General features: G+C 70.5%; 50 protein-coding genes and 1 tRNA gene (2 of these 51 only partly in view). 14 read left to right on the forward strand and 37 right to left on the reverse strand.

The window, feature by feature from the left end:
* The 8 genes from CI089_RS01460 to CI089_RS01495 all read right to left on the reverse strand — a co-directional run.
* Nucleotides 1–163 carry the start of a DNA polymerase III subunit delta' gene (locus CI089_RS01460; RefSeq protein WP_094259945.1) on the reverse strand. 992 nt of this gene lie to the left of the window's left edge, so the window shows 163 of its 1,155 coding nt (coding positions 1–163); the start codon lies at nt 161–163; its stop codon lies beyond the left edge, outside the window.
* 76 nt (nt 164–239) lie between these two features.
* On the reverse strand, nt 240–878 hold the full coding sequence (tmk, locus tag CI089_RS01465; protein ID WP_094259946.1) for a dTMP kinase: 639 nt from the start codon (nt 876–878) through the stop codon (nt 240–242).
* On the reverse strand, nt 875–3,580 hold the full coding sequence (topA, locus tag CI089_RS01470; protein ID WP_094259947.1) for a type I DNA topoisomerase: 2,706 nt from the start codon (nt 3,578–3,580) through the stop codon (nt 875–877). Before topA ends, tmk begins: the two co-directional genes overlap by 4 nt.
* A 343-nt stretch (nt 3,581–3,923) precedes the next feature.
* A complete protein-coding gene (locus tag CI089_RS01475; RefSeq protein WP_094259948.1) occupies nt 3,924–4,241 on the reverse strand; it encodes a helicase in 318 nt (105 codons plus the stop codon).
* Complete coding sequence (locus tag CI089_RS01480; protein WP_094259949.1) at nt 4,241–4,579, reverse strand: TadE family type IV pilus minor pilin; 339 nt, start codon at nt 4,577–4,579, stop codon at nt 4,241–4,243. The genes CI089_RS01475 and CI089_RS01480 overlap by 1 nt, the downstream gene beginning before the upstream one ends.
* Nucleotides 4,576–4,776 carry a DUF4244 domain-containing protein gene (locus CI089_RS01485; protein WP_094259950.1) on the reverse strand — a complete coding sequence of 67 codons (201 nt, stop codon included), beginning with the start codon at nt 4,774–4,776 and terminating at the stop codon, nt 4,576–4,578. Before CI089_RS01485 ends, CI089_RS01480 begins: the two co-directional genes overlap by 4 nt.
* Before the next feature lie 90 nt (nt 4,777–4,866).
* A complete protein-coding gene (locus tag CI089_RS01490) occupies nt 4,867–5,769 on the reverse strand; it encodes a type II secretion system F family protein (RefSeq protein ID WP_094259951.1) in 903 nt (300 codons plus the stop codon).
* Entirely contained in the window at nt 5,766–6,788 is a 1,023-nt protein-coding gene (locus tag CI089_RS01495; protein WP_094259952.1) for a TadA family conjugal transfer-associated ATPase, read from the reverse strand. The genes CI089_RS01490 and CI089_RS01495 overlap by 4 nt, the downstream gene beginning before the upstream one ends.
* A 407-nt stretch (nt 6,789–7,195) precedes the next feature.
* Here CI089_RS01495 and acs point away from each other — a divergent pair, with 407 nt between their 5' ends.
* On the forward strand, nt 7,196–9,160 hold the full coding sequence (gene acs / locus CI089_RS01500; protein WP_094259953.1) for an acetate--CoA ligase: 1,965 nt from the start codon (nt 7,196–7,198) through the stop codon (nt 9,158–9,160).
* A 22-nt stretch (nt 9,161–9,182) separates the two neighbouring features.
* Here acs and CI089_RS01505 read toward each other — a convergent pair whose 3' ends face one another.
* The 3 genes from CI089_RS01505 to CI089_RS01515 all read right to left on the reverse strand — a co-directional run bounded on the left by CI089_RS01505 (nt 9,183) and on the right by CI089_RS01515 (nt 11,710).
* A complete protein-coding gene (locus CI089_RS01505; protein ID WP_094259954.1) occupies nt 9,183–10,922 on the reverse strand; it encodes a Na+/H+ antiporter in 1,740 nt (579 codons plus the stop codon).
* Nucleotides 10,923–11,024: 102 nt separating this feature from the next.
* Nucleotides 11,025–11,492, reverse strand: a complete 468-nt coding sequence (locus tag CI089_RS01510) for a RidA family protein (protein ID WP_094259955.1) — start codon at nt 11,490–11,492, stop codon at nt 11,025–11,027.
* Nucleotides 11,489–11,710 (reverse strand): DUF4177 domain-containing protein, encoded by a 222-nt coding sequence (locus CI089_RS01515; RefSeq protein ID WP_094261190.1) that lies wholly within the window; start codon nt 11,708–11,710, stop codon nt 11,489–11,491. The genes CI089_RS01510 and CI089_RS01515 overlap by 4 nt, the downstream gene beginning before the upstream one ends.
* A gap of 107 nt (nt 11,711–11,817) precedes the next feature.
* Between CI089_RS01515 and CI089_RS01520 the strand changes: the two genes are divergently transcribed.
* From CI089_RS01520 to CI089_RS01535, 4 genes are all read left to right on the forward strand, one after another.
* Nucleotides 11,818–14,358 (forward strand): transglycosylase domain-containing protein, encoded by a 2,541-nt coding sequence (locus tag CI089_RS01520; protein ID WP_094259956.1) that lies wholly within the window; start codon nt 11,818–11,820, stop codon nt 14,356–14,358.
* Nucleotides 14,358–15,287: a metallophosphoesterase gene (locus tag CI089_RS01525; protein WP_094259957.1), complete on the forward strand. Its 930-nt coding sequence runs from the start codon at nt 14,358–14,360 to the stop codon at nt 15,285–15,287. Before CI089_RS01520 ends, CI089_RS01525 begins: the two co-directional genes overlap by 1 nt.
* Before the next feature lie 48 nt (nt 15,288–15,335).
* Nucleotides 15,336–15,409: transfer RNA gene (locus CI089_RS01530), tRNA-Pro, on the forward strand.
* 61 nt (nt 15,410–15,470) lie between these two features.
* Complete coding sequence (locus CI089_RS01535) at nt 15,471–16,235, forward strand: HAD-IIB family hydrolase (RefSeq protein WP_179223196.1); 765 nt, start codon at nt 15,471–15,473, stop codon at nt 16,233–16,235.
* A gap of 99 nt (nt 16,236–16,334) precedes the next feature.
* Here the strand turns inward: CI089_RS01535 and CI089_RS01540 are convergent, their stop codons facing one another.
* From CI089_RS01540 to CI089_RS01565, 6 genes are all read right to left on the reverse strand, one after another.
* On the reverse strand, nt 16,335–17,618 hold the full coding sequence (locus tag CI089_RS01540; protein WP_094259959.1) for an alpha-hydroxy acid oxidase: 1,284 nt from the start codon (nt 17,616–17,618) through the stop codon (nt 16,335–16,337).
* Between the two features lie 49 nt (nt 17,619–17,667).
* Nucleotides 17,668–18,387, reverse strand: coding sequence for a FadR/GntR family transcriptional regulator (locus CI089_RS01545; protein WP_094259960.1), 720 nt, complete (start codon nt 18,385–18,387; stop codon nt 17,668–17,670).
* Between the two features lie 101 nt (nt 18,388–18,488).
* Nucleotides 18,489–19,103: a thymidine kinase gene (locus CI089_RS01550; RefSeq protein WP_094259961.1), complete on the reverse strand. Its 615-nt coding sequence runs from the start codon at nt 19,101–19,103 to the stop codon at nt 18,489–18,491.
* A gap of 5 nt (nt 19,104–19,108) precedes the next feature.
* The gene (locus CI089_RS01555; RefSeq protein ID WP_179223197.1) at nt 19,109–20,617 is read right to left on the reverse strand and encodes a malate:quinone oxidoreductase; all 1,509 of its coding nucleotides are present in this window, start codon (nt 20,615–20,617) and stop codon (nt 19,109–19,111) included.
* A 21-nt stretch (nt 20,618–20,638) separates the two neighbouring features.
* Nucleotides 20,639–21,697 (reverse strand): aspartate-semialdehyde dehydrogenase, encoded by a 1,059-nt coding sequence (locus CI089_RS01560; RefSeq protein ID WP_094259963.1) that lies wholly within the window; start codon nt 21,695–21,697, stop codon nt 20,639–20,641.
* A gap of 94 nt (nt 21,698–21,791) precedes the next feature.
* Complete coding sequence (locus tag CI089_RS01565) at nt 21,792–22,508, reverse strand: NRDE family protein (protein ID WP_094259964.1); 717 nt, start codon at nt 22,506–22,508, stop codon at nt 21,792–21,794.
* 70 nt (nt 22,509–22,578) lie between these two features.
* Between CI089_RS01565 and coaBC the strand changes: the two genes are divergently transcribed.
* The gene (coaBC, locus tag CI089_RS01570) at nt 22,579–23,790 is read left to right on the forward strand and encodes a bifunctional phosphopantothenoylcysteine decarboxylase/phosphopantothenate--cysteine ligase CoaBC (RefSeq protein WP_094259965.1); all 1,212 of its coding nucleotides are present in this window, start codon (nt 22,579–22,581) and stop codon (nt 23,788–23,790) included.
* A gap of 126 nt (nt 23,791–23,916) precedes the next feature.
* On the opposite strand, the gene thrC is transcribed toward coaBC, so the two are convergent.
* The gene (gene thrC / locus CI089_RS01575) at nt 23,917–25,320 is read right to left on the reverse strand and encodes a threonine synthase (protein ID WP_094259966.1); all 1,404 of its coding nucleotides are present in this window, start codon (nt 25,318–25,320) and stop codon (nt 23,917–23,919) included.
* Between the two features lie 93 nt (nt 25,321–25,413).
* Nucleotides 25,414–26,700 (reverse strand): aspartate kinase, encoded by a 1,287-nt coding sequence (locus CI089_RS01580; protein WP_036305893.1) that lies wholly within the window; start codon nt 26,698–26,700, stop codon nt 25,414–25,416.
* A 153-nt stretch (nt 26,701–26,853) separates the two neighbouring features.
* Here CI089_RS01580 and CI089_RS01585 point away from each other — a divergent pair, with 153 nt between their 5' ends.
* On the forward strand, nt 26,854–28,245 hold the full coding sequence (locus tag CI089_RS01585) for a threonine/serine ThrE exporter family protein (RefSeq protein WP_094259967.1): 1,392 nt from the start codon (nt 26,854–26,856) through the stop codon (nt 28,243–28,245).
* Nucleotides 28,246–28,326: 81 nt separating this feature from the next.
* On the opposite strand, the gene CI089_RS01590 is transcribed toward CI089_RS01585, so the two are convergent.
* Nucleotides 28,327–29,355, reverse strand: a complete 1,029-nt coding sequence (locus CI089_RS01590) for a 6-phosphofructokinase (RefSeq protein WP_023955073.1) — start codon at nt 29,353–29,355, stop codon at nt 28,327–28,329.
* 186 nt (nt 29,356–29,541) lie between these two features.
* Between CI089_RS01590 and CI089_RS01595 the strand changes: the two genes are divergently transcribed.
* Nucleotides 29,542–30,081: a hypothetical protein gene (locus CI089_RS01595; RefSeq protein WP_143738844.1), complete on the forward strand. Its 540-nt coding sequence runs from the start codon at nt 29,542–29,544 to the stop codon at nt 30,079–30,081.
* A 10-nt stretch (nt 30,082–30,091) separates the two neighbouring features.
* Here the strand turns inward: CI089_RS01595 and CI089_RS01600 are convergent, their stop codons facing one another.
* The 3 genes from CI089_RS01600 to CI089_RS01610 form a co-directional block, all read right to left on the reverse strand.
* A complete protein-coding gene (locus CI089_RS01600) occupies nt 30,092–32,245 on the reverse strand; it encodes a DEAD/DEAH box helicase (protein WP_094259969.1) in 2,154 nt (717 codons plus the stop codon).
* Between the two features lie 231 nt (nt 32,246–32,476).
* Nucleotides 32,477–34,744 carry a heavy metal translocating P-type ATPase gene (locus CI089_RS01605; RefSeq protein ID WP_094259970.1) on the reverse strand — a complete coding sequence of 756 codons (2,268 nt, stop codon included), beginning with the start codon at nt 34,742–34,744 and terminating at the stop codon, nt 32,477–32,479.
* A complete protein-coding gene (locus CI089_RS01610; protein WP_023955083.1) occupies nt 34,744–34,956 on the reverse strand; it encodes a heavy-metal-associated domain-containing protein in 213 nt (70 codons plus the stop codon). The genes CI089_RS01605 and CI089_RS01610 overlap by 1 nt, the downstream gene beginning before the upstream one ends.
* Nucleotides 34,957–35,048: 92 nt before the next feature.
* Between CI089_RS01610 and deoC the strand changes: the two genes are divergently transcribed.
* Complete coding sequence (gene deoC, locus CI089_RS01615; protein ID WP_094259971.1) at nt 35,049–35,765, forward strand: deoxyribose-phosphate aldolase; 717 nt, start codon at nt 35,049–35,051, stop codon at nt 35,763–35,765.
* 43 nt (nt 35,766–35,808) lie between these two features.
* Here the strand turns inward: deoC and CI089_RS01620 are convergent, their stop codons facing one another.
* The 8 genes from CI089_RS01620 to CI089_RS01655 all read right to left on the reverse strand — a co-directional run bounded on the left by CI089_RS01620 (nt 35,809) and on the right by CI089_RS01655 (nt 43,095).
* Complete coding sequence (locus tag CI089_RS01620) at nt 35,809–36,780, reverse strand: bifunctional riboflavin kinase/FAD synthetase (RefSeq protein WP_064955106.1); 972 nt, start codon at nt 36,778–36,780, stop codon at nt 35,809–35,811.
* On the reverse strand, nt 36,777–37,229 hold the full coding sequence (locus CI089_RS01625; protein WP_094259972.1) for a hypothetical protein: 453 nt from the start codon (nt 37,227–37,229) through the stop codon (nt 36,777–36,779). Before CI089_RS01625 ends, CI089_RS01620 begins: the two co-directional genes overlap by 4 nt.
* A 34-nt stretch (nt 37,230–37,263) precedes the next feature.
* The gene (locus CI089_RS01630) at nt 37,264–37,632 is read right to left on the reverse strand and encodes a hypothetical protein (RefSeq protein ID WP_094259973.1); all 369 of its coding nucleotides are present in this window, start codon (nt 37,630–37,632) and stop codon (nt 37,264–37,266) included.
* Nucleotides 37,629–38,549 (reverse strand): tRNA pseudouridine(55) synthase TruB, encoded by a 921-nt coding sequence (truB, locus tag CI089_RS01635; RefSeq protein ID WP_094259974.1) that lies wholly within the window; start codon nt 38,547–38,549, stop codon nt 37,629–37,631. Before truB ends, CI089_RS01630 begins: the two co-directional genes overlap by 4 nt.
* A 76-nt stretch (nt 38,550–38,625) precedes the next feature.
* A complete protein-coding gene (locus CI089_RS01640) occupies nt 38,626–40,143 on the reverse strand; it encodes an alpha-N-arabinofuranosidase (RefSeq protein WP_094259975.1) in 1,518 nt (505 codons plus the stop codon).
* Nucleotides 40,140–41,234, reverse strand: coding sequence for a Gfo/Idh/MocA family protein (locus CI089_RS01645; RefSeq protein ID WP_094259976.1), 1,095 nt, complete (start codon nt 41,232–41,234; stop codon nt 40,140–40,142). Before CI089_RS01645 ends, CI089_RS01640 begins: the two co-directional genes overlap by 4 nt.
* Nucleotides 41,207–41,914, reverse strand: a complete 708-nt coding sequence (locus CI089_RS01650) for a ThuA domain-containing protein (RefSeq protein WP_094259977.1) — start codon at nt 41,912–41,914, stop codon at nt 41,207–41,209. The genes CI089_RS01645 and CI089_RS01650 overlap by 28 nt, the downstream gene beginning before the upstream one ends.
* Nucleotides 41,911–43,095 carry a Gfo/Idh/MocA family protein gene (locus CI089_RS01655; protein ID WP_094259978.1) on the reverse strand — a complete coding sequence of 395 codons (1,185 nt, stop codon included), beginning with the start codon at nt 43,093–43,095 and terminating at the stop codon, nt 41,911–41,913. Before CI089_RS01655 ends, CI089_RS01650 begins: the two co-directional genes overlap by 4 nt.
* Before the next feature lie 91 nt (nt 43,096–43,186).
* On the opposite strand from CI089_RS01655, the gene CI089_RS01660 reads away from it, so the two are divergent.
* The gene (locus CI089_RS01660) at nt 43,187–44,203 is read left to right on the forward strand and encodes a LacI family DNA-binding transcriptional regulator (RefSeq protein WP_094259979.1); all 1,017 of its coding nucleotides are present in this window, start codon (nt 43,187–43,189) and stop codon (nt 44,201–44,203) included.
* Nucleotides 44,204–44,219: 16 nt separating this feature from the next.
* Here CI089_RS01660 and CI089_RS01665 read toward each other — a convergent pair whose 3' ends face one another.
* Nucleotides 44,220–46,043, reverse strand: a complete 1,824-nt coding sequence (locus CI089_RS01665) for a beta-L-arabinofuranosidase domain-containing protein (protein WP_094259980.1) — start codon at nt 46,041–46,043, stop codon at nt 44,220–44,222.
* 76 nt (nt 46,044–46,119) lie between these two features.
* On the opposite strand from CI089_RS01665, the gene CI089_RS01670 reads away from it, so the two are divergent.
* The 3 genes from CI089_RS01670 to CI089_RS01680 all read left to right on the forward strand — a co-directional run bounded on the left by CI089_RS01670 (nt 46,120) and on the right by CI089_RS01680 (nt 51,139).
* Nucleotides 46,120–48,348, forward strand: coding sequence for an alpha-galactosidase (locus CI089_RS01670; RefSeq protein ID WP_094259981.1), 2,229 nt, complete (start codon nt 46,120–46,122; stop codon nt 48,346–48,348).
* Nucleotides 48,345–49,622 (forward strand): glycoside hydrolase family 27 protein, encoded by a 1,278-nt coding sequence (locus tag CI089_RS01675; RefSeq protein WP_256977364.1) that lies wholly within the window; start codon nt 48,345–48,347, stop codon nt 49,620–49,622. Before CI089_RS01670 ends, CI089_RS01675 begins: the two co-directional genes overlap by 4 nt.
* A gap of 74 nt (nt 49,623–49,696) precedes the next feature.
* A complete protein-coding gene (locus CI089_RS01680; RefSeq protein ID WP_256977365.1) occupies nt 49,697–51,139 on the forward strand; it encodes an HNH endonuclease signature motif containing protein in 1,443 nt (480 codons plus the stop codon).
* Nucleotides 51,140–51,282: 143 nt separating this feature from the next.
* Here CI089_RS01680 and CI089_RS01685 read toward each other — a convergent pair whose 3' ends face one another.
* From CI089_RS01685 to CI089_RS01705, 5 genes are all read right to left on the reverse strand, one after another.
* Nucleotides 51,283–52,371, reverse strand: coding sequence for a Gfo/Idh/MocA family protein (locus CI089_RS01685; RefSeq protein WP_179223198.1), 1,089 nt, complete (start codon nt 52,369–52,371; stop codon nt 51,283–51,285).
* On the reverse strand, nt 52,368–53,147 hold the full coding sequence (locus CI089_RS01690) for a ThuA domain-containing protein (RefSeq protein WP_094259985.1): 780 nt from the start codon (nt 53,145–53,147) through the stop codon (nt 52,368–52,370). Before CI089_RS01690 ends, CI089_RS01685 begins: the two co-directional genes overlap by 4 nt.
* Entirely contained in the window at nt 53,144–54,058 is a 915-nt protein-coding gene (locus tag CI089_RS01695; RefSeq protein WP_256977366.1) for a carbohydrate ABC transporter permease, read from the reverse strand. Before CI089_RS01695 ends, CI089_RS01690 begins: the two co-directional genes overlap by 4 nt.
* Entirely contained in the window at nt 54,055–55,026 is a 972-nt protein-coding gene (locus tag CI089_RS01700) for a carbohydrate ABC transporter permease (protein ID WP_218823008.1), read from the reverse strand. Before CI089_RS01700 ends, CI089_RS01695 begins: the two co-directional genes overlap by 4 nt.
* A gap of 61 nt (nt 55,027–55,087) precedes the next feature.
* Nucleotides 55,088–56,365, reverse strand: coding sequence for an ABC transporter substrate-binding protein (locus CI089_RS01705; RefSeq protein ID WP_218823009.1), 1,278 nt, complete (start codon nt 56,363–56,365; stop codon nt 55,088–55,090).
* Nucleotides 56,366–56,624: 259 nt separating this feature from the next.
* On the opposite strand from CI089_RS01705, the gene CI089_RS01710 reads away from it, so the two are divergent.
* Nucleotides 56,625–57,063, forward strand: the 5' portion of a protein-coding gene (locus tag CI089_RS01710) for a LacI family DNA-binding transcriptional regulator (RefSeq protein WP_094259988.1). 563 nt of this gene lie beyond the right edge of the window; 439 of the gene's 1,002 nt are visible here — the first part of the coding sequence; it begins with the start codon at nt 56,625–56,627; its stop codon lies beyond the right edge, outside the window.

Genomic DNA, 57,063 nt, shown 5'->3' on the forward strand with positions numbered 1-57,063 from the left:
AGGCGTGCGCGAGCGTCGAGCGCCCGGAACCCGGCGGGCCCGTGATGAGCCAGGCGTGCGCGAGCTGCGCGGGGTCGGATGCCGCGGCCTGCAGCACCGCGACGGCCGAGTCCTGACCCCAGACCTCGCCCCACGGCGGGGCGAGCGGAGCGGAGGCGGTCATGGGTCCAGCCTACGGGGAGCCTCCGACCTCGGTTACCCCGCATCGCGCGGCCGACGGACCCGTCGTCGGCGCTGGCTCAGCCGCGCAACGAGCGCTCGACTCGCGCCCGGATCTCGATGGACAGGTCGACGGGCGGGCGGGACGCGTCGAGCACGAGGAACCGCTCGGGTTCCGCTGCGGCGAGCCCGAGGAAGGCGGTGCGCACGCGCTCGTGGAAGTCGGCCTTCTCGGCCTCGAGCCGGTCGAACGGCTTGTCGTCGGCATCGAGACGTGCCCGTGCGGCGGCGGGGTCGAGGTCGAGCAGCACGGTGATGTCGGGCAGCGCGCCGTCGGTGGCCCACAGCGACAGGTCGCGCACCTCGCCGGCATCCAGCACGCGTCCGGCTCCCTGGTACGCGACCGATGAGTCGAGGTACCGGTCCTGCACGACGACAGCGCCGCGTTCGAGGGCCGGGCGGACCACGGTCGCGACATGGTGAGCGCGGTCGGCGGCGTACAGCAGAGCCTCGGCGCGCGGCGCGATGTCACCGCGGTGGTGGAGGACGATGTCGCGGATGAGCACGCCCACGTCGCTGCCGCCCGGCTCGCGCGTGCGCACGACCTCGCGTCCGCTCTCGCGGAGCCAGGCCTCGAGGGCGGTCGCCTGGGTCGTCTTCCCCGACCCGTCGCCGCCCTCGAGGGTGATCCAGAGCCCGCGGTCGGCGGTGCCGGTCACTTCTTCTTTGCCGCGGGCTTGCGCGTCGTCGTGGTCTTGCGCGCCGCCGTCTTGCGCTTGGGCGCGGGGCCCTTGGCGCGCTTGTCGGCGAGCAGCTGAACGGCGCGTTCGAACGTGACCTCTTCGGCGTTCTCGCCGCGCGGGATCGTCGCGTTGGTCTCGCCGTCGGTGACATAGGGGCCGAAGCGGCCGTCCTTCAGCTTGATCGGCTTGCCGCTGGTGGGGTCGGCCTCGAACTCCTTGAGTGCACTCGATGCCGCGCGAGCCCCGTACTTGGGCTGCGCGTAGACGGCCAGGGCCTCCTCGAGCGTGATGTCGAACAGCTGCTGCTCGCTCGCGAGGGTGCGCGAATCGGTCCCCTTCTTCAGGTACGGACCGTACCGGCCGTTCTGGGCCGTGATCTCGGTGCCCGACTCGGGGTCGACGCCCACGACGCGGGGAAGCGACAGCAGCTTGAGCGCCTGCTCGAGATCGATCGTTTCGACGCTCATCGACTTGAAGAGCGACGCCGTGCGCGGCTTCGGGGCCGCTTCCTTCTTCTTCGTCGTCTTCTTCTTGGCGGGGGCGACCTCGCCGGTCGCCTCGTCGACGGTCTCCTCCGGCTCCGGCTCGAGCTCCTGCACGTAGGGACCGAAGCGTCCGTCCTTGACGACGATGAGCTTGCCGTTCTCGGGGTTCTCGCCGAGGACGCGATCGCCGGCCACGGGGGCGTCGATGAGCTCCTGCGCCTTCTCCGGCGTCAGCTCGTCGGGTGCGAGGTCGTCCGGGACGTTGACGATGCGCGTCTCGCCGTCGCCGACGGGGACGTCGAGGTACGGCCCGTACTTGCCGAACCGCAGGGTCGCCACGTCGCCGATGGGCGTCGCGTTCAGCTCGCGGGCGTCGATGTCGCCGAGGTTCTCGACGATGTTGCGCAGGCCCACGTGGTTGTCCGAGCCGAAGTAGAACTCCTTCAGCCACGCCTCGCGCGCCTGCTCACCCCGGGCGATGGCGTCGAGGTCGTCTTCGAGCGCCGCCGTGAAGTCGTAGTCTACGAGGTCGGAGAAGTGCTGCTCGAGCAGCCGCACGACGCTGAACGAGAGCCAGCTGGGGACGAGCGCCTGGCCACGCTTGGTGACGTAGCCGCGCTCGAGGATGACGTCGATGATGCTCGCGAAGGTCGACGGACGGCCGATGCCCTTCTCCTCGAGCGCCTTGACGAGGCTCGCCTCGGTGTAGCGGGGCTTGGGGCTCGTCGCGTGCCCCTTGGGCTCGACATCCGACAGCGTGAGCTCGTCGCCCACCGCGACGGGCGGCAGCGACTGGTCGGCGGAGCGGTCGTTGTCGCCGCGCTTCTCGTCGTTGCCCTCTTCATACGCCTCGAGGAAGCCCTTGAAGGTGTAGACGGTGCCGGATGCCGTGAACGCGGCGCGCTTGCCGCCGGCGTCGACCTCGAGCGTGACGGTCGTGGTCTCGTACTTCGCGTCCGACATCTGGCTGGCGACGGTGCGCTTCCAGATGAGGTCGTACAGACGCTGCTCGTCGCGGTCGAGACCGGAGGCGACGGATGCCGGCGTGCGGAACTCCTCGCCCGACGGGCGGATCGCCTCGTGGGCCTCCTGGGCGTTCTTGGCGTTGTTGCGGTACGAGCGCGGGCTCGCGGGAACCGCGCGGTCGCCATAGAGCGCGACCGCCTGCGTGCGCGCCGCCGTCACGGCCTGCGCCGACAGCGCGGTCGAGTCGGTACGCATATAGGTGATGTAGCCCTTCTCGTAGAGACGCTGGGCGACGCTCATCGCGTGCTTCGCACTCATCGAGAGCTTGCGGCCGGCCTCCTGCTGCATCGTGGAAGTCGTGAACGGCGGCTTGGGGCTGCGGGTTCCGGGCTTGGCCTCGACAGCGGTGACGGCGGCCGCGGCGGCCTTCTCGATCGCGGCAGCGAGCTCGCGGGCGTCCTTCTCGCTGAGGACGACGACCGCCTTCTTGAGCGAACCGGCGTCGTCGAAGTCGGTGCCGCGGGCCAGCGGGGCGCCGTCGAGACGCGCGAGGCGGGTCGAGAACGAGCCGCCGTCCTTCGCCGCGTGGGCCTCGATGTCCCAGTACGACGCCGAGACGAACGACATCCGCTCGCGCTCACGCTCGACGACCATGCGAGTCGCGGCAGACTGCACGCGGCCGGCGCTCAGCGCCTGGCCGTCGCGGCCGGAACCGATCTTGCGCCAGAGCACGGGCGAGACGTCCCACCCGTAGAGGCGGTCGAGGACGCGGCGGGTCTCCTGCGCGTTGACGAGCGCGAGGTCGAGCTCGCGGGTGTTGTCGGCGGCCGCGCGGATGGCGTCCTTGGTGATCTCGTGGAAGACCATGCGCTTGACGGGGACCTTGGGCTTGAGCACCTCGAGCAGGTGCCAGGCGATCGCCTCGCCCTCGCGGTCTTCATCGGTGGCGAGCAGGACTTCGTCGGCGTCCTTCAGGGCGCGCTTGAGCTCGGCAACGGTCTTGGTCTTGCGATCGCTGACCACGTAATACGCATCGAAGCCGTTCTCGACGTCGATGGAGTACTTGCCGTACGCCTGCTTCTTGTCGGCCGGGATGTCCTCTTTCTTAGCGAGGTCCCGGATGTGCCCGACCGAGCTGAGCACTTCGTACTCGTCGCCCAGGTAGCCCTGGATCGACTTCATCTTGGTCGGGGACTCGACGATGACGAGTTTCTTGCCGCCTGCCACGAGTCTTCCTTTCTCCAGCGCACACCATACACGCGCCACACAGTGGAGGACGCTGGGAGCGGCGCGTCATATCCTTCCGTCGGCATGTCCTGGCGCGAGGGCCGCGCGGGCGCGCGCGTGCACGCGGAATACACCTTCCGGTGCTCCGATTCCGACACGTTCGGTGGCTGAAGCGGCGCATTCCGGATCGCCGGGGCTCTCCCAGCGGGTGACGCCCCTACGATCACGGCAAGCCGGCGGTTCCTGATCAGTCCCACTCGGCCAGGCCCGGTGGCTCTAGCGACCGGGCCGCTTCCCCCACGGTCGACGGACGCAAGGACGCGAGGTCGCGTGCGCGGACACGTCACACCGGTGGACCGGCCCGGGCGCGCGCCCGCACCGCGAACCCGCCTGCCGACGACTCGACGACGACGGTCGCGACCACCCCGTCCACCTCGCACGCGGTGAGCGCGAGCCCCGACCGCGCGACGACCTGCTCGGCTCGGCCGCACGGCACTCCCCCGATGAACCCGAGCGCGGCATCGGCCGCCGCGAGCGCCGCCGTGTCGGCGACGGCAGACGCCCGCGCCGACTGGATCGCCACAGCTCCCGCCAGGGCACAGCCCGCGGCGACCGTCGCCGTCACCACCACGACGCCGACGCCCATCGCGACGCCGGCCATCAGCGTCCTCCGGAGAGCGCACAGGCCTCGGCCCGCAGCGCGGGCAACGGCAACGGGATGCCGTGATGGGCCGTCACGATCGCACATGTGAGGTCCGCGTCGGATCGCACCTCGAGCGCTGCTCCCCCTGCCGCCGCCTGCACCGCCTCCCCCGCCCGCCCGAGATCTTCGCCCCGCGCGACGAGCCGCGCGGCCTGAGCAGCCGCATGCTCGAGCCGGATCTGCGTGCCCGCCGCCGCCAGCGCGGCGACGGCGAGCAGCACCAGGAGCATCGCCGCCGGAACGACGACCGCGAACTCAGCGGCCACCGAGCCGCGATCGTCTCGGCGGAGCGTCATTCGACGGTCAACGCCCGTCGCACGAGATCGGTGAGGATGCCGCGCACCTCGTCGCTGCGCATGATCACCACCAGCAAGCCAGCGAAGGCGACCGCTGCCATCGTCGCGATGGCGTATTCCGCGGTCGCGGCGCCGGACTCGTCGGCGAAGAGCCTTGCGGCCCGCACTCGCGTCAGTCGAGGAAGGGATCGGTTCATGTCTGCTCCGTTCTGTCGTTTCGTGTTCGGATCGGGCACGGTGGGCACGGTCTGGTCGGGCGTGGTCGAGCTCGCGCGGGCGGGGCGGCGTCACAGCGTCACCGAGGTGCTCGTCATCGCGCTGAGGAGCATCGGGGCGACACCGATCAGGAGGAACGCGGGCAGAGTGCACACCCCGAGAGGCAACAGCAGCCGCGAGGTCAGCTGTGCCGCCCGCATCCGCCCCTCGATGCGGGCTCGGTGGCGCTCGAGCTCCGCGGTGGCGCGCAGCAGATCCACCGCGGGCACGCCTGCCGAGGTCGACAGGTCGAGGACCTCGCGGTCGGCGTCCGACGGCGAGACGTCCACGGATGCCAGCACCTCCTCTGCGCGGCCGATCGACACACCGCTCGACAGCGCGATCGCGAACAGTTCGGCTGACGTGCCGGGAACGCCGCCGACCGGTCGGGCGCGAGCGACGAGACGACGCGTCCATATCTGTGCGCCCGCCATCAGCAGCGCACCGACGACGAGACACGCCGCGCCCACGGGATGCCGCAGGGTGGCGAGTACGTCGAAACCGAGCAGCAGTGCGAGCGCGACGGCGACGAGCGGCAGCCACCCGACGAGGCGGGCCGTGGCTGTGGGTTCGGCGAGCGCGACACGGATGTCGTCGCGAGCCTGGTGGGCGTCACGCAGGGCCTCGGCCATCCCCCGCAGCGTGCGCGCCAGCGGAGCGCCTACGGTCGTCGCGACATGCCAGGCGGCCGCGACCTCGCGCCACGCGCCGGGTTCCGCGGCGATGGCCTCGGTGAGCGGTTCCCCCTCCCGACGCCGTGCGTACACGCGCCGGGGCGCCGAGGCGCCCGATGCGGCCAGGTGCTCCCAGGCCCGGTCGGGTGCGATCCCGGCTTCGAGGAGCACGGCGAGTCGGTGCAGGACCGGTGCGACATCCGCCGCGGCCGCGGCATCCGCCTCAGCCACGGCACGCTGCACGGGCCACCGCAGCCTCATGCTCGCTCCTCGACTCCGAGGCGCCCGTCTCGCAGGATCGGCCGGGCGATGCCGACGACCCGTCGCACACCGTCGACATGACCGACGTGGACGATCGCGCCGATCGCGCTCACCACTTGCCTCGCGACACCGTGATCGTCGAGCCCCGCCAATGCGCCGAGCGCCTCGAGCCGCGCCGGGACATCGGCGAGGCCGCTGGCGTGCACGGTGCCGGCACCGCCGTGATGGCCGGTGTTGAGGGCGGTGAGCAGCTCGCGCACCTCTTCACCGCGGCACTCCCCCACCACGAGGCGATCGGGTCGCATGCGCAGCGCCTCACGCACCAGCCGAGCGAGCGGCACGGCCCCGGCGCCCTCGAGATTGGGCTGTCGCGCTTCGAGCCGCACGTGATGGGGGTGATCGAGCCTCAGCTCAGCGACATCCTCGATCGTGACGATCCGTTCGACCGGGCTCGCGCACGACAACAGCGCCGCGAGGAGCGTCGTCTTTCCCGCACCCGTCGCCCCCGTGACGAGGAGATTCGTCCGCTCCGCGACGAGCTGACGAAGGTCCGCGGCCACCGCCGCGTCGAACATGCCTCGTCGCTCGAGATCAGCGATACTCAGCTGCTCGACCGCGGGCAGCCGGATCGAGATGGCCGACCCCTCGCATGCCACCGGCGACAGGACGGCGTGCACGCGGATGCCGCCGGCCCACCGCACGTCGGCACAGGGCGTGGCGTCGTCGAGGTGGCGTCCCCCGATCGCGATCAACGCCACGGCGAGCGCACGCACCTCGGCCTCGTTCGGACGCCACCCGTCAGCGCGCTCCGCGCCCCGACCCCGGTCGACGAAGACACCGCGCTCTCCGTTGATGAAGACATCCGTCGCATCGGGATCGAGCAGGTGCTCGCGCAGCGGATCGAGCGCCGCGTCGTCGGGAAGCTTCCGCTGCGGTGCCGGAGTGGGCGCCGCGGCCGGTTTCCGGCGCCCGTCCCCGACGGACCCCCGGCGCGGTACGACGACGAATGCTGAGGACATGCCCCGACACTAGGAACCATCGGGATCGTCGATGGATCCGAGGCCCCGGAGACGGGACAATCGGCGCCGGTGGCCGGGTGGGGAGAAGACGCGGCGGGCAACGCCGTCCGACACCGTAGTCGGGCCCGGAGAAATGAAGAAGGACGGCACCCCACATTGGGGGATAGGGGTGCCGTCCACGCAACGTCCCGCCGCTTGGGGGGTAGGTCGGGCCGCCACGGGCGCGATCGATGTCGCAGCCGGGATCAGCTTACGCTGTCCGACCCGCTGCGACCCAATCACCGCACCGCCGCGCCACTCTCGGCACGACCACCCACTATCGGCGGTAGTCTCCTGATCTCGCCGCGGTCTAGATTGACCGCACGCCGCCCGTGCGCGGCGCCATCGACCGCGAAGGAGCGTGCCGTATGAGCAGCCAGATCGACCACCTGCTGACCGAGACCCGGCGTTTCGCGCCGTCGCCGGAGTTCGCCGCATCCGCCGTCGGCACCGCCGAGCTCTACGAGCGCGCCGCGGCCGACCGCGAGGGCTTCTGGGCCGACCAGGCGCGCGAGCTGCACTGGCACAAGCCCTTCACCCAGGTGCTCGACTGGTCCAACCCGCCGTTCGCGGAGTGGTTCGCCGACGGTGAGCTGAACGTCGCGTACAACTGCCTCGACCGTCACGTCGAAGCCGGCCTCGGTGACCGTGTTGCGCTGCTGTGGGAGGGCGAGCCGGGCGATGACCGCGCCGTGACCTACGGCGAGCTCACCGACGAGGTCAAGCGCCTGGCCAACGTCCTGACCGAGCTCGGGATCGAGCAGGGCGACCGCGTTGCGATCTACATGCCGATGATCCCCGAGGCCGTCGCCGCGATGCTCGCCGTCGCCCGCGTCGGCGCGGTGCACTCGGTCGTGTTCGGCGGGTTCTCGGCCGACAGCCTGCGGACCCGCATCGACGATGCCGGAGCCAAGCTCGTCATCACCGCCGACGGCGGCTATCGCAAGGGCAAGGTCTCGCCGCTCAAGCCCGCCGTCGACCAGGCGCTGGCCGACCGGGGCGCCGGTCCGCAGCTCACCGTCGAGCACGTCATCGTGGTGCGGCGCGGCGGCAACGACATCGAATGGAACGACGAGCGCGACATGTGGTGGCACGACGTCGTGCCGGCGGCATCCCCCGACCACGAGGCGCAGGCGTTCCCCGCCGAGAACCCGCTGTTCATCCTGTACACCTCGGGAACGACGGGAAAGCCGAAGGGCATCCTGCACACCTCCGGCGGCTATCTGACGCAGGCCGCTTTCACCAACCGCGTCGTGCACGACCTGCACGCCGAGACGGACGTCTACTGGTGCACCGCCGACATCGGGTGGGTCACCGGGCACAGCTACGTCACATACGGCCCGCTCGCCAACGGCGCGACGCAGGTGCTCTACGAGGGAACCCCCGACACGCCCCACCCGGGCCGCTCGTGGGAGATCATCCAGAAGTACGGCGTGACGATCTACTACACCGCCCCCACCGCGATCCGGTCCTTCATGAAGGTCGGCCGTCAGGTTCCGGCGCAGTACGACCTGTCGAGCATCCGCCTGCTCGGTTCGGTGGGCGAGCCCATCAACCCCGAGGCGTGGATGTGGTACCGCAAGGTCATCGGCGGCAAGAAGGCCCCCATCGTCGACACGTGGTGGCAGACCGAGACCGGCGCCATCATGATCTCCGCGCTGCCGGGCGTCACCGAGACGAAGCCCGGATCCGCGCAGGTCGCGCTCCCCGGCATCTCGATCGACGTCGTCGACGAAGAGGGCAACCGCGTGGGCGAGGGCAACGGCGGGCTGCTCGTCATCACGGAGCCCTGGCCGAGCATGCTGCGGGGTATCTGGGGCGACCCCGACCGCTTCGTCGAGACGTATTGGGAGAAGTTCCAGAAGCAGGGCTATTACTTCGCCGGCGACGGCGCCCGGCTCGACGACGACGGCGACATCTGGCTGATGGGCCGCGTCGACGACGTCATGAACGTCTCGGGGCATCGCTTGTCGACGACCGAGATCGAGTCCGCGCTCGTCGCGCACGAGTCGACCGCCGAGGCAGCCGTCGTCGGAGCCTCGGACGAGACCACGGGCCAGGCCGTCGTGGCCTTCGTCATCATCAAGCAGAGCTACCTCGACGCCCACTCCCCCGACGGTCTGGCGACGTCGCTCCGGCAGTGGGTCGGCGAGCAGATCGGACCCATCGCACGGCCCCGCGACGTCTACATCGTCGGCGAGCTGCCGAAGACCCGCTCGGGCAAGATCATGCGACGGCTGCTGCGGGATGTCGCCGAGGGCCGTGAGGTCGGCGACACCACGACGCTCGCCGACACCGCGGTCATGTCGGTCATCAGCGCTCAGCTGAAGTAGCCGGCCCGCGGGCTCGATCGCGTCACTCGGCGTCGCGGTCGAGGCCGCGCGCCCGGATCTCCTCGATGTCGAGATCGGCGAGGATGCGGCGCGCCACGAGGTCGTCGATCGTGCCGTCTCGGCGCAGGCGCAGCAGCACTTCGCGCTTGCGATCGAGCATCGCCAGCCGCAGCCGCGTCGCCTCCCGGTGCCGGATGAGCGGCGAGCGCTGTGTCAGGTCGATGTCGTCGCTGACGGCGAGCATCTCGAGCTGCGGCGCGGGCCGGTGCCCGTCGCCATCGGACGGCCCGGGCGGCACGGGGCCCATGCGCGACGCATCCTCGTCGGACGAGTCGTCGTCGATGTCGGCGTCCGGGTCGCGTTCCTCGGCCGCCCGTTGGCGCGCGACGGCGCGGGCGTTCGCGAGCTCGAGGCGCTCGTAGCCCTCGTGCCGGGCGCGGTCGCGGACACGATCGCTGACCCCGTGCTCCACGGCGAGGTCGTCGAGTGCTGCGAGTGCGGCACCCGAGATCGCCCGCTGAGCGAGCTCGTACTCCTCGATCGCCGCGTCGTCGGCGGGGAGCTTCGCCCACCGGATGACGACGGGGAGCAACGGCCCCTGCACGAGCAGGGTGAGCACGATGACGCCCGCCGTGACGAACACGATCGAGTCGCGTCCCTCGACCGGCTCCCCCGACGCCGTCGTGATCGGCACCGACAGGGCGATGGCGAGCGACACGGCGCCGCGGAACCCCGACACGGTGCTGACGACCCGCGAACGATGACGCAGCGATCTGCTCGACCCGGCCGCCGGACGCGAGAAAGGCGAGAACAGCCACTGGAAGAGGTAGCGCACGACGAAGAGCGCCACCCACGCCGCGACGGTGACGAGAAGCAGGATGCCGATCTCCGAGGGCGAGATCTCATGCAGCACCAGCTGCACCTCGAGACCGATCAGCACGAACAGCGCACCGTTGAGCAGATACACCCCGAACGGCCAGGTGGCATCGGCGGCCCGGCGCGACATGGCGGTCGTGATGCGCGGCGAGACCCAGGCGACGATGAGCCCCGCGAAGACCACGGCGAGCACGCCCGACGCCTCGATCAGCTCGGCGACCAGGAAGGCGACGAACGGGACGAGCAGCAGCGTCAGGTTGATCGTCAGGGTCGACTGCATCCGCCGGAGGGCGAGGAAGGCGAGCGCCGCGACGGCGATGCCGGCCGCCGCTCCGCCGAGGTACGACAGCAGCACCATGCCCGTGATCGAGAGGGCGCTGACCTGGTCACCGAGCAGGAGCGAGACCGCGATGGCGTAGAGGACGAGGGCCGTGCCGTCGTTCGTGAGGCTCTCCGCCTTGAGCTTCATGAAGGTGCGGGCGGGCAGCAGCCTGCCGAGCGCGGCCACCGCGGTGGCGTCGGGCGGGGCGACCGCGGCCCCGAGCACGAGCGCGGCCTCCCACGGCACCCCCAGCCAGGTCGCGACAGCAGCGACGGCGAACGCCGAGGCGACGACGAGCAGAGTGCTCATCGGCACGATGTAGCGGAGCGACCGGCGGACCGAACGCAGCGACGTCGTCCACGCCTCGCGGAACAGCAGCACCGGCAGGAACAGCAGCAGCACCGTCTCCGGCGGCAGCTCGATGGCGCGCAGCTCGGGGACGAACCCGAGCAGCAGACCGATCACGAGCAGCACGAGCGGCGTCGCGACGCGCAACCGCGGCGCCAGGACGGTTCCGACCAGAAGGGCGATGCCCAGCAGAACCGTGACCTCGAGTCCCTGCATCCCTACCGCCCTTCCGCGTGGTCCACACCAGAGCGTAGGGCCGCGAGCCGCCCCTCGGGCGGTGTTCCGCCCGAGGTTCGCGGCGGGCGGAGAGCCCGAGGATCAGACGAGGGCGAAGACGACCTCTACCTCGACCGGCGAATCGAGCGGCAGCACCGGCACCCCGACCGCCGACCGCGCGTGACGACCGGCGTCGCCGAAGATCTCGCCCAGCACTTCGCTCGCGCCGTTGATGACACCGGGCTGTCCCGTGAAGTCCGGGACGGATGCCACGAAGCCGGTCACCTTCACGACCCGAGCGAGGTTGTCGACACCGCCGGCCACATCCGCCGCGGCGGCGATGGCGTTGAGCGCGCACTGACGCGCGAGCTGCTTGGCCGCATCGGCCGCGACGAGACCGTCGCCCTCGCCGACCTTGCCGGTCGCGGGCAGCGCGCCGTCGATCATGGGCAGCTGCCCGGAGGTGTAGACGAGGCCGTCGTGCTCAGTCGCGGGGATGTAGGCCGCGACGGGCGGGACCACGGGCGGAAGCTGGATGCCGAGCTCGGCCAGGCGCGCCGAGACGCTCATGCGCCCGTGCCCTCGAACTGCTGGGCTGCCTGGTGGGCCGCCCCGAGACCGGCGTTGGCTGCTCCCCCGCCCACGGGACGCTTGAAGTAGGCGACGAGCCCGCCCTCGGGGCCGGGCACGACCTGCACGAGCTCCCAGCCCTGCTTGCCCCAGTTGTTGAGGATCGCCGCGGTGTTGTGGATCAGCAGGGGCGTGGTGAGGTACTCCCACGTCGTCATCGGGGCTCCGATCTTCGGCTTTCGCTCGCGCGCCGGCATGCGCGGAGGCACGCGCGCAAGGGGTGGTCCTGAGGCGGATGCCCAGGTATCTCGCTTACGATCACCCTATGCCTCACAAGAAACGCACGGCCACCGGTGTGCTCGGCGGTCTCGCCGGCCTGGTCGGCCTGAGCGCTGTGGCCGGGATCCTCGTCACCGCGACCGTGACCCCCGCCATCGCCGTGTCGGGTTACGCCGCGAGCAGCGCGATCGACGTCTTCGACAACATGCCGAGCTACCTCGAAGTCGACGAGCTCATGCTGCCGACCGAGTTCTACCGCAAGGACGCAGACGGCAACGACGTCCTCATGACGCAGTTCTACGACCAGAACCGCATCCCGGTCACGTGGGACGAGGTCGCGCCGGTCATGTTCGACGCGATCACCTCGAGCGAGGACAAGAACTACTACACGCACGGCGGCGTCGACCTCGTCGGCACGGCCAGCGCCGTGCTCGGCAACCTCCGCGGCAGCGACACGCGCGGTGGCTCGTCGATCACGCAGCAGTACGTCAAGAACGTGCTGCAGCAGGCTTGCGAGAAGGAGGCCAAGTCGCAGGAGGAGGTCGACGCGTGCTTCCGCTCGACGACGGTCGCCTCCGGCACCGACGGCATCGAGCGCAAGCTGCAGGAGATGCGCTACGCGATCCAGCTCGAGAAGCGGTATCCCAAGAACGAGATCCTGCTCGGCTACCTCAACATCGCGCACTTCGGCGGCACCGTCTACGGCATCGGCGCGGCTGCGCAGTACTACTTCGGCGTGCCCGCATCCGACCTCACGATCGGCCAGGCGGCCGCGATCGCCGGCATGGTGCAGGAGCCGAACACCTACCGTCTCGATCGTCCCGACAGCGAGTCGAACGGCGCGGCGAACGGCTACGAGCTGACCAAGGATCGTCAGATCTACGTCCTCAACCGCATGTTCTCGGATGGGAAGATCACGCAGGAAGAGCGGGATGCCGCCATCGCGGAGCCCATCACCCCCAACATCCAGGAGCGCGCGCAGGGCTGCCAGCTCGCCGCCGGCGCCGAATTCTTCTGCGAGTACGTCCGCAACATCGTCCTCGACGACCCGGCCTTCGGCGACTCCCTCGAAGAGCGCCAGCAGAACCTGCGCCGCGGCGGTATGAAGATCTACACGACCCTCGACCCGCAGCTCCAGGATGCCGCGCTCGACGCGATGTCCGTCGTGCCCGCGACCGACGACCGTCTGAACCTCGGCGCCTCCGGCGTCCAGGTCGAGGTCGGCACCGGCCGGGTGCTCTCGATGGTGCAGAACCGTCCGTTCGCGCCCACGGGAGATGACGCCGGCACGGTGACCCCGGTCAACTACAACGTGCGCAACCAGGACGGCGGCGGCGGTCACTCCGCCGGCTCGACCTACAAGGTGTTCAGCCTCGTCAACTGGCTCGAGCAGGGGCACTCCGTCAACGAGGTGCTCAACGGCCGGGTCGGGAACAAGCGGGTGCTCACGAGCTGTGACGGCGCGACGCAGAACGTCCGCACCGGCAACAGCGGCCGTGCGAACGAGATCGGCAACTTCCAGAGCAGCAACGGCTACTCGGGCACGGTCAAGAAGTTCACCGAGGACTCGCTGAACTCGGGCTTCCTCGCGATGGCCGAGCGCATCTCGGTGTGCTCGACCAACCAGGTCGCGATGAAGATGGGCGTCATGCAGTCCAACGGCGAGCCGCTGGACGTCAACAACAACCCCTACGACGTGCTGGGATCCGCCGCGGTCGCCCCCATCGACATGGCGCAGGCGTACGCCGCGATCGCCGGTGGTGGCATGCGGTGCGAGCCGAAGGTCATCGACCGCGCCGTGAACTCGGCGGGCGAAGACATCACGCCGCAGACGAGCTGCGACCAGGCCATCTCGGCCAACGTCGCCGCCACCGCCGCGTTCGCGCTCGAAGGCGTCATGAACGCGACGGGTCAGGGCGCCCGCATCTTCGACGGTGTGCCGGTGTTCGGAAAGACCGGTATCCACGAGTACGAGCACACCTGGATGGACGGCGCGAGCACCAAGGTCGCCACGGTGGTCTGGGTCGGCAACGTCGACGGCTTCGCGAAGCTCAACGAGTACCGCGTCAACGGCTGGCGCCTGGATCAGATCCGAAACGCGATCTGGCCCAAGATGCAGGGGGCGGCGAACGCGAAGTTCGGCGGCGACCGCTTCCCGACTCCGGACACGAACCTCACGAAGAACGTCCTGACGGACCTGCCCAACGTCGTCGGGCAGAACGTCGACGAGGCACGTGGCACCCTCGAGGCGGCCGGGTTCGCCGTGAACGTCGCCGAGCCCACCGACTCGACCGAGCCCGAAGGTCGGATCGTGTCGCAGGATCCGGGCGCGGGCCGCGCTCCGGGCGGCACCACGGTGACCATCACCCCGAGCAACGGCCAGGGCGCCACGGTGCCGCCGGTGACGGGCAACCCGCAGGAGGCGGAACGCCAACTCCGAGCGGCAGGCTTCACCAGCGTGACGACGGCGTGTACCGAGAAGGACGACTCGCCGCAGCCGACGGTGACGGGCACCAACCCCGCCGCCGGCCAGGCGGTCGGGCGCGGTACCCAGATCACCATCGAGTACACCGCGAAGAACTGCTGATGGCAGGCGTCCGCAGGACGCTCTCCACGATCGCCACCGCCGGCGCCTTGGGCGCCGGCGGTGCGGTCGTGTGGGGGGTGGGAATCGAGCGCTATCTGTTCACCGCTCGACGTCACGAGATCCCTGTACTGCCGGCGGGCAGCCCCAGCATCACCGTCCTGCACCTCTCCGACGCCCACATGGCGCCGTGGCAGCAACGCAAGCAGCGATGGATCGCAGACCTGGCCGAGCAGACGCAGCCGGATCTGGTGGTCAACACGGGCGACAACCTCGGCCACACCCGCGGTCTCGATGGCATCCGTCGGGCCTTCGCTCCCCTGCGCGGCGTGCCCGGCTTCTTCGTCCACGGCTCGAACGACGTGTACGAGCCGAGCGGACGGAATCCCTTGCGGTACTTCACGGGCCCCTCGCAGCACGCCAAAGCCGCGCCCAAGCTCGACACGGCGGCGATGGACGCCTTCTTCACCGACGGCCTGGGCTGGACCGACCTCGACAACGCCGCCGCGGCGGTACGCGTCTCCGGCCTGCGGATCGACGGTGTCGGCGTCGACGATGCGCACCGCGACTGGGACGACCTCGACGCCCTCCCGGGCGCTCTGGCGGCCCTGGGGGGCCGCAAGCCCGCCGACCTGACCCTCGGGGTCACCCACGCCCCGTATCGCCGCGTGCTCGACCGTTTCGTCGACCTGGGAGCCGACATGATCTTCGGCGGCCACACGCACGGCGGTCAGGTCCGGATCCCCTTCGCCTCGCGCGCCCTCGTCGCCAACTGCGACATCCCCCTCGACCAGGCGCGCGGCCTGAGCACGTGGGGCGCCGACGCCGTGCCCCTCAATGTCAGCGCGGGGCTCGGGCACTCCATCTACGCCCCCGTGCGGTTCGCGTGCCGCCCGGAGGCGTCCGTCCTCGTCCTCCGCGCCCGGGCGTGAGCCGATTCGTCTTCCGGGCGAGATCGGGGTAAGCTTGGAGGGTTGCCACGGGGTGTGGCGCAGCTTGGTAGCGCGCGTCGTTCGGGACGACGAGGCCGCAGGTTCAAATCCTGTCACCCCGACAGCGAAGAGGCTCCGCCGCAAGGCGGGGCCTCTTTCATGCCACCGGAGAACGGAGCACGGATGCCCATCCCCCGCCTGGTCGCCTTCGACCTCGACGACACCCTCGCTCCCTCGAAGAGCGCCATCGACCCGCGCATCGGACGTCAGCTGCTCGAGCTCGCCGCCCGCGTCGAGGTCGCGATCATCTCGGGCGGACAGCTCGCGCAGTTCACCGCGCAGGTCGTCGACCAGCTGCCTGAGACGGATGCCGAGCTGCTGTCGCACTTCCACCTGCTGCCGACCTGCGGCACCCAGTACTACCGCCTCTCCCCCGCCGGCATCGAGACGATCTACGCCCGCTCGCTGACCGACGACCAGAAGGCCCGCGCCCTCGCCGCGGTCGAGGAGGAGGCGCGTCGCCTCGGGCTGTGGGAGAGCGAGACCTGGGGCCCCATCCTCGAAGACCGCGGGTCGCAGATCACCTTCTCCGCGCTGGGGCAGCAGGCTCCCGTCGACGCCAAGATGGCCTGGGACCCGACCGGCGAGAAGAAGAACGCGCTCCGAGCGGCCGTGGCGGACCGCATCCCCGACCTCGAGGTGCGCGCGGGCGGCTCCACGTCGGTCGACATCACCGAGCGCGGCATCGACAAGGCCTACGGCATGACCCGTCTCATCGAGCAGAGCGGCATCCCCCAGGACGACATCCTGTTCGTCGGCGACCGTCTCGACGAGAACGGCAACGACTACCCCGTGCTCGCGATGGGCGTGGCCTGCCACGCGGTCGAGGGCTGGGAGGACACCGCCGACTTCCTCGACCAGCTCATCCCCACGCTTCCGCTGCGCTGATGTGCTGACGCGGACGACTCCGCACGACACGCGCCCGGGCCCCGGGCCGAGCAGCCGATCGGCTGCCGGCACCGGGGCCCGGTGCTTTGCGTCCCGTCGTCAGGCTCGGGATGCGGTCTTGGCTCGAGAGGGGGCGCGACGCGGGGCTGAGCCTGCGATCGGCACGAGCCGCTGGAGCTGGGTGACGTGGCGGGGCTCGAGCTCGTCGAGGCTCGAGACACCGAGCAGTTGCATCGTGCGCTCGATCTCGCTGCGGAGGATCGCGATCGTGCGGTCCACACCCTGACGGCCGCCAGCCATGAGCCCGTAGAGGTATGCGCGCCCGATCAGGGTGAACTTCGCACCCTGCGCGATCGAGGCGACGATGTCGGCGCCGTTCATGATGCCGGTGTCGACCATGACGGTCGCATCCTTGCCCACCTCGCGCACGACCTGCGGCAGGAGGTGGAACGGCACGGGGGCGCGGTCGAGCTGGCGACCGCCGTGGTTCGAGAGCACGATGCCGTCGACCCCGAGGTCGATGAGCCGCTTGGAGTCCTCGACGTTCTGCACGCCCTTGACCACGATCTTCCCGGGCCACATCCCGCGGATGACCTCGAGGTCGTCGTAGCTGATGGTGGGGTCCATCGCCGCGTTGAGGAGCTCGCCGACGGTTCCCCCGGTCGTCGTGAGCGATGCGAACTCGAGCTTGGGCGTCGTGAGGAAGTCGATCCACCACCAGGGGCGCGGGATGGCGTTGACGATCGTGCCGACCGTCAGAGCGGGCGGGATCGAGAAGCCGTTGCGCTTATCGCGAAGACGCGCGCCCGCGACGGGGGTGTCGACGGTGAACATCAGGGTGTCGAAGCCCGCCTCGGCGGCCCGCTTGACGAGGCCGTACGAGATCTCACGGTCGCGCATGACGTAGAGCTGGAACCAGTTGCGCCCGTGGGGGTTTGCCGCGCGCACGCCCTCGATCGAGGTCGTTCCGAGGGTGGAGAGCGTGAACGGGATGCCGGCGGCGCCCGCGGCGGACGCTCCGGCGCTCTCGCCTTCCGTCTGCATGAGGCGGGTGAATCCCGTCGGGGCGATTCCGAACGGCAGCGCGGAGCGCCCGCCGAGGATCTCCGTCGACATGTCGACGGACTCCGCCGGACGCAGGATGTCGGGGTGGAACTCGATGTCCTGGAACGCCTGGCGTGCTCGCGCGAGCGAGATCTCACCCTCGGCCGCGCCGTCGGTGTAGTCGAACGCCGCCTTGGGCGTCCGGCGCTTCGCGATGGTCCGCAGGTCGTCGATCGTCAGGGCCGACGTGAGCCGGCGGCGACGCCCGTTGAGATCGGGGGCCTTGAACTGCATCAGTTCGAGCAGCTCGGGGATCTTGGGCAGCTGTCGGGTGACCATGTCTCTTCTCTGTTCCGGCCGGGGGCCGAAGGGGTCGGGTCGGATGGATTCAGGTGGTTTCGGGACGGACGGGGTTCGCGGAGGCGTAGTACCCCGTGATGTGGTCATGAACGGCGGTGCGGGCATCCGCGACCCGCCGCTCATCGATCGCGGCCACGATCGCATTGTGCTCGTCGCGCAGGCGGTCGACCGCGCTGTTCCAATCGGGAATGCGCGCGGCGCCTTCGAGCACGTAGTCCTCGATCGACGAGCGGAGGCCCGCCATCATCGCGGCGACGACCTCGTTTCCCGACGCCTCGGCCAGGGCGACGTGGAATTGAGCGTCGAGCGCCAGGAAATCGGCGGGGCTGAGGTCGGCGGCATCCATCGCGCGGAGCGCTTCGCGAGCGCGCTCGAGGTCGACGTCGGACGAGCCTGCCAGTTCGCCGGCGACCCACTCCTCGAGCAGGAGACGCGTGTTGACGACATCCGAGATGGCGAAACCCTGCGCCGCCACCTGCAGGCGCAGCAGCGCCTGCATGCCGCCGGTCGGCCGCGCGACCACGATCGCGCCGGCGCTGGGGCCCGAACCGGTGGCGGTGCGGATGAGACCCATGACCTCGAGCACGCGCAACGCCTCGCGGACGCTGGAACGCCCGACACCGAGCTGCGCGACGAGGTCGCGTTCGGACGGCAGCCGGTCGCCGGGACCGAGCTTGCCGGCGAGAAGATCGGATTCGATCTTCTCCAGTACGACGCGCCAGGCGCGCGCCGGGGTTCCGTCGGCCATGACGCCCCTCTCGTTGGTGGCCGGACCACGATACATCTTGTGGTCTGACCGCGCAAAGCGCTGGACGGGCGCGTCGTGAAACGTATCAGGCGCCCGTCGCGTCAGGCGAGGCGCCCACCCGACTCGCGGAGATAGCACTCGGCGCACATGGACTCGTACGTCACCCGGTCGAGAGCGAGCTCGTCGATCGCGACCTGGTCACCCTCGAACACGAAGCATCCGCCGACCAGGCGGGCGTTGAAGAGCGCCTTCCGCCCGCAGCGACAGATCGTCTTGAGCTCCTCGAGGCTGTGCGCGAGCTCCATCAGCCGAGCGGAACCGGGAAAGGCCCGGGTCTGGAAATCGGTGCGGATGCCGTAGGCGAGCACCGGGACGTTCTCCTCGACGACGGTCCGCAGCAGATCATCGACCTGCTCGGATGTCAGAAACTGCGCTTCGTCGATCAGGAGGCAGGCGACATCCGAACCGGTCTCGGCACGGACGCGCTCACGATGAACGCCGAAGACGGCCCGCAGGTCGTCGTCCGCGCCGACGAGGAAGTCGACGTCGCGCTCGACTCCCAGCCGACTGGCGATCTGCCCCGCGCCCTTGGTGTCGATCTCGGGCTTGGCGAGGAGAACGTGCTGGCCGCGCTCTTCGTAGTTGTAAGCCGCCTGCAGAAGAGCCGTCGACTTGCCGGAGTTCATCGCTCCGTAACGGAAGTAGAGCTTGGCCATGCCCGTCAGGGATTGATCGCGAGCGCTTCGGCGGTCGCCTCGATCGACGCGCGAGCGGCGTCGGCCCGCGGGTTGAGCGGCTGACCGTAGCTCGGGATGAGCTTCTTCAGCTCGGGCTCCCAGCCCGCGATGCGGTCGGGGAAGCACGTCTTGAGCAGCCCGAGCATGATGGATGCCGCCGTCGAAGCGCCCGGCGATGCACCCAGCAGACCGGCGATCGACCCGTCCGCGGAGGTCACGACCTCGGTGCCGAACTGCAGCACGCCGCCCTTCTTCGGGTCCTTCTTCATGACCTGAGCACGCTGGCCGGCCTGGATCAGCTCCCAGTCCTCGTCCTTCGCGGTCGGCATGAAGACACGGAGCGACTCCACCTTCTTGCGGTGGTTCTTCAGCAGCTCGCCGACCAGGTAGGAGATCAGGCTCGGGTTGTCGACCGCGACCTTCAGCATCGGCAGCAGGTTGTGCGGACGCACCTGGGTGACGATGTCGGTGATGCGCCCGTTCTTGAGGAACTTCGGGCTGAAGGTCGCGAACGGACCGAACAGCAGCGACGCCTCGCCGTCGACCACACGCGTGTCGAGGTGGGGAACCGACATCGGCGGGGCGCCGACGGAGGCCTGCGAGTACACCTTGGCCTTGTGCTGCGACACGACGGCGGGGTTGGTGGTCTTGAGGAACTGCCCGCCGATCGGGAAGACGCCGTACCCCTTGATCTCGGGGATGCCCGACTTCTGCAGCAGCTTCAGCGCCCAGCCGCCCGCGCCGACGAAGACGAAGCGCGCGTCGGTGTGGCCGGGGGTCTTGCCGAGGCGATTGCGCCAGAACACCCGCCACGAGCCGTCCTTCTGGCGGCGCAGGGTGCGCACCTCACGGTCGGTGATGACCTCGACGCCCTGCTCCTGCAGGTGCGAGAACAGCTGGCGGGTGAGCGATCCGAAGTCGACATCCGTGCCCGCGGGAACGCGCGTCGCGGCGAACGGCTCGCCCTTGCGGCGCTCCTGCATCAGCAGCGGCGCCCACTGATTGATGACACGCGAGTCCTCGGAGTACTCGATGCCCGCGAAGAGGGGCTGGTCCTTGAGGGCCTCGTAGCGGCGCTTGAGGAAGGCCACGTCCTTCTCACCGCGGACGAAGGTCATGTGAGGCGTCGCGTTGATGAACGTCGAGGGCTCGTCCAGGATGCCGCGCTCGATGAGTGAGGCCCACAGCTGACGGCTCTGCTGGAACTGCTCGTTGATCGTGATCGCCTTGCCGGGGTCGACCGACCCGTCCGGCGCCTCGGGCGTGTAGTTCAGCTCGCAGAGCGCAGCGTGGCCCGTGCCCGCGTTGTTCCACGGGTTCGAGCTCTCCTGCGCCAGATCCGACAGGCGCTCGTGCACCTCGATCTTCCAATCGGGCTGGAGCTGCTTCAGCAGCACACCGAGCGTGGCACTCATGATGCCCCCGCCGATCAGGACGACGTCGACCTTTTCACTCACGATGCACCAGTCTATCCCGGTGGCGGCGCGCGGCATCCCGCCGCCGCCGTGGTCAGGTCAGAGGCGCTCGGCGACGATCTCCGCGATCTGCACGGCGTTCAGCGCGGCGCCCTTGCGCAGGTTGTCGTTGCTGATGAACAGGACGAGCCCCTTGCCCTCGGGCGCGGACTGGTCGGCGCGGATGCGGCCGACGTAGCTCGGGTCGTTGCCGGCGGCCTGCAGGGGCGTCGGCACCTCCTCGAGCACGACGCCGGGCGCCGCGGCGAGGACCTCGCGCGCCCGCTCGGGTGTGATGTCCCGCGCGAACTCAGCGTGGATCGACAGCGAGTGGCCCGTGAAGACCGGAACGCGCACGCAGGTCCCGGCCACCCGCAGGTCGGGCAGCTCGAGGATCTTGCGGCTCTCGTTGCGGAGCTTCTTCTCTTCGTCGGTCTCGTTGTCACCGTCGTCCACGAGGTTGCCGGCGAACGGGATGACATCGAACGCGATCGGGGCGATGTACTTCTCGGGCTGCGGGAAGTCGACCGCCGAGCCGTCGTGCACGAGATCGAGCGTGTGCCCCTGAGCGAGGACCCTCTCCACTTGACCGAGGAGCTCCTCCGCCCCCGCAAGACCCGAGCCCGAGACCGCCTGGTACGTCGAGACGATGAGGCGCTCGAGACCGGCCTCGGTGTCGAGCACCTTCAGCACCGGCATCGCGGCCATCGTGGTGCAGTTCGGGTTCGCGATGATGCCCTTGGGCGGGTTCACGGTCGCGTGGGGGTTGACCTCGCTCACGACGAGCGGGACCTCGGGGTCCATGCGCCAGGCGCTGGAGTTGTCGATGACGACGGCACCAGCCTCCGCGAAGCGCGGGGCGTGCGCGCGCGATCCGGTCGCACCGGCCGAGAAGAGGGCGATGTCGATGCCGGCGGGATCGGCCGTGGCGACATCCTCGACGATGACGTCGTGACCGGCGAACTCGATCGAGGTTCCCGCGGACCGCGCGGTCGCGAACAGGCGCAGCTCGCGGATCGGGAAGTTCCGCTCGACGAGGATCTCGCGCATCACCTTTCCGACCTGGCCGGTGGCGCCGACGACGGCGACGGAGAGTCCGGAATCGGAGATGCGGGTCATAGCTGTTCCTTGCGTGAAGCGGGATCGGGTTTCCGCGATTCTATCGGCGCGGCGATGCCGCCCCGACGCACGTGACAGCCGATGACCACAGGAATCACGCCATCTCGGGGCGGTTCCACTCCCCCGGCACGGCCAGCTCGCCGTACGCGACGTCGACCCCGTCCGCGCCGACCGATGCCGTGCAGACGAGCAGAGACAGGGTCGGGACGCCGTACGGACGGTTGTCGCGGATGATGGCCGCGTCATCGGTCGCGGGGGTGGCCGCGGTGTCCTGGAGCACGTCGAGCCAGGGCTGCAGGCCGTCCGCGCGGTCGAGCTCGGGCGCCGCCGCGGCGAACGCGGCGAGCCAGCGACGGATGCGGGCCGTGCGCGGATCGTCGACGTCGTCGTGGGCGATCATGTGGGTTCCGGGCTCCAGGTCGACCGTGCGCAGGGTCGCGGCATCCCACATCGACACGCGGACCCCCGCGGCCGAGACGTCGACGAGGTTGAAGCCGTGGGTGGGCGGGGCTCCCACCGGAGGGTGTCCGGCGACAGCGTCGAGGACGATGCCGCCGCGCGAGAGGGCCGGCGCGTCGTCGGGCAGCACGTCGGCGCGATTGAGGATGACCGCGAGCCGGCGGGCGGCGGGGTCGGCGGCGAGCCAAGCGCCGCCCGCACGACGGTCGCGCACGCCGATGACGCCGGGATACGCGTCGGGCCACCACGGACCGACCGGATCCCATGCACGCGACGGATCCTCGTCGCGGACGGCCAGCAGCCGAACCGGCCGTCTCGGATCGGCGGGCACCTGGATGACGACGGTGCACATGGGATCACTCGCTCTCGGCACCCGACGGTCGCTCCGCGCACCCGCCCGGGGCCGTGGGAGGATCGGGGGCATGTTCATCGTAGTCGGGGTCACCGGAGGCATCGCCGCCTACAAGAGCGTCCATCTCGTACGGCTGCTCGTGCAGCAGGGGCACGAGGTCCACGTCATCCCGACCGAGGACTCGCTGCGCTTCATCGGCCTGACGACGTGGGAGGCGATCAGCCGCAATCCCGTCACGACCTCGGTGCACGACGACGTGGCCCGTGTGCGGCACGTGGCCCTGGGGCAGAGCGCCGACCTCGTGATCGTCGCGCCCGCGACGGCCAACACGATCGCGTCGATGACGGCGGGACTGGCATCCGATCTGCTCGGCACCACACTCCTCGCCACGACGGCGCCCGTCGTGATCGCCCCGGCGATGCACACCGAGATGTGGCGTCACCCGGCGACCGCCGCCAACGTCGCAACGCTCCGCGAGCGCGGTGTGCTGATCGTCGGGCCCGCGGACGGCCCGTTGACCGGCGGCGACAGCGGCCCGGGCCGCATGTCCGAGCCGGAGGACATCGTCGCCGCGGCCCTCGCGCTCGTGTCTCCGGCACCGGCCGACCTCGACGGCCTGCACGTCGCGGTCTCGACCGGCGGAACGCGAGAACCGCTCGACCCCGTGCGCTTCCTCGGCAACCGGTCGAGCGGTCGCCAAGGGGCGGAGATCGCCCTCGAGGCGGCGCGGCGCGGCGCCTCGGTGATGCTCGTCGCGGCGTCCGTCGACGCCGGCGTCCTCGACGCCGCCGCCGCGCACCCGCGCATCACGATCCGGCATGTCGAGACGGCGGCTGAACTGGGCGAGGCGATGTCGGATGCCGCCGCCGCGGCCGAGGTCGTCATCATGGTCGCGGCCGTCGCCGACTACCGCGCCGCACGGGTGTCGCATCACAAGCTGCGGAAGGAGGACGGTCCGCTCGAGACGATCGAGCTCGTGCCGAACGACGACATCCTCGCGAGGCTCGCCGCCGCTCGCCGCGACGGTCAGACCGTCGTCGGGTTCGCCGCCGAGACCGCCGACGACGACCTGCTCGAGCGCGCTCGGCGCAAGCGCGAGCGCAAGGGCGTCGACCTCCTCGTCGTGAACGAGGTCGGGTGGGACGCCGGTTTCGGTGCGGGCGAGAACGCCGTCGCTGTGATCGGCGAGGGCGGGACGGTCGTCGCCGAGGCCGCGGGCGCGAAGAGCGCCGTCGCGCGTGTGGTCTGGGACGCGATCGTCGCCACCCGCGCCGGGCGCTGACCGGCTCCCCCGGGCGCGCACGAGCGCGATACATCCGCCGGACGCGTGGTGCTCATGAGCACTCGCCGGGCCGGCCAGACGTCACCAGCCCCACCGGTCCGACGGATGTATCGGCATCCGTGGCTGTCAGCGGAGGGCGCGCTCCCGGATGAAGGCCGTGAGCGCGTCGGCGTCGTCGGGCAGGTCGACGACGTGCTGGGGCGCGTCGAGCATGGCCTGCAGCTCGTCGGAGTACGTCAGCTCGACGCCGATGGCCTCGCGGATCGTCTCGGCGAACTTCTCGGGCTTCGCCGTCTCGAGCACGAGCATGATCTCGCCGGACTCGACGTACTCGCGGGCCACCGTGACGCCGTCCGCGGTGTGCGGGTCGATGACCTCGCCCGTCCCCTCGTAGACCTCGCGGATGGTGGCGAGGCGGTCGTCGTGGGTCGAGGTCCCGCTGACGATGCCGAACTCGGCCGTGAAGCGCGCGAGGTCGGCGGAGAAGTCGGCGAAGCCCTGCGTCTCGAGCTCGCGCCAGGCCGCGACGACGCGCTGGGGGTCGCGACCGACCAGCTCGAAGATGAAGCGCTCGAGGTTCGACGCCTTGGAGATGTCCATCGACGGGCTCGAGGTCTGCAGCGTCTGCGCCGCGGAGCGCGGGCGGTAGATCCCCGTGCGGAAGAACTCGTCGAGAACGTTGTTCTCGTTCGCCGCCAGCACGAGTCGGCGGATCGGCAGTCCCATCTCGCGGGCGTAGAACCCGGAGAGGATGTTGCCGAAGTTGCCCGACGGCACCGTGATCGAGACCTCGGCGTGGCCGTCGGCATCGGTGGCTCGCAGCCACGCCCAGAAGTAGTACACGACCTGCGCGGTGATACGGGCGAGGTTGATCGAGTTGACGGCGCCGAGGTGCAGCTCGCGCTTCACCTCGAGGTCGCCGGCCAGCTCCTTGACGAGGTTCTGGCAGTCGTCGAAGACGCCCGCGACGGCGATGTTGTGGATGTTGGGCTCGTCGAGCGAGAACATCTGCGCGCGCTGGAACGGGCTCATGCGCCCCTGCGGCGAGAGCATGAAGACCGCGATGCGCTCCTTGCCTCGCAGCGCGTACTCCGCCGCCGAGCCGGTGTCGCCCGACGTCGCGCCGAGCACGTTGAGCACCGAACCGGTGCGCTCGAGCGCATGCTCGACGACCTGGCCGAGGAACTGCATCGCGAGGTCCTTGAAGGCCAGCGTCGGACCCTCGGAGAGCCCGACGAGCGTCATCCCGCCGCCGATCGGACGCAGCGGCACGACGGCGTCGGGGAACGGCGCGTACGCGGCCTCGGTCATCCGGGCGAGATCGTCGCGCTCGATGTCGGTCGCGAAGAGCGCGAGCACCTCGGTGGCCAGCTGCGGGTAGGTCAGCGCACGCCAGCGCTCGAGAGTCTCGGACGAGACGGCGGGCATCTCCTGCGGCACGGCGAGGCCGCCGTCGGTCGCCAGTCCCTCGAGGAGCGCGTCGCAGTACGGCAGCGGCTCAGCGCCGCCTCGGGTCGAGATGTACAGCACGCGGGCTCCTCCGTGACGGGGTCGGGGACGGCTTTCGATTCTCGCAGGTGCCGCGCCTGCCCGGCGACGGCGGGGTGCCGACGTCCGGAGGTGTCAGCGGCCGGTGCCGGCGTAGACGACGGCCTCGGTGTCGCCGTCGAGCCCGTAAGCGGTGTGCACGACGCGCGCGGCCTCGGCCAGCTCGTCGCCGCGGACCACCACGGAGATGCGGATCTCGGAGGTCGAGATCATCTCGAGGTTGACGCCGGCGTTCGACAGCGCTTCGAAGAGCGTCGCCGAGACACCCGAGTGCGTGCGCATGCCCGCTCCCACGACCGACAGCTTGCCGATCTGGTCGTCGTGCACGAGGCTCTCGAAGCCGACCTCGTTCTGCTCCCCCGCGAGGGCGCGGAGCGCGAGCGTCGCATCCGTCTTGGGCAGCGTGAACGAGATGTCGGTGCGTCCCGTCGCGGCAGCCGAGACGTTCTGGACGATCATGTCGACGTTCGCACCCGACTTCGCCACGATCTTGAAGATCTCGGCGGCCTTGCCCGGGACGTCGGGGACGCCGATGACGGTGATCTTGGCCTGGCTGAGGTCGGTGGCGACGCCCGCGACGATCGGCTCTTCCATCTCTTCTTCCTTTCGGCCTTCGGGCAGCGTCATCCCGGGACCGAGCACGAACGTGCCGGTTCCCGAGCTGAACGTCGACCGGGCGTTGATCATGACGCCGTGACGGCGGGCGTACTCCACCGCACGGATGTAGAGGACCTTGGCGCCGTTCGCGGCGAGCTCGAGCATCTCCTCCGCCGAGACGACGCCGAGCTTGCGGGCCTTGGGCACGACGCGCGGGTCGGCGGTGTAGATGCCGTCGACGTCGCTGTAGATCTCGCAGACGTCGGCCGAGAGCGCCGCGGCGAGCGCCACGGCGGTCGTGTCGGAGCCGCCGCGACCGAGCGTCGTGATGTCGCGGGTGTCGCGGTTGAACCCCTGGAACCCCGCGACGATGACGATCGCTCCCTCGTCGAGGGCCTCGCGCAGGCGCACCGGGGTCACGTCGACGATGCGCGCCGCGCCGTGCGTGGCGTCCGTGATCATGCCCGCCTGGCTGCCGGTGAACGACCGCGCTTCGAAGCCCATCGAGTGGATGGCCATCGCCAGGAGCGCCATAGAGATGCGCTCCCCCGAGCTGAGGAGCATGTCGAGCTCACGGGGAGCCGGGATCGGGGCGACCTCGTTCGCGAGATCGAGCAGCTCGTCGGTCGTGTCGCCCATCGCGCTCACCGCGACGACGACGTCGTGACCGGCGCGACGGGTGTCGACGATGCGCTTCGCGACCCGCTTGATGCTCTCCGCGTCGGCGACGGACGACCCGCCGTACTTCTGCACGATCAATGCCATGTGGGACTCCCGGATGCCGGTGCCGGCGCGATTGCTACGGGCGCCCGGATGCCGCGCCCACCGGACCATCTTACGGAGCGTCCCATGCGCGCAGCGCCATGTGACGACCGCCCGCGGGCGAGCCTCCGGGCGCACGGACCTAGGCTGGGAGGCATGGGACGCCGCTCGCTCTTCACGGCGCTGAACGCGCTCGTCCACACCGCCGATCCGGCCGGCGGCCCGGCGACCGAGATGCTCCCGGTGATCGACGACGCCTTCGCCGTGCGGGTGCTCGATCTGGCGATCAGGCTCGGCGAGACGATGCTCGTGGCGGGCTCGCCCGCCAGCGAAGTGACGCTGACGATCGTGCGGGTCGCGGGTGTGTACGGACTCGACCCCGTGCACGTCGACGTGACCTACAACTCGATCACCGTCGCGCACCATCGCAGCGGTGAGGACCGGCCCATCACCCTGATGCGCGTGGTCCGCGGCGCGGCGCCCGACCATGCGCGTCTGCAGCGGTTGCAAGCGCTCGTGACCGAGATCCGGTCGGGGCTCCCCCTGGATGCCGCGGCCCTGCGCTTCCGCGGCATCCGTCGCACACCGTTCCGGTACCACCAGCCCGTCGCCGTCTCGGCGCAGGCGCTGCTGGCGGTCGGAGTAGCGGTGATGTTCGGCGCGAACTGGCTCGTCATCGTGCTGTCGTTCCTCGCCGCCGGGTCCGCGGCGGTCACGCAGTTCCTGCTGGGCCGGGCACGCGTGCCGTTCTTCTTCAGTCAGATCGCCGGGGCGTTCGTGCTCACGATCGTCGCGGCGGCCTCCCCGCTCCTGCGCGCGACGGGGTGGGAGGCCGCGATGACCATGCGGCCCTCCGTCATCGTCGCGTCCGGAATCGTCCTGATGCTCGCGGGGCTCACGGTCGTGGGCGCGGCGCAGGACGCCATCGACGGATTCGCTCTGACGGCCATGGGCCGCATCCTCGAGTTGGTGACCCAGACCCTCGGCGTCGTGCTCGGCATCCTCGCCGGCATCGAGACCGCCCGGGTCATCGGGCTGGGACTGGAGGCCCCGACGGAGGCGTTGCCGCTCGGACCCGTGCCGCTGCAGTTCCTCGGCGCGGGTCTGATCGCCCTCGCGGTCGCCGTCATCAACGGGGCCGGGCTCCGCATCATCGTCGTCAGCGTCGCGCTCAGCGTCGTCGCGTGGCTCGGGTATGTGGCCGCGGCCTCGCTCGGCTTCGAGACGGCGGCGGCGAGCGGCGTCGGGGCGTTCGTCGGCAGCCTCGTCGGCATCCTCGCCGCCTATCGTCTGCACGTGCCCTCTGTCGCGATCACCACGGCGGCGATCCTGCCCATGGTCCCCGGCGCCGCGGTGTTCCGCGGCCTCCTCGGTGTGGTCGAGTCGGGCGACAGCCCGGCGACCCTGCTCACCGGATTCAGCACGCTCGCGGCAGCCGCGACCGTCGGCATCGCCCTGGCTGTGGGCGCGTCGCTCGGCATCTACCTGGGCCAGCCGCTGCGCGCATCGCTGGGGTCGGTCATCCGTGCTCGCGCCCGGGTGCGCTGAAACCGAGAGAAGCGAAACGGCCGCGTCGCGAGCAGGCGGGGAACCTGCCGCCGACGCGGCCGAGACGAAGCGACGCGGAGATCAGCCGAACAGCGCGGCGGCCTCCTCGTAGCGGTACAGCGGAACCGTGTTGAGCTCGCCGAGGGCCTCGTCGAACGAGACGCGGACGATGTCGGTGCCCTTGAGCGAGACCATCTGGCCCCATGCGCCATCGACGAGGGCATCGGCCGCCGCGAGCCCGAGGCGGGTCGCCAGCACACGGTCGAACGCGGACGGCGAGCCGCCGCGCTGGATGTGACCGAGCACGGTGGCGCGCGTCTCGATGCCGGTCAGGCGCTCGATCTCGGGGGCGAGCACCTCGCTGATGCCACCGAGGCGGGGGCGGTTGAACGCGTCGAGGCCCTTGTCGCTGTAGGCCTCGTCCTGACCCTTCAGCTTGAAGCCCTCCGACACCACCACGAGCGGGGCGCGGCCGCGGTCGAACGCCTTGGTCACCTGCGCCGTGATCTCCTCGATCGACATCGGCACCTCGGGGATGCAGATGACGTGGGCGCCGGCGGCGATGCCGGCGTGCAGGGCGATCCAGCCGACGTGACGGCCCATGACCTCGGCCACCATGCAGCGCTGGTGCGAGTCGCCGGTCGTGCGCAGGCGGTCCATCGCGTCGGTCGCGATGTTGACGGCGGTGTCGAAGCCGAACGAGTAGTCGGTCGCCTTCAGGTCGTTGTCGATCGTCTTGGGCACACCGAGCACGTTGATGCCGTCGTTCGCGAGGCGGTTGGCCGCCGCGAGCGTGCCTTCGCCGCCGATGGCGATGATGCCGTCGATGCGGTGCTTGTCGAGGGTCGCCGCGATGTTCTCGGCGCCGCCACGAGGGCCTTCGTACGGGTTGGTGCGGCTCGTCCCCAGGATGGTTCCGCCGACCTTCGACAGGCCCTTCACCTCGTGGCGCGTGAGGGGGAAGAAGTCGCCGTCCACGACGCCGCGCCAGCCGTCGCGGATGCCGACGAACTCGATGTTGTACGAGGTGGTGCCCTTGAGCACGACGCCTCGGATGACAGCGTTGAGTCCGGGGCAGTCGCCGCCGCTGGTGAGGATGCCGATCTTCATGGGGAGATCCTTCGTTGTTGCTCAGGGTGGAGTGTGGCGACGCTGCCTCAGGTCGAGACTATCGTCGCGGCGCGGGTGCTGCCAGGCGAGCCCACCGGGAGAAGTCGCCCGTTCCCGGGCGGGCGCATCCGGCAGGCTGCTCGAACGAGCTTGGCACGGAAGCGGCGGCTGCGACACGATCGGATGATGCGCAGAATCATCGACCGCCTCACCGCAGCCTTCGGAGGCGCCGAACCCGACTACGTCGCCGAGATCGCGGCGGCCACCGACGACGCGTCCGACGTCGTCCTCGCACACACCCGGTGCTTCCCCGCCGCCTACACCCGCGGCGGCACGGCGGGCGTGATGTCCGTCGAGGGTGTCATCGGCAACGCCGTCCTCTCGGCGGCGCAGAACACGATCGCGGGAGCCCGTCATGTCTCGGGCGACGCGGACTCGATCGCCGCGGGTCTGTCGCGCGACGCCGACCTCCGCATCCTCGTCCTGGGCGAGCACCGCGTCACGTGGTGGGATTTCGGCATGACGGGGACGCACCCGCCGGCGGAGCTCGTGCAGAGCGTCGCACGGGCGGATGTCGCGTCGATCGCGGACACCGGCAAGCGCGCTCAGGGCGGCGCCGTCGTGGTCCGCTTCGCTTTCGTCGACGGTTCGACCTTCGACTACCGCTTCATCCGCCCGTCGGACGAGTTCTTGTTGGTCGCGAAGACCTACCCCGCGGCGCCCTGACGGACGCTGCTCAGTCGGCGCCGAGCGCCTGGCGGAGCAGGTGCATGAGGGCCGACAGCTGCACCGAGTCGCTCGAGGTCGGATCCACCGCCTCTCCGTCGAGGGCACGGGCGGCGAGCCCCTGCTTCGAGTCGATGAGCTCGGCGATCTTCGTGTCGATCGTGTGGGCGGCGATGATCCGCCAGGCGGTGACGGGCTCCTCCTGACCGATGCGGTGCACGCGGTCGATCGCCTGCGTCTGCTCGGCCGCGGTCCACGACAGCTCGGCGAGGACGACGTTGGAGGCGGCCTGCATGTTCACGCCGACACCGGCGGCCGTCAGCGAGCACACCGCGATGGCGACATCCGGGTCGTTGTTGAAGGCGTCGATGGCGTCTTGGCGGGCGGTCGAGCTCTGGTCGCCGCGCAGCGACACGGTCCGCAGCCCGGCGGCCGCGAAGTGGGCCTCCGCGGCATCCATGACGTCGATGTGCTTGGCGAAGAACACGACCTTGCCGACCGAGCGCTGCAGCTGGGCCGCGTAGTCGGCGGCGAGCACGGCTTTGGCCTGGCCGATGCGGCGGACCATCGTGAAGACGTTCTCGGCGCCGGCGCCGGCGGCCTTCGACTCCTCGAGCTCCTGCGTCGCGACGAGGCGCACGATGTCGGAGTCGGCCTCGCCGACGAGCACGCGGTCGCCGCGCGCCTCGATGATGCGGCGGTACCGGGCGGCCAGACGCTCGCCGAGCTCGTGCTCGGCCTGGCGGATCGACCGGCCGTACTCGTCGTCGAGCTGCACGGGCAGGTCGGCGATGAGCTTGTCGGGAAGATCGGCGGCGACGTCCTTCTTCTTCCGGCGCACGATGCCCATCGAGATGACGGCGTCGCGCGCGGCGGGATAGAAGGCCTTGTCGGCGGGCGTGAGGCCGGTCTCGTCCAGACGCTCCATGAGCGCCGGCCCCGGCTTCTCGCCGTTGGTCCAGCCGAGGAACCGCCAGATCGCGTCGAAGTCCTCGACGTCGTTGATCAGCGGCGTTCCCGTCAGCGCGAGCATGAGCGGGTCGCGCACCTGCTCGCGGATGCGGCCCGCGAGGGCGAGCACGTTCTGCGAACGCTGCGAGCTGAGGTTCTTGATGAAGTGCGCCTCGTCGACGACCATGCCGCGCAGGCCGATCGACCCGAGCCACGAGAGGTGACGGTCGAGCACCTCGTAGTTGACGATGAAGACGTCCGCGAACGCGTCGATCTGGTCGCCGTCGCCCGAGATCACGGTCGCGCGGCGCTGGGGCGTCCAGCGCTCGACCTCGCGAGCCCAGTTCATCTTGACGACGTTCGGCACCACCGCCAGCAGCGGATAGGCGCCGGCGACGGATGCCGCGAGCACGGACTGCGCCGTCTTTCCGAGGCCCGGCTCATCGGCGAGCAGGAACGAACGGTGACCGGCTCGCACCGACTCGAGGAACCGCGACTGGTGCGGCATGATCTCGAGGCCCTTGGGCGACAGGCGGTCGAACTCGGGCACGGGAGGCAGGTCCATCGAGGCAGCCGTCCCGCCGGCGCCGGACTCGAACGCCTTGTAGAGCGGCCCCATCAGCTCCCAGCCGTCGAGTCGACGACGCGGGGTGTCGTGCGGGGCGTGCAGCTCGAGATCGGGCGCGAGGAACGGGTTCGCCTCGCGGCGAGCGATGACCTGCGGCGGCGTGACCTGCCGGTCGGCGAGCGCCGGAGGCACGACGGGGGCCTGCACCGGGACGACGTCGGTGATGATCAGCTCGTCCTCGGGCAGCTCGGCACCCGACTCGAGCAGCCAGTCGCGACGCATCCGCTTGGCGACCGGCGACGTCGCCTGGTCGACCTCGAGCAGCTGGATGAGAGAGGTGTCTCGCGCGGCGGTCTTGGCGAGGATGGTGGCGACTCCGTCGAGCCGCTTGAGCAGCTCGGCGCGAGCGGCGGCGGAGACGTTCTCGTCGGCCTTCACCCGCGCGCGCTCTTCGCGCACCAGGAAGGCGATGACCTGGAACTTCACGCGGTTGGTCGGTCCGAGCTTGCCGCGCTGCGCCTTCGCCTCGACCTCGCGCACCTTGCGGGCGAGGATCGGGATCAGCGGGGCGTCGTCGTCGCGTCGGGCGGACGAAGACTTCCGTCGGCGGTTGGCGGTCGCTGCGGCGGTGGCCATGGTCGGCATGCTCCTCCTGAGCCTGAGTGCCGGAGTTCCGTCGTGACGGAAACGTACGGGTGCCGCTCGAACGGACGCCGAAGCGTCATGCGAGCGAAGGGCGAATCGCGCCGGCCGGCCGCGGGCACTCGCTTCAGCGAGCTGCGGCGTCGAACCCGACGATGTCCCCGGCGACCATTCTATGCCACGACCGGCGCGCCCCGCGAGGTGGGCGCGGGGCGCGCCGGTGAGCCGTGTCGGCTACGCGCTCCGGCGCGCGGGTCGCAGCGCCGATCGCAGCCGCAGGCTGTTGAGCACGACGAAGACGCTCGAGAACGCCATGGCGGCCGCGGCGACCATCGGGTTCAGCAGTCCGGCGACGGCGAGCGGAACGGCGGCGACGTTGTACGCGAACGCCCAGAACAGGTTGCCGCGGATGATGCCGAGGGTACGACGGCTGAGTTCGATCGCCTCGGCCACGGCCCGGGGGCTGCCCGCGGTCAGCGTGATGTCGCTGGCGTGCTTTGCGGCATCCGTGCCACCGCCCATCGCGATGCCGAGGTCGGCAGCGGCGAGGGCGGCCGCATCGTTGACGCCGTCGCCGACCATCGCGACGCGCTCCCCCGCGGCCTGGCGGCGTCGCACCTCGTCGAGCTTGCCCTCCGGGCGCACATCGGCGACGACCTCGTCGATGCCGAGCTCGCGGGCGACCGCTGCGGCGGCGCCGGCGTTGTCTCCGGTGACCAGGACCACCGAGGCCCCGGTGCGGTGCAGCCGTGCGACGGCTTCGCGGGCGTCGTGGCGGACTCGGTCGGCGACCGCGATGACCGCTCGGGCGGCGCCGTCCCAGCCGACGGCGACGACGGACGCTCCGGATGCCGCGGCCGCGTGCGCCGCCGCATCGAGCTCGGCGCTCAGCGCACCCAGGCGCTGGGCGACGAAGGCCACGCTCCCCGCGGTGACCTCGCGTCCCTCGACGGACCCGCTGACGCCGCCGCCGGCAACCCCCGTGAACCCCGTCACCGGAGGGACGGCGCCCGCTGCTGCCACGATCGCGCGAGCGATCGGGTGCTCGGAGGCCGACTCGACGGCGCCGGCCGCCCGCAACGCCTCGTCGCGGTCGATCCCGGCCGCGGTGACGACCGAGGCCACCGACATCCGGCCCTCGGTGAGGGTGCCGGTCTTGTCCATGAGCACGACATCGATGCGCTCGGCCGCTTCGAGGGCCTCGGGACCGGTGATGAGGATCCCGAGCTCGGCACCGCGACCGGTGCCGACGAGAACGGCGATGGGCGTCGCGAGCCCGAGCGCGCAGGGGCAGGCGATGATGAGCACCGCGACGGCGGCCGTGAAGCCCGAGGCCACGGGCGCACCGGCGATGATCCAGCCGACCAGGGTCAGCACGGCCACGACGATGACGACGGGGACGAACACGGCCGAGACGCGGTCGGCGAGGCGCTGCACGCGGCTCTTGCCCGACTGGGCCTCGTCGACCAGACGCGCCAGGTGCGCGAGACGGGTCTCGTCGCCGACCGACGTGGCACGCACGCGCAGGCGTCCGCCCGAGGCGATCGTCCCGCCGGTCACCTCGGAGCCGGGCCCGACATCGACGGGCACGGACTCACCCGTGAGCATGCTCTCGTCGACCGCGGCCGCGCCGTCGACGACGACGCCGTCGGTCGCGACCTTCTCGCCGGGGCGCACCACGAACTCGTCCCCCACGCGGAGCGACTCGATGCCGACGCGGCGACCGTCCGGAAGCTCGACATCGGTGGCTCCGAGCTCGAGCAGGGCGCGCAGGGCGGCCCCTGCGCGCCGGCGCGAGCGCTGCTCGATGTAGCGGCCGAGCAGAATGAGCACGGTGACGGCCGCGGCGACCTCGAAGTAGACGAGCGACGTCGGGTCGTGCACGGGGCCGAACAGCACGACGTCGTGACGGATGCCGATGCGCCCGGCAGAGCCGAACAGCACCGCCCACAGGCTCCACGCGAAGGCTGCGAAGGTGCCGAGCGTGACGAGGGTGTCCATCGTCAGCGCGCCGTGGCGGGCGTTCGCGAACGTCGCGCGGTGGAAGGGCCAGCCCGCCCAGAACACGACCGGCGCGGTGAGGACGAGCGACACCCACTGCCATCCGGGGAACTGCCATGCCGGCACCATCCCGAGCACCACGACGGGCGCCGCGAGCACGATGCCCCAGATCAGCCGGGTGCGCAGGGTCGTCCGGCCCGGCACGTCCTCGACGTCGTGCTGATGCCCCGGATCGTCATGATGCTCCGCCGGATGCTGCACCGAAGAGGGGCGGACCCGAGCGGTGTACCCCGCCTGGCCGACGGCCTCGACGAGGTCGTCGACCGAGACGGCGGCGGGATGCTCGACGCGCGCGGATTCGGTCGCGAGGTTGACCGTCGCGTGGACACCGTCCAGGCGCTGCAGCCGCTTCTCGACCCGGGCGACACAGCTCGCGCACGTCATCCCCTCGATGTCGAGGACGGCGTGGCTGCTCTCCCGCCCGGCGGTGTCCGCGCTCATCAGCGGCGTCCGGTGACGGTGTAACCGGCCTCGGCCACGGCGGCCGAGACGACGTCGTCGTCGGGCGGCTGCACAGCCGTGACGGCGACGGTGCCGGCGTCGACGTCGACGGCGACGTCGGAGACGCCCGGCACGAGCCCGAGCTCGCGAGTCACGGCGGCGGCGCAGTGCCCGCAGGTCATGCCTTCGACGGTGTAGGTCTGAGTCGTCATGATGCTCCTTCTTCGTTCAGGGACGTCAACAGGATACCCCCCTGGGGTATTCCCGTCGATGCCGCGACATCCGGACGGCGTACGCTGAAACCATGTCCACGATCTCCGAGCGCGAGCTCGCCGCGACCCTCGACCACGCCATCCTCAAGCCCGAGCTGACCCGCGAGCAGGTCGACGCCGAGCTCGACATCGCCGCCGAGTGGCGGGTCTTCTCGGTGTGCGTGCGCCCTTCCGACATCCGGCATGCCGTCTCGCGCCTGGAGGGCACCGGTGTCGCGGTCGGTACGGTCATCGGCTTCCCGCACGGCACGACGTCCACGGCGGCGAAGGTCGCCGAGGTCCGGCAGGCTGCCGCCGACGGCGCTTCCGAGTTCGACATGGTCGTCAACATCGCCGCGCTGCGTTCGGGCTTCGATGACGTCGTCGTCGACGACATCCGTGCCGTGGTCGAGGCGGCCGAGGGCAAGATCGTCAAGGTCATCCTCGAGACCAGCCTCCTCGACGACGAGCAGATCGCCCGCGGCAGCCGCCTGACCGAGGCCGGCGGCGCCGACTTCGTCAAGACCTCGACCGGGTTCGCCGGCGGCGGCGCGACCGTGCCCCACGTCCGCCTGATGCGCGAGAACGTCGGCGAGTCCGTTCAGGTCAAGGCCTCCGGAGGCGTGCGGAGCTACGCCGACGCCGTCGCCATGCTCGACGCGGGCGCCACGCGCCTCGGCACGAGCGGCAGCGCGACGATCCTCGGCGAAGCGCGCCGGCTCGAGGCCGGCGGCGAGGCCACCGGCGCCGTCGACGAGTCGTCGTACTGACCGCGCGGGCCACGGCCCGCACCCGCGCGCGAGGCGCTGGCCCTCAGGCGAGGGCCTCGCGCACCCGGACGACGTCGTCGTCCATCTGCTCGATGAGCGCCGGAATGCCCGCGAAGGCGACCATCCCGCGGATGCGGGCGGTGAAACGGACCTCGACGCGGTGACCGTAGAGATCGAGATCGGTCTCGTCGAGCACGTACGCCTCGACCTGTCGCTGCGGCACGTCGTCGAACGTGGGGTTGGTGCCCACCGAGATCGCCGCCGGATACCGGATGACGCTCGCCGGCAGCATCCCGTCGGCACCGGGCATCCCCAGATCGATGAGCCAGCCGGCGTACACGCCGTCGGCCGGGATGAACCCCGCAGCATCGGTCGCGAGGTTCGCGGTCGGGTATCCGAGCTCGCGTCCGCGCTTGAGTCCGTGCACGACCTCGGCCTCGACGGCGTGGGGCCGGCCGAGCAGGCGAGCGGCACCGGCGACATCGCCGGCCGCGAGCAGATCGCGCACCCACGTCGACGAGACCCGCCGGCCGGCGTCGCGGGCGCGGACGTCCGTGACGACATCGACGTCGAAACCGTGCTCGCGTCCGAGTGCGGCCAGCACCTCGGGATCGCCCTCCCCTCCTCGGCCGAAGCGGAAGTCGTCGCCGACGAGGACCCCGACGGCACCGAGCGCGCGGACGAGGATGCTCTCGACGAAGTCACGCGCCGAGAGCGCCGCGAGCTCGGCGTCGAACCGCAGCACGAGGACGGCATCCACCCCGGCCGCCGCGAGGAGTCCGATCTTCTGGTCCAGAGCGACGAGCGGCTCGGGGCACAGCTCCGGACGCAGCAGGCTCAGCGGGTTGCGGTCGAAGGTGACCGCCACGACGCGCGCGCCGCGGGCGGCGGCATCCACCCGGGCCCGGTCGATGACCGCGCGGTGCCCGGAGTGCACGCCGTCGAACTTGCCGATGGCCACGACGCTCGGGCCGAAGTCAGCGGGGACCTCCGCGGGGTCTCGGTACACGGTCACCATGACGATCCCTCCAGGACGGCCGGGCGTTCGCCGCTCTCCGCGGCACCGTTGCGGTGCGACACGAGCCACCAGATCCCCACGAACGGCAGGGCGAGCGGAACCCAGAAGTAACCGAAACCGTAGCCCGACCAGACGGTGGCGTCGTGCGAGAACAGGTCGGGCAGCACGAGGCTGAGCGTGCCGACGACGAGGACCCCCGCCAGCTCGAAGCAGATCGCGACCCACGCGATCGCGTACCAGGTGCGCGAGCCCGACTTCACCAGGGCGACGGTCGCCAGCACGTACACCAGCGCCGCGGCCGCCGAGAGCGAGTACGCGAGCGGTGCGTTCGAGAAGTCCTCGACGATCTGCACGAACGAGCGTCCCGTCGCAGCCAGCGCCATGACGGCGTACACGACCACGAGGACGCGGCCGATGCCGGTCATTCGAGGGCGGGGATGATCCATGACCTCACCAATGATAGGCGGCGGACGGGTGGCTTCAGACGACCTGAACGGTCCAGATGACCTGCATCCGCCACACCATGATCGCGACCGACAGTGCGGCCACCCCGAGGATGACGGTGCTCCAGCGACTGCGTTCGACGAGCGCCCAGAACACGGCCGCGGGCGGCAGCAGCACGGCGGAGACGAGATACACCCAGAACTCCAGGACACTGCCCGACGGGGCGTTCCCCGCGAGCGGAGCGACGATCGCGACGACGATCTGCGCGATCAGGAGCACCTCGACGAGGGCGAGCGACCCGACCGAGAGGTCGCTCGGGCGGCGGTTCGCGAGGCCGAGGACGATGCAGAGCAGGCCCGCGGCGACCGCCACCGCCACCTGCACGATGGTGAATACCGTGATCATGCGTCCTCCGCCATGTTCATGAGGCTCTTGACGTCGTCACCGCGACGCTCGACGATGCCGACGAGTCGCCCGTCGGGATCGATCGCCGCCGGATGCGGTGCCGACAGGCGCGCCGCCGCTCCGACGAGACGCTTGCCGTGGCGCAGGTCGCGCGCCTCGTCGGCGGTCACCTCGAAGGCGCCGAGCACCGCGGCCGCGACATCCGCGTCGCGCAGCAGTGCCGTCTCGGGGGTGATCTCGGTTTCGGCATCCGAGACCTCGAAAGGTCCGATGCGGGTGCGGCGCAGGGCCGTGAGGTGTCCCCCGACGCCGAGGTCGGCACCGAGATCGCGGGCCAGCGCCCGGATGTACGTACCGCTCGTGCAGTCGACGACGACGTCGACGTCGACCACGCGGAAGCCACCCTCGACATCCTCGAGCGCGATCTCGCGCACGTCCCGCACCTCGAATCGCGAGACGGTGACACGACGCGCCTTCAGCTCGACCTCTTCGCCCGCCCGTGCCAGGTCGTACGCCCGCTTGCCGCCGACCTTGATCGCCGACACCCGGCTCGGCACCTGGTCGATCTCGCCGGTGAGCGCCGCGATGCCGCGATCGATGCCGGCGCGGTCGACTGCGGCGAGCGCCTCGACCGTCGCGCGCTGCGTCACGGTGCCGTCGGCGTCGTCGGAATCGGTCGAGACGCCGAGGCGGATCGTCGCCTCGTAGGTCTTGTCGAGCCCGACGATGTAGGTCAGCAGGCGGGTTGCCGGCCCGACGCCGAGGACGAGCAGCCCCGTCGCCATCGGATCCAGCGTGCCGGCGTGACCGATCTTGCGGGTGCCGAGGGCTCGACGGGCACGGGCGACGACGTCATGACTGGTCATTCCGCCCGCCTTGTCGACGAGCAGGATGCCGCGGGGCGCGGTTTCGGGCATGCCTCCCAGCCTACGGTGGCGCCCCGGCGGCCCCGCCCGCGGCGCCGCCCCGACCCGGGGCGCCGGTCGCCCGCGGTCAGTCCAGCGCCAGCTCGACGGTCGCGAACGAGTGCGGCGGCATCGTCACGACGAGCTCGCCGCCCTCGAGGGCGGTCGCGAGGCGCCGCGGCTCGACCCGGTCGGGCACCTCGGCGTCGTTGTAGGTCGTCGCGCTGTCCGCCCCCAGCACCCGCGCACGCACGACGCGGGCGCCGCGTCCGCGGAGATCGATGCGCACCTCGCACTCGTCGTCCGTCGCGAGGTGGGTGAGCGAGATGAGCGCCGAGTCGTCCTTCGTCGAGGCCGACATCGACACCAGCGGCAGCTCTCCCCCGCGCGCCGTCGTCACGGGCGCGTCGAGCACGTGGGCGGCGAGCGCACGGGCGTCCTGGTGGCCCTTGTTCATCTCGAACACGTGGTAGGTCGGGGTGAGGACGAGCTTCTCGCCGTCGGTGAGCACCATCGCCTGCAGGACGTTGACGGTCTGGGCGATGTTGGCCATCGAGATGCGCCGCGCGTAGCGGTGGAAGATGTCGAAGTGGATGCCGGCGACGAGCGCGTCGCGGATCGTGTTCTGCTGGAACAGGAACCCCGGGTTCGTCCCCTTCTCGGCGTTCCACCACGTGCCCCACTCGTCGCAGACGAGGCTCACCCGGTTCTCCGGGTCGTACGAGTCCATGACCGCGACGTGTCCGCGGACGACCCGCTCGAAGTCGCGCGCGTAGGCCATCGTGTCGTAGAACTGCTCGTCGGTGAACGTCGTCGCGTCCTCGCGATTGATGCCCGATCCGGTGTGCGTGTAGTAGTGGAACGAGATCGCCTGGTACGGATGCTTGTCGTACAGGTTCGCGGCGTGCGATTCGACGAGCGTCTTCACGAGCACCCGCGTCCACTCGAAGTCGTCCTCGTTGGCGCCGGCAGCGATGAGCGTCAGCCGATTCTCGCCGTGGTCGTGGCAGTAGGTCGCGTAGCGCCGAGCCTCTTCCGCGTAGAACTCGGGAGACAGGTTGCCGCCGCATCCCCAGGGCTCGTTGCCGATCCCCCAGAACGGCACGCGCCAGGGCTCGTCGCGACCGTTCTCACGGCGCAGGCGCGCCATCGGGCTGTCATCGTCGCGCGTGAGGTACTCGACCCATTCCGACATCTCCTGCACCGTGCCGCTGCCGACGTTCCCGTTGACATACGCCTCGGTGCCGAGCAGGTCGCACAGATCCATGAACTCGTGGGTTCCGAAGTGGTTGCTCTCGACGACGTCGCCCCAGTTGGTGTTGGCGATCTTCGGCCGTTGCTCACGCGGACCGATGCCGTCGCGCCAGTGGTACGTGTCGGCGAAGCATCCGCCGGGCCAGCGCAGGTTCGGGATGTCGAGCGCGCGGAGGGCCTCGACGATATCGGTGCGGATGCCGCGGATGTTGGGGATCGTCGAGTCCTCGCCGACCCAGAAGCCGTCGTAGATGCAGCGTCCGAGATGCTCGGCGAAGTGCCCGTAGATGTGGCGGTTGATGCGATCGCCGACGACATCGAGGTCGATGACCGCACGTGCGGACGAGGTCATGTGGTTCTCCAGTGCTCGTGCTCGGTGAGCGGGACCAGCGGAGGACGCTCCGCGGTCGTGGTCAGCGTGATGCGGCGGCCCTCTCGCGCCGACCGGGTGAGGGCGCTCATGATCTCCAGAACGTGCAGAGCGACCTCCCCGCTCGCGCGCCCCGCGCCGGCGCCGCCGCGCACGACGTCGAGGACGCCGATCCCGCGGCCCGCGCCTCGGTAGCCGGCGCGCGGTGCAATCGCCGTCCACTCCGCTGCGCGCGGCCGGCGCATGGTCACGTCGCCGTCGAAGAAGTTCGGGTCGGGCAGCGTCAGCGACGCGCTCTCGCCGTGCACCTCGATCGGTGCGGCGTGGGTCGCGGCGGCGTCGAAGCTGAAGGTCACCGTCGACAGCGCACCGCCGGCGTGCTCGAGCACCCCCGTGACGTGCGTGTCGATCTCGACGGGGATGCGCTCCCCCGCGCGCGGGCCGGAGCCGATCGTGCGCTCGTCGCGGGACCGCGATGACGCGCCCGACACGTGCACGACGGGTCCCAGCAGGTGGAAGAGCGCCGTCAGGTAATACGGACCCATGTCGTAGAGCGGTCCGCCGCCTTCGCGATAGTAGAAGTCGGGATGCGGATGCCAGGCCTCGTGGCCCGACGACAGCCACGTCGCGACCGCTGCGACCGGTCGGCCGATCTCCCCGGCGTCCACGACCGCTCGCGCGGTCTGCACACCGGATCCCAGCACGGTGTCGGGCGCCCCGCCGACCCACGCGTCGCCTGCGCCCGCCATGACCCCGAGCGCTTCGTCGAAGGTCGCCGCCAGCGGCTTCTCGCCGTAGACGTTCTTGCCCGCGGCGAGCGCCGCGCGCGCGACCTCGCCGTGAGCGGCGGGGATCGTCAGGTTGACCACGGTCTGCACCGCCGGGTCGGCGACGAGGTCGGCGACCGACAAAGCCCGGGCACCCGGGAACCTGTCGGCGACCGAACGGGCGCGGTCGGCGTCGAGGTCGGCCGCCGCCGCGATACGGACGGCGGGGTGGTCGCCCAGCGTCTCCAGATACTGGCCCGAGATGACCCCGAGGCCGACTACACCGATGCCGTGCGGCTCGCCCACAGCATCCCCCTCTCGATGATGGTGCGGACGTTGACGTCGCGCAGGACGACGAGGCTGTGCCCCGGCGTCGCGACGAAGATGCGGCCTTGGCCCCACTCGCGCGTCCAGACGGCGGGCGAGGTGATCGGGCGGTGCCAGGGATGGTACGGCTGCACGGGATGCGTCGTCGTCGCGAGCACGTCGTTGAGGTCGTCGGAGAGCACCCAGTACTGCTCCGTGCGGAGCGTGAAGTCCTCGAGACCGGCCATGATCTCCGATCGGCGCCCCGCCTCGGTGATGTCGACGGTGTAACAGAGGTAGTTGTCGGTCTCGTCGCCGACACGGGCGTCGGGGTGCTTCGCGGGATGCGTCGCGAACTGCCCGCCGATGAGCTGCAGGTAGTCGGAGTTGTCGCGGTACGAGTCGGCGATCCCGCCGTGCCACCCCGCCAGTCCCGTTCCGCGCTCGACCGCGTCGCGGAGGCCGGCGAACGCCTCGCGCGAGATCTTCGACATCGTCACCGACTGCACGATCAGGTCGGTGCGCTCCATCGTCTCCCGGTCGGTGTAGACCTCGTTGTCCTCTTCGATGCGGACCTCGAAGCCGGTCTCCTCGAGGAACGGGACGAAGAGATTGGTGGCCTCGACGGGCTTGTGCCCCTCCCAGCCGCCTCGGACGATGAGCGCCTGTCTCGCGGTCATGAGCTGACCCCTTCCACTCGGATGCTTCTGCTGTCGGATGCCGCGCTCTCCTCGACCGCCGCGAGGACGCGCTGCACCCCGGCGGCTTCCGCGAACGACGGATGCGCGTCGATCTCACCGGCGACGGCGCGGACGAAGTCGACGCTCTGATGCGTGAACAGGTGCTCGTAGCCGAGGCCGTGCCCCGCGGGCCACCAGGCTCCCGCGTAGGGGTGCTCGGGCTCGGTCGCGTCGATGCGGCGGAACCCCTGCTCACCGGCGGGGAGTGTCGCGTCGGCGAAGAGCAGGTCGTTGAGGTGCGAGAAGTCGAAGGCGACGGCCCCGCGGTCGCCGCTGATCTCGATGCGGTTGGCGTTGCGGTGCCCCGTGGCCATGCGTGTCGCCTCGAAGACGCCGAGAGCGCCGTCGGAGAAGGATGCCGTGAACGCCGCGGCATCGTCGACGGTGACCCGCTCGGTCGCGGCCCCGGCTCCGGCCCGGCCGCCGAGCCCGACACGCTCGTCGAGGACGGGGCGCTCGTCGACGAAGGTGCGGAGCGTGCCCGAGACGCTCGTGATGCGCGATCCCGTGAGCCACTGGGCCGCATCGATGCTGTGCGCTCCGATGTCGCCGAGAGCGCCCGACCCCGCGCGGTCGCGATCGAGACGCCACGTGAACGGGGCATCCGGGTCGGTCAGCCAGTCCTGCAGGTACTGGGCGCGGACGTGCCGGATGCGGCCGACGCGCCCCTCCTCGATCAGGCGCCGTGCCAGGGCGAGCGCGGGGGTGCGGCGGTAGCTGAAGCCGCACATCGCGACGACCCCGCGGGATGCCGCAGCGGTGGCGGCATCCGTCATCCGGTCGGCGTCGGCGACGTCGTTGGCCAGCGGCTTCTCGCACAGCACGTGACGGCCGGCGGCGAGGGCGGCGAGCGCGATCTCGGCGTGGGTGTCGCCGGGGGTGCAGATGTCGACGGCGTCGATGTCGTCCCGTGCGACGACGGCGCGCCAGTCGTCGCTCGACTCGGCGATGCCGAACCGCGACGCGGCGTCGGCCGCACGCTGCGCGTCGCTGCCCACGAGCACGACGACCTCGGGCTCGAGCGGCAGATCGAAGAAGCGCGGAGCGGTGCGCCAGGCGTGCGCGTGCATCCGCCCCATGAACCCGGTTCCGATGATCGCGATGCGCAATCGTCCCGACATCCTCGTCTCCCTCCGCACCGGTGCGTGTGATCGCGGACCACGATGTCACAGCCTCTCGACGCGGACGTCGCGCTTTGCGCAAAATAGGGGCATGCCGTCTCCCCGACCGAGCCTCACCGACGTCGCCGCGGCGGCCGGGGTCAGCGTCGCGACCGTCTCACGGGCGCTCCGCGGGCGGGGCGAGCTATCGCCCGAGACCCGCACGCGTGTGCTGCAGACGGCCGAGCGGCTCGGGTACGCGCGGGGCGGAACACCGCGCGGCCGGCCCCGCGGGGGCACGTCCCGCATCTTCGACCTGGTTCTCGGGCACTTCCACGATCCCTACACCGACGAGGTCGTCGCGGGAGCCCACACCGCCGCGTCGCGCCTGAGCTACGACCTCGTCCTCACCGCCGAGCGCGACGATCCGGGCGACGACTGGCCTGCCCGCATCCGCTCGCGGGGATCGGCGGGGGTCGTGCTCGGCCTCATCCTGCCCACGACCGCGCAGCTGGAGATCGTGCAGAGCGCGGGCATCCCCGTGGTCCTGCTCGAGCCGCCGTCGGGGACCACCCAGCACGTGCCGAGCGTGCGGAACACCGATCACGCGGGCGGCTCGGCGGCGGCCGAGCACCTGCTCGCGCAGGGCGCGCGGCGCTTCATCGTCATCGGCGGGGCTCCGTCCTACCGGTACGGCCGCGCACGGATCGAGGGCTTCCTCTCGACGCTCGACGACACGGCCCCGGCGGCACCCCGCATCCTGACGACGGCGGACTGGGGCGCGGCGGACGCGCGGCGAGCGTGCGCCGCGGCGCTCGACGACCTCGGCGGCGAGGGCCCGATCGGACTCTTCGCCTGCTCCGACGAGATGGCCGCGGGTGCCTACCGGGCGATCGCCGAGGCCGGGCTCGCGGTGGGCCGCCACGTTCTCGTCGTCGGATACGACGATGTGCGGGGCGCGCGGTGGCTGCATCCGCCGCTCACCACGATCCGTCAGCCCATCCGCGAGATGGCCGCCGCGGCGGTCACGCTCCTGGCGCAGATGGCGGGCGGCGCCCAGCTCGCCGACGAGGTGGTCGAGCTGCCGACGGTTCTCGTGGCCCGCGGCTCGACCGGGCGTCTCCGGTGACGGGCACCGCGGGGGGTCAGGACGGCGCGACGACCGGGAAGTAGACCGCGAAGCGCTCGTCGACGACCTCGTTCAACGGTACGAAGCGGATGCCGCTCGAGCGCCCGACACTGCGATATCGCGTGAGCCACTGCGACCATTGCCTCTCATCGTCGGCGGCCAGCAGAGTCGCCGGGTCGGTGATGTCGCCGACGAGCGGCGTCTCGCGATCGACGAGGCCGGCGAGAACGACGGCGCCCTCGACGAAGGCGACGGTCTCGGGTTCGTCGGGGATCGGCACCGTCCGCAGTTCGAATCCGAAGCCCAGCTCGACCTCGGCACGCCCGCCGGGGTGATCGATCTCCACGAACCTCCCGCGCCGCACCGCGGCGACGTCCGACCGGACGTGCACCTCGCCCGCTGTCCAGGCCGGCACGCGCATCCGGACCCGGCCCCCGACGCTCGCCGACGACTCGACCACGACCGACACCCGCAGCGCGTGCGGCCGGTGCGTCGGGCCGCCGGGACCGGCGTTCGCGTCCGGACCGACGTAGAGCGCGTCGTCGATGGTGCGCACCTCGACGACGAGGCGGCCTGCCGCGGTCTGCACGTCGGCGCGGACGGGGATGTACTGCGCGACCGTGACGTCGTCGTCGTCCGCGTAGACCGCGAGCGACGAGTGCCGCGTGTGCGCCTGCACCACCGTGCCGTGGCAGCACCAGAAGTCTTCGGTGGGCGATCCCCATTCCTTGCGCGCTCCACTCTGCAGGGGCAGGAAGTAGGTCACCATCCCGGTGCCGGGATGCTGCTGGGCGAGGATGCCGTTGACCAGGTTGGCCTCGATGTAGTCGAGGTACGACGCGTCGCCCGTCCACCGGTACAGCACGTCCGCGAGCCGGATCATGTTGTAGACAGCGCAGTGCTCCTGCGTCTTCGTGCCGCGCCGAGCGGCGAAGGCGAACGGCGGCGTCCAGATCTCACCCGAGGTCTGTCCGCCCGTGCAGAAGGTCCCGCGTCGCGTGACGGCCCAGTCCCAGTACGCCTCGACGATCCGTCGCCAGCGCTCGTCGCCCGTGACCTCGAACGCCCGCGCGGCACCGAGCACCTCCGGGATGGTCGTGTTGGCGTGCATGTTGGTCAGCATGTCCTCGCCGGCGAGCAGACCATCGAAGAGCGACCGGTGGTCGTACCGGTCGAGGAGCTCGCGATACATGTCGTCGCCGGTGGCCTCGAGGAGATCTGCCCACACCTCGAGCATGCCGCCCGTCTCCACCTCGAGGATGGTCTGGAACTGCTCGGGCTCGAATTCCCGCGCCCATTCCGCGAGCACCCCGGCCGCCCGGTGGGCGATGCGCAGGGCTCTCTCGTCGCCGAGATCGCGGTGCACGTCGACGAGGCCCATGAGGGTCTTGTGGATGTTGTACTGCGGCGCCCACACCTCGCGCCCCTCGGCGAGGCGACGCAGGAATGTCTGCGGAATGCCGAACACCCAGCCGTCGCCGGCATCCTGGCACGCCTCGAGCTCGTCGAGGACGACCGCGAGCTTGCCCCGCAGCACGGCATCTCCGGTGACGGCGACTTCGCGGGCGGCGGCCGACATCCAGTGCCCGACGAAGTGGCCCCGCAGAAGCGCGCCCGGTGTCTCCCAGCCCCAGTGTCGCCCCCAGCCGCTCTCGACCCCCGGGGTGGCCGACGGCTTCAGGTGCCATCCCTGATCGCCGATCCCCGCCTCGATGCGGTGGTTCTGCACGAGAGCGCGTTCGTCGAGCGATACAAGGTAGTCGCGATTGACGCGCCGCCGGCGATCGTAGGTTCCCGGGAGCAGCCGGGCCGCACCGGGTGCGAGAGCGGATGAGGTCATGGTTGTGCCATCTCCTTCGATGTGCTGAGATCGATCTCTGACTGTACCGCCCGAGCGATGTCAGCAGAATAGGAGCATGGATTCCATGCGCGTGATCCACCTCAGTGCCGAGGGCGTCTCCATCGTCATTGCGACGACGGACGACGGGATGCCGGAGATCGTCCACTGGGGCGCGGCGGTGACGTCGGCGGAGTCCGACCTCCTCGCGTTCGTCGAGGCCGAGGCGAGAACCGGGATGGAGGGCGATTCCGACGTTCCGTACCGGGCGAGTGTGCTCCCCGAGCACAGCCGCGGGTGGTTCGGCGCGCCGGGGCTGTCGGCGCATCGCGGCGGCTCGGGATGGGCGCCCCGCTTCGCCCTGCGCTCCCTCACCCTCGACGGCGACGAGGCCGGGGCGGGCGTGACGTCCGCGGGCGCAGGCCGCGTCTGCGCTGAGCTCCACGACGCGCACGCCGAGATCGAGCTGGCGCTAGAGATCGATCTCACACCCCAAGGCCTCGTCCGCACCCGCGCCCGAGTGCGGAACACCGCCGGCGCACCCGAGGCGGCACCGCTCGAGATCCAGTCCCTCGCCGTCGCCCTTCCGATACCGACGTCGGCGCAGGAAGTGCTGGACTTCACCGGCCGGTGGGGCCACGAGCGCATCCCTCAGCGGCATCCGGTCGTCCGCGGTGATCACTCGCGCGTCTCGCGCCGCGGCCGCACCGGTCTCGACGCGACGCTCGTCCAGGCGGTCGGAGCCCCGGGCTTCTCGGCGAGCACCGGCGAGGTATGGATCGGACACGTCGGGTTCAGCGGAAACCACGAGCACACGATCGAGCGCACCGACGGGCGCCTTCATTTCCGAGGCGGCGAGTCGCTGCTCCCCGGCGAGATCCGATTGGCACCCGGCGAGGAGTACTCCGGGCCGTGGGTGTTCGGCAGCTACGGATGCGGACTCGACGGCGCCGCGGCGCGCTTCCACTCCTACCTGCGTGAGCGCTCGCGTTCGTCGCGCCGCCCCCGACCCGTGACGATGAACGTCTGGGAGGCGGTGTACTTCGACCACGACCACCGCGTGCTCGTCGACCTGGCCGCGCGCGCCGCCGAGCTCGGTGTCGAGCGCTACGTCCTCGACGACGGCTGGTTCCGTGGTCGCCGCGATGACCGGGCGGGCCTCGGCGACTGGACGCCCGACCCCCTCGCGTGGCCCGACGGTCTCCGCCCCCTGGCCGACGAGGTGCGCGCTCTCGGCATGGAGTTCGGGCTCTGGGTCGAGCCGGAGATGATCAACGAGGACTCGGATCTCGCCCGCACGCACCCCGAATGGATACTCCGCGCGGGGCCCGACCTGCCCCCGCGCTACCGGTTCCAGCAGGTGCTCGACCTCACGCATCCGGGCGCCTTCGACCACATCCTGGGGGTGCTCGACGGGCTCATCGTGGACATCGGCGTGAGCTACCTCAAGTGGGACCACAACCGCGATCTCATCGCCGCCGGGCACCCCGCCTCGGGTGCCCCCGCGGTCCACGAGCAGACTCTCGCGGTGTACCGCCTCATCGACGAGCTCCGCCGTCGCCATCCCGATCTCGAGATCGAGAGCTGCGCCTCCGGCGGCGGCCGGGTCGACCTCGGGATCCTCGAGCGCACCGACCGGATCCATCCGTCCGACAGCCACGACCCGCACGATCGCTTCGGCATCCTGCGGTGGACGGGTCTGCTGGTGCCCCCGGAGATGATGGGGTCGCACGTCGCTTCTGCCGTCTCGAGCGTCACGGGCCGCACCCACGACCTGCAGTTCCGGTGCGCCGTCGCATTCCTCGGGCACTTCGGCATCGAGTGGGACATCCGCGATCTCGGCGCCGCCGACCGGCGCATCCTCGGCGAGTGGATCGCGCGGTACCGTCGACACCGCGACCTCATCGCGACGGGGCGCACCGTCGGCGCGGGCGAGCTCGATGCCATGTCCCCGCAGGTGCGCGGCGTCGTCGCCCTCGACCAGGCGGAGGCGCTCTTCACGATCATCACTCCGGCGACCTCGCCCGACACGGTGGCCCGCGTGCGCTTCCGCGGTCTGGCACCCGACCGTCGCTACCGCGTGTCGGTGAGCGGCTCGGACTCGTTCGGACCGCCGTGGCAGGTTCCGGCGTGGCTTCGGCAGAGCCCCGAGCTCGGCGGTGACGGTGACGGTGACGGTGACGGTGAGCGTGAGGGTGACGGCCCGGTCATCGCGGGCGCTGTGCTCGCACGAGTGGGGCTGGAGTTCCCCACGTTCCACCCCGACCGCGCGGCGGTCGTTCACCTCGCGGCGGTGGCAGCGCCGTGATCGACGAGCGCCGGGCCGCGGCATCCCGTCCCCCGATGGGGTGGAACAGCTGGGACTGCTTCGGGTCGTCCGTGACGGAGGCCGAGGTGCTCGCGAACGCGGAGTACGCCGCCGAGCGCCTGCTCGCGTTCGGGTGGGACACGATCGTCGTCGACATTCAGTGGTACGAACCCGATCCGGGGGCGCACGACTACCGTGAGGTCTCCCACCCCCGGCTCGATGCCTGGGGACGACCTCTCCCCGCGCCGGGACGGTTCCCCTCCGCTGCGGGCGGGAGCTTCCGGCCGCTCGCCGACCGCATCCACGAACTCGGCCTGCGCTTCGGGGTGCACCTCATGCGGGGCGTCCCGCGCGCCGCCGCGGACGCGGGGCTGCCCGTCTCGGGCCACCCCGACGCGACGTGCGACTCGATCGCGGACCGCTCGAGCGTCTGCGTGTGGAACCCCGACAACTACGGCGTCGATATGACGGCACCCGGCGCGCAGGAGTACTACGACTCGGTCATGGCGCAGCTGGCCGCCTGGGGCGTCGACTTCGTGAAGCTCGACGATGTGCTCTATCCGCCCGTCGAGACCGCCGAGATCGCAGCGATCTCGCGCGCGATCGACCGATCGGGACGGGCGATGGTCCTGAGTCTGTCCCCCGGTAAGCGGCTGTCACTCGCGCACCTCGAGACATTGCGCGAGCACGGCCAGATGTGGCGGATCTCGGACGACTTCTGGGACGACTGGAGCCAGGTGGTCGAACAGTTCCAGCGCGCTGCTCGCTGGGCGCCGTTCCAGATGCGCGGAGCATGGGCGGATGCCGACATGCTCCCCTTCGGACGCATCGGCGTGCGCGGACACGTCGGCGAGGACCGCCTCAGCCGCCTGTCGGTCGAAGAGCAGCGGACGGTCATGACGCTGTGGAGCATGATGCGCTCACCGCTCATGATGGGCGGCCACCTGCCCGACACTCCGCCCGAGACGCTCGCGCTGCTGTGCAATCCCGGCGTCCTCGCGCTGCGTGACGGCGAGGAGTCGCGCGAGATCGTGCGCGATGGAGACCTCGTCATCTGGAGCGCGCGTGTGGACGCGCGGGCGTACCGTGCGGTGTTCTGGCTCGGCGGTGACGAGCAGGAGCTCGTCGTCCACCTCGCCGACCTCGGGCTCGGGGACATGGGGACGGCGGGTTCGTGCACCGATGTGTGGAGCGGGAAGAGCGTCGAGATCGCCGACGGACGCGTCACGCTGACGGTGCCGGGTCACGGCACGCGTCTGCTGGTCTTCGACTGACCGGCGGGCGAGCGGAGCGGGCCGGGCTGTCGAAAGTCGCGGGCGATGTCGGAGGTGCGTGGCAACATTAGAACATGCATTCGAACGGCGAGTTTAGCGGCGGGATGGGTAGCGACGGCGACGTCGATGTCCTCGCTCAGCTGGTCGCGGATGCGGAGGGGGCGGCGGATGCTGCGCGGTTGGCGCAGATCCGGGAGGTTCGGGTTCTCGCCGCGGCCGGGGTGCTCGCGGAGAAGCAGGCTGCCGGGGCGTCGGAGAGGGTCAAGGCGCGGGAGATGGCGTTGCGCGGGATCGCCGCCGAACTCGCCGGGGTGTTCGTCGCGACCGACCGGACCCTGCAGCGCCGGATAGATGAAGCCCGCGATCTGGTCGAGAACTATCCGGTGACGATGGATGCCTGGGAGGCCGGGCGAATCGTCCGCGGGCACGTGCGGGTCATTCAAGAGGTCGGATGCCTCGTGCCCGTGGAGGAGCGGGCGGAGTTCGAACGGGTCGCGGTCGAACGGTGCGAGGGAGAGAGGCCCAACCGGGTGCTGGAGGCGTTGCGGATGATCGCGGAACGGATGCACCCGCGGAGCTTCACCGAGCGGCACGAGGAAGCCGCGGCGGGACGGTGCGTGCGGGTGCAGGCCGGCCCCGATGGGATGTCGGACCTGATCGCGACTTTGCCGACGGTGATCGCGGATGGGATCGTCGACCGGCTGACCCGGCAGGCGCGGGAGATCATCAACGCGCGGCAGCAGGCTGACGCTGCGGATGCGGGTGTGGAGAGCGATGCTGAGAGCGCAGTGGGCGCCGGGTCATCGTTCGTCGACGACGCCCGAACGATCGACCAAGTCCGCGCCGACGTGTTCAGCGATCTCTTGCTCGCCGGGACGCCGGCCCTCGATCCCACCGCGAGCGGTGACGGCGACGGAACGCTCGGGGCGATCCGGGCACACGTGCAGGTTGCCGTGTCGGCGTTGACGCTGATGGGTCAGGACGAGGGGCCGGCAGATCTCGCGGGGCGCTCCCCCATCGACGCCGCCACTGCACGCGAACTCGCCGGCAATACGACCTCGTGGGACCGGCTGCTCACCCACCCCGTCACCGGGACGGTGCTCGAATGCGACAGCTACCGGCCCACGAGCGCGATGATCAGACTGCTGCGGGCGCGGGACCGGCACTGCCGGTTCCCCGGATGCCGACAACCCGCCATCCGGTGCGAGTTGGACCACACCATCGCCGCCTCAGAAGGCGGAACCACGCACGTGTGCAACCTCGCCAACCTCTGCAAACGACACCACGACGTCAAACACCACACCCGATGGCACGTCCGACAACTCCCCGGCGGGCGGCTCGTGTGGACCTCACCGACCGGACGGGTCTACCGCGAAGACGCACCACCACCCCTCGTCGCCTTCACCATCGACGAGCCACCCGATCACCGAGGCGATCAAGCACCACCCGGAGCGTTTCCCCCACCACGATCACTGGGGCGACCCGACGCGCCTCGGGGGACCGCCCCGCCGTTCTGACGGGATCGCCTTCGCCCTGAACCAGCCCGCGGGAGGGGGTGGTTGCCGTGCCCGTCACACCGCGAGAGCGCCGTCCATCATGCCCGCGGCCGCCGGCCGCACCACTGGAAGACGACACGCGTCTGCTCGCGTCCGGCTGACCGTCAGGGCGCGCGGCGCGGGTCGATCCCGAGTCTGTCGGCGGCGTCATCGAAGCCCCCGGCGCGAGCGAGCTCCTCAGCACCCGCCGATGCCCGCTCGAACAAGTCGTCGAACCTGACCGGAGCGCCGGCGGCCGCGGACGCCACGGCCGCCTCGACCATGGCAAGGCTGCCGATGTTCCGGGAGATCTCGCCCGACGGCTCCGGTCCGCCGTCGAGAGCCGCGACGAACTCGGCCAGCGCGGCATCCAGCCCCTCGGCCCCGCCCGCCAGTGCGACCGCCTGCGCGCCACCGTCTCGGGGCTGGACCACGACGTCGGTCTCACCGTCCCAGGCAGCGGATCCACCGGCGGCGCTCCCCCGCCAGTCGCCGTTCCACGAGGTCGTCAGACCGTCGGCGCACCAGCTGCCGGAGTACGAGAACCGGCGCCCGTCCGCGAAGCGGAAGATCGCCTCGGCCGCAGCGGCGCCCCGATACCAGCTCCATCTCGGCGAGAACTCTTCGCAGAAGACCGAGACGGGTTCGCTCGAGAGCAGATATCGCGCCTGGTCGAACTGATGGATCGCCATGTCCACCAGCAGCGGCGACGGCATCTCGTCTCGGAAACCCCCGAACCGGGGGTTCTGGAAGAAGCGGACGTCGAGCTGCTCGGCCCCGCCGAGGCTGACGAGGGCGTCGCGGAACGCCCGGATCCCCCGGGAGTGCCGACGCGACTGACTCGTCGCCATCAGGGTCCCGGTCGACGCGCTGACGGCGGACAGCAGCAGCGCCTCGGCCACGGTCGGCGTCACCGGCTTCTCGCTCAGGACGGGAACGCCCGCCCGCAGCGCCGCGGCGCTCACCTCCAGATGCGCCTGCGGGATCGTGACGTTGACGACCAGGTCGACGTCGAGGGCGGCGAGCGCGTCGCCGACCGAGCCGAAGCTCGGGACCTCGAGTCCCCGTTCGCGTGCCGCGGCCCGCGCGGCGTCGGCGACGATGTCGACGAGCCCGACGATCTCGAGATCAGGACGGCGCGTGACCGTGTCGATCCACGCCTTCCCCATCGCTCCCGCCCCGACGACGACGACACGACGGCCGCGCTCCGTCACGGCTGCTCCTCTCCGTCCCACTCCCGCGGGACGTCCCACTCCCCCGTGCGATGCATCGCCAGACGGGCCGCGACGCGGGGGCGGTCGTTCCGAGCCCATCGTGCCGCGTTCGCGAGGACGAGCTGGATCTCGGGCTGATGGTAGACGGGATAGTCTTGATCCCCCGGCGAGAAGTAGAACACCCGCCCGTGTCCGCGGAAGAACGTCATCCCCGAGCGGAACACCTCACCGCCCGAGAAGTTCGAGACGAAGACGAGCTCGTCCGGCTGCGGCACGTCGAAGAACTCGCCGTACATCTCCTGCTCGGGGATGACGATCGGCTGCGGGACGCCGGCGGCGATCGGATGCGTCGGCGAGACCGTCCACACGAGCTCGCGGTCCTGCGCCTGCCGCCAGCGCAATGCGCAGGTCGTCCCCATGAGCCGGATGAAGATCCTCGAGAAGTGCGCCGAATGCAGCGCCACGAACCCGAGCCCGCCGAGCACGTGCCGGTGGACCCGCTCGACCACGACATCGTCGACCTCGTCGTGCAGGAGGTGCCCCCACCAGAACAGCACATCCGTGTGCGCGAGCCGCTCCTCGCTCAGCCCGTGCTCGGGATCGTCGAGTGTCGCCGTCTCGACGACGGCGGCGTCACCGAGCAGTCGCCGCAGCCCCGCGGCGATGGTCCCGTGCATCGTGTCGGGGTAGAGGGCACGCGGGATGTCGTGGTGCTTCTCGTGATGGTTCTCGCCCCATACCAGCACGCGGATGGGGGCGGGCGCGGCGCCGGTCACCCCTTGAACGCCCCGTCCATGATGCCCGCGACCATGCGCCGCCCGACGATGAAGAAGACGATCAGCAGTGGCAGCGTCGCGAGGAACGACCCGCCCATGGTCAGCGCGAGGTCGATCGAGCGGTTGGCCTGCAGCTGCTTCAGGGCGATCTGCACCGTGAACAGCTCCGGCGACTTCAGCACGATGAACGGCCACATGAAGTCGTTCCACACCGAGGTGAACGTGATGAGGCCGAGCACGAAGGCCGCCGGCCGCACGACGGGGAATCCGATACGCCAGAAGATCTGCCAGCTGTTCGCACCGTCGATGCGGGCCGCGTGCATGAGCTCGTCGTTGAGCGTGGTCGCCATGTGCTGCCGCATCCAGAAGATGCCGAACGCGCTGGCGAGCCCCGGAACGATGATCGCCTGCAGGGTGTCGACCCAGTCGAGCCACGAGATGATCAGGTACTGCGGGATGACGCTCAACTGGGCGGGCACCGTCATGGTGAGCAGCACGATCACGAACAGCGCGTTGCGGCCCCGGAACTGCAGCTTCGCGAAAGCGAATCCCGCGAGGGCGCACAGCAGTGAGGCGATGACGGCGATCGAGAGCGAGACGATCGCGCTGTTCAGCAGCGACTGGAAGAACGGGACCGTGTCGAACACCTTCGTGGCGATGTCGAAGAAGTTGAGCCCCGGGTAGAAGCGCGGCGGGATCGAGGTGACCGCGGAGGCGCCGACCGACGCGATCACGAACATGTAGTACAGCGGGAAGACGCTGATCACGACAGCGATCCCGAGCAGCACGTAGACCGGCCAGGGCACGCGGCCGACGCGCCCGCCACCGCGCCGCGGACGCTTGCGGGGCGCGCTCAGCGCGGTCGGATCGAGGGGACGCGGCACAGCTGTGTCGACGGCGTCGGACATCATCGGGCCTTTCGGGTGCGGGTGGTCAGGAAGAAGTTGATCGCCGAGACCACGACGACCACGACGAAGAGGGCGACACCGATCGCGGAGCCGTAGCCGAACTCGAACTGGCCGAAGCCCTGCTCGTAGAGGAACAGCGCGAGGGTCTGGCACTGGCGCCCGCCGCCGCAGGTCAGTCCCGACTCGGGAGCCACCAGCAACGGCTCCGTGAAGATCTGCAGCCCGCCGATCGTCGACATGATGACGGTGAAGATGATGATGGGCCGCAGCGACGGGATCGTGAGGTGGATGAACTGCTGCCAGCCCGACGCCCCGTCGACCGACGCCGCCTCGTACATCTCACGGGGAAGCGCCTGGAGCCCGGCGAGGTAGAGCAGGGTGTTGTAGCCGAACCACCGCCACATCACCATCGAGGAGATGACGATCCACGATCCGACCTGCGACGACAGGAAGTTCACCGCCGGGATGCCGAACAGGTCGAGCACCCAGTTGATGAGTCCGAAGTTCTTGTCGAAGATCTGCGCGAACACGAGGGCGGTCGCGGCGACCGAGGTGATGTAGGGCACCAGGAGCGCCATGCGGAAGAAGTTCGCCATCTTCAGGGTGGCGTGGTTCAGCAGGTGTGCGAGCCCGAGCGCCAGGAGCAGCTGCGGGATGGTGGAGATGAGGAAGATCCCGAAGGTGTTCACGAACGCGTTCCAGAACCGCGCGTCTTGGACGAGCCGCTCGAAGTTCGCCAGACCGACGAACGTCTGCTCGCCGATCGGGTTCCAGTCGAACAGGGCCACGTAGAACGTGAACAGCAGGGGGAACAGCCCGAAGATCAGGAAGATCACGAAGAACGGGGCGATGTAGACGTAAGGCGCGATGCGCTCGGCGAGCGGCTGTCGGATGGCGCGCCTCGGCGGGCGCTCGCGCCGAGCGGCCTTCTTGTCGATGGTGATGGCGGTGGCGGTTGCTGTCGCAGTCATGATGCGTCCTCGATGAGGGTGGTGGTCCGCCCGCGGGCGGACCACCACCGAGCGGGAAGGGTCAACCGCCGATCGCGGCTCGGGCGCTGTCGACGCCGGTCTGCCACGCATCGCGCGGCGCGACGTTGCCGGCTTCCATGTCGACGAGGGCGTTGAGGAGCGCCGCCCCGATCGCGCTGGTGTCGGGTCCGTTGTGGAACGACTGGAACTGCAGCACCGAGTTGCTGATGACCTCGCCGATGCGGGAATCGCCGAAGAAGGGGTCGGTGTAGCTGGTGACCTCGGAGCTCTCGAGAGCGCTCTTTGCGGCCGGGAAGGTTCCGGTCCGGGCGAAGTGCGCCGTCTGGCCTTCGGGCGAGAGCATCGTCTCGATGTACTTCCACGCCGCCTGCGGGTTCTTCGCACGGGCCGGGATCGCGATGACGCTGCCACCCCAGTTGCCGCCGACGCCGGGGATCGAGGTGACCCGCCAGAGACCCTCGGTGTCGGGGGCGTCGTTCTTGTAGCCCGACAGCATCCACGACGGCGCGGTGCTCACGGCGAAGGCGCCGTTCGCCTTGCCCGGCGCCCACCCCGACGACCACGCCGCGATGCCGGCGCTGATGCCCGCTTCGTAGGTGCGCACCGCGACGTCGAAGGCTTCCTCGACTTGCGGGTTGGTGTCGAAGATCAGCTCGCCGTCAGGGCTGTAGTACTTCTCGGTGACCTGATTGACGGTCGAGAAGAACACGCTCGTCTCGACGTTGTCGACGAAGGGCTCCCCGGTCGCCGCCGTGTACTTCTTGCCCATCTCGATGAAGCCGTCCCACGTCGACCACATCGCGGCCACCTCGTCCGGATCGGTCGGGAGCCCGGCCGCCTCGAACAGGTCGGCCCGGTACGCGAAGCCCAGTCCGCCGATGTCGGTCGGGATGCCGATGATCGAGCCGTCCTCACCAGTGGCCTCGGCGATGGCCCAGTCGAGGTAGCCCTCGCCGATGTCGTCGCCACCAAGCGTGCGGAGGTCGATGAAGTTGCCCGGGTTCTCGATGAACTTCGGGAGCTCGTCGTTCTGGATCATGACGAGGTCGGGAACGCGTCCACCGGCGAGGGCCGCGGTGAGCGCAGTGGCGGTCTCGGCGGTGCTGCCGACCTCCGACAGCTTCACCTTGGCGTCCGGATTCTGCTCGAGGTACTGGTTGACGGAGTCCTGCTGCCCGATCCCGGTGAACGACCAGAACTCGAACTCCGCGTTCGGGTCGTCGGACCCGCCGCCGGATCCACCGGATGTGCACGCGGTCATCGCGATCGCGACGACGCCGAGAGCTGCGACGGGCAGGGCCAGTCTGCGACGATTCACAACTGCTCCTCTTCTTTGGGGACATGTGATGTGCGCGGGGCGTTCAGAGACCCCACAGAGAGATCGTTCTCTCATGCCGGGAAACAGTATCCCGAGATCGAAGGGCTGGCAAGCCGCGGCATCCGCCAACATCGTCAGCTGCATCGACAGGGCCGGTCGACCGACGATGAGTTGCGCATAGCGGCTGCCGTCGTGCGAAGATCATCGCGTCAGAGAACGATCTTTCGCTCACTGACCCCGACCTGAGGAAGAGGGAGCCATGTCTCGACCGACCATCGTCGACGTCGCCCGTGCGGCCGGCGTCTCACGCGCTACGGCCGCACGTGTCCTGGCCGGAGCGACGAACGTCGATCCGGCGATGGCGGCCGCCGTCGGCCGCGAGGCCGCGCGCCTGGGCTACGAGACGAACTTCGCCGCGCGCGTGCTGCGAGGCGGGCGCGCCGGCGCGATCGGACTCGTCATCGCCTTCGACGAGCTGGGCGGGCTGAGCGGCACGTTCTTCACTGCGGTCATGAAGGGCGCAGCCAAGGGACTCTCCGCCGGCGAGGTGCAACCCGTCCTGCTGCCCGCCGATCACGAGGACCTCGATCGGATCCCGCGATTCCTGCGATCGGGGGCGATCGACGGTGCCATCGTCGTCCTCCAGCACGAGATCACGCACCTCGTCGACCGCCTCGCCGACTCGCCCGTGCCGATCG

Source organism: Microbacterium sp. Yaish 1, assembly GCF_002245215.1.
Classification (GTDB): domain Bacteria; phylum Actinomycetota; class Actinomycetes; order Actinomycetales; family Microbacteriaceae; genus Microbacterium.

Excerpts from the sequence above, each read along its gene's own strand:
- truB (WP_094259974.1), bottom strand. The coding sequence starts at position 38,549 with ATGCCCGAAACCGCGCCCCGCGGCATCCTGCTCGTCGACAAGGCGGGC.
- CI089_RS01680 (WP_256977365.1), top strand. The coding sequence starts at position 49,697 with ATGCATTCGAACGGCGAGTTTAGCGGCGGGATGGGTAGCGACGGCGAC.
- CI089_RS01520 (WP_094259956.1), top strand. The coding sequence starts at position 11,818 with ATGCCTCACAAGAAACGCACGGCCACCGGTGTGCTCGGCGGTCTCGCC.
- CI089_RS01560 (WP_094259963.1), bottom strand. The coding sequence starts at position 21,697 with ATGACCCGCATCTCCGATTCCGGACTCTCCGTCGCCGTCGTCGGCGCC.
- CI089_RS01625 (WP_094259972.1), bottom strand. The coding sequence starts at position 37,229 with ATGGATCATCCCCGCCCTCGAATGACCGGCATCGGCCGCGTCCTCGTG.
- CI089_RS01485 (WP_094259950.1), bottom strand. The coding sequence starts at position 4,776 with ATGAACCGATCCCTTCCTCGACTGACGCGAGTGCGGGCCGCAAGGCTC.
- CI089_RS01595 (WP_143738844.1), top strand. The coding sequence starts at position 29,542 with ATGCGCAGAATCATCGACCGCCTCACCGCAGCCTTCGGAGGCGCCGAA.
- CI089_RS01650 (WP_094259977.1), bottom strand. The coding sequence starts at position 41,914 with ATGACCGCGAGACAGGCGCTCATCGTCCGAGGCGGCTGGGAGGGGCAC.
- CI089_RS01490 (WP_094259951.1), bottom strand. The coding sequence starts at position 5,769 with ATGAGGCTGCGGTGGCCCGTGCAGCGTGCCGTGGCTGAGGCGGATGCC.
- CI089_RS01665 (WP_094259980.1), bottom strand. The coding sequence starts at position 46,043 with ATGACCTCATCCGCTCTCGCACCCGGTGCGGCCCGGCTGCTCCCGGGA.
- CI089_RS01545 (WP_094259960.1), bottom strand. The coding sequence starts at position 18,387 with ATGGCCGACGGAACCCCGGCGCGCGCCTGGCGCGTCGTACTGGAGAAG.
- CI089_RS01525 (WP_094259957.1), top strand. The coding sequence starts at position 14,358 with ATGGCAGGCGTCCGCAGGACGCTCTCCACGATCGCCACCGCCGGCGCC.
- CI089_RS01480 (WP_094259949.1), bottom strand. The coding sequence starts at position 4,579 with ATGACGCTCCGCCGAGACGATCGCGGCTCGGTGGCCGCTGAGTTCGCG.
- CI089_RS01630 (WP_094259973.1), bottom strand. The coding sequence starts at position 37,632 with ATGATCACGGTATTCACCATCGTGCAGGTGGCGGTGGCGGTCGCCGCG.
- CI089_RS01610 (WP_023955083.1), bottom strand. The coding sequence starts at position 34,956 with ATGACGACTCAGACCTACACCGTCGAAGGCATGACCTGCGGGCACTGC.
- CI089_RS01590 (WP_023955073.1), bottom strand. The coding sequence starts at position 29,355 with ATGAAGATCGGCATCCTCACCAGCGGCGGCGACTGCCCCGGACTCAAC.
- CI089_RS01585 (WP_094259967.1), top strand. The coding sequence starts at position 26,854 with ATGGGACGCCGCTCGCTCTTCACGGCGCTGAACGCGCTCGTCCACACC.
- CI089_RS01505 (WP_094259954.1), bottom strand. The coding sequence starts at position 10,922 with ATGCAGGGACTCGAGGTCACGGTTCTGCTGGGCATCGCCCTTCTGGTC.
- CI089_RS01555 (WP_179223197.1), bottom strand. The coding sequence starts at position 20,617 with ATGCCGCGCGCCGCCACCGGGATAGACTGGTGCATCGTGAGTGAAAAG.
- CI089_RS01700 (WP_218823008.1), bottom strand. The coding sequence starts at position 55,026 with ATGACTGCGACAGCAACCGCCACCGCCATCACCATCGACAAGAAGGCC.
- CI089_RS01535 (WP_179223196.1), top strand. The coding sequence starts at position 15,471 with ATGCCCATCCCCCGCCTGGTCGCCTTCGACCTCGACGACACCCTCGCT.
- CI089_RS01695 (WP_256977366.1), bottom strand. The coding sequence starts at position 54,058 with ATGATGTCCGACGCCGTCGACACAGCTGTGCCGCGTCCCCTCGATCCG.
- CI089_RS01565 (WP_094259964.1), bottom strand. The coding sequence starts at position 22,508 with ATGTGCACCGTCGTCATCCAGGTGCCCGCCGATCCGAGACGGCCGGTT.
- CI089_RS01550 (WP_094259961.1), bottom strand. The coding sequence starts at position 19,103 with ATGGCCAAGCTCTACTTCCGTTACGGAGCGATGAACTCCGGCAAGTCG.
- acs (WP_094259953.1), top strand. The coding sequence starts at position 7,196 with ATGAGCAGCCAGATCGACCACCTGCTGACCGAGACCCGGCGTTTCGCG.
- CI089_RS01640 (WP_094259975.1), bottom strand. The coding sequence starts at position 40,143 with ATGACCTCGTCCGCACGTGCGGTCATCGACCTCGATGTCGTCGGCGAT.
- CI089_RS01670 (WP_094259981.1), top strand. The coding sequence starts at position 46,120 with ATGGATTCCATGCGCGTGATCCACCTCAGTGCCGAGGGCGTCTCCATC.
- deoC (WP_094259971.1), top strand. The coding sequence starts at position 35,049 with ATGTCCACGATCTCCGAGCGCGAGCTCGCCGCGACCCTCGACCACGCC.
- CI089_RS01660 (WP_094259979.1), top strand. The coding sequence starts at position 43,187 with ATGCCGTCTCCCCGACCGAGCCTCACCGACGTCGCCGCGGCGGCCGGG.
- CI089_RS01540 (WP_094259959.1), bottom strand. The coding sequence starts at position 17,618 with ATGGTCACCCGACAGCTGCCCAAGATCCCCGAGCTGCTCGAACTGATG.
- CI089_RS01600 (WP_094259969.1), bottom strand. The coding sequence starts at position 32,245 with ATGCCGACCATGGCCACCGCCGCAGCGACCGCCAACCGCCGACGGAAG.
- coaBC (WP_094259965.1), top strand. The coding sequence starts at position 22,579 with ATGTTCATCGTAGTCGGGGTCACCGGAGGCATCGCCGCCTACAAGAGC.
- CI089_RS01475 (WP_094259948.1), bottom strand. The coding sequence starts at position 4,241 with ATGGCCGGCGTCGCGATGGGCGTCGGCGTCGTGGTGGTGACGGCGACG.
- CI089_RS01495 (WP_094259952.1), bottom strand. The coding sequence starts at position 6,788 with ATGTCCTCAGCATTCGTCGTCGTACCGCGCCGGGGGTCCGTCGGGGAC.
- CI089_RS01580 (WP_036305893.1), bottom strand. The coding sequence starts at position 26,700 with ATGGCATTGATCGTGCAGAAGTACGGCGGGTCGTCCGTCGCCGACGCG.
- CI089_RS01510 (WP_094259955.1), bottom strand. The coding sequence starts at position 11,492 with ATGAGCGTCTCGGCGCGCCTGGCCGAGCTCGGCATCCAGCTTCCGCCC.
- CI089_RS01605 (WP_094259970.1), bottom strand. The coding sequence starts at position 34,744 with ATGAGCGCGGACACCGCCGGGCGGGAGAGCAGCCACGCCGTCCTCGAC.
- CI089_RS01655 (WP_094259978.1), bottom strand. The coding sequence starts at position 43,095 with ATGTCGGGACGATTGCGCATCGCGATCATCGGAACCGGGTTCATGGGG.
- CI089_RS01515 (WP_094261190.1), bottom strand. The coding sequence starts at position 11,710 with ATGACGACGTGGGAGTACCTCACCACGCCCCTGCTGATCCACAACACC.